Origin of the sequence: Desulfobacca acetoxidans DSM 11109 (assembly GCF_000195295.1) — a bacterium.
Classification (GTDB): Bacteria; Desulfobacterota; Desulfobaccia; order Desulfobaccales; family Desulfobaccaceae; genus Desulfobacca; species Desulfobacca acetoxidans.
This window is the reverse complement of the sequence record NC_015388.1, coordinates 1,326,293-1,383,963: the sequence shown is the minus strand read 5'-3', so window position 1 is coordinate 1,383,963 and position 57,671 is coordinate 1,326,293. Positions and strand designations below refer to the sequence as shown.

The 57,671-nt window shown below is 53.7% G+C and carries 52 protein-coding genes (2 of these 52 running past the window's edge); 31 read left to right on the top strand and 21 right to left on the bottom strand.

Features of this window, described 5'->3' with window-relative positions; genetic code table 11:
- The 3 genes from DESAC_RS05950 to DESAC_RS05940 form a co-directional block, all read right to left on the bottom strand.
- A protein-coding gene (locus DESAC_RS05950) for a hypothetical protein (protein WP_013706171.1) crosses the window boundary here: on the bottom strand, positions 1 to 310 show its beginning. 542 nt of this gene lie to the left of the window's left edge; the window shows 310 of its 852 coding nt (coding positions 1-310); its start codon is at positions 308 to 310; its stop codon lies off the left edge, out of view.
- On the bottom strand, positions 301 to 1,071 hold the full coding sequence (locus DESAC_RS05945) for a hypothetical protein (RefSeq protein ID WP_041283830.1): 771 nt from the start codon (positions 1,069 to 1,071) through the stop codon (positions 301 to 303). Before DESAC_RS05945 ends, DESAC_RS05950 begins: the two co-directional genes overlap by 10 nt.
- Positions 1,072 to 1,465: 394 nt before the next feature.
- Complete coding sequence (locus DESAC_RS05940) at positions 1,466 to 1,699, bottom strand: hypothetical protein (protein WP_148231195.1); 234 nt, start codon at positions 1,697 to 1,699, stop codon at positions 1,466 to 1,468.
- Between the two features lie 77 nt (positions 1,700 to 1,776).
- Between DESAC_RS05940 and DESAC_RS05935 the strand changes: the two genes are divergently transcribed.
- Genes DESAC_RS05935 through DESAC_RS05920 form a run of 4 tightly spaced genes read left to right on the top strand, consistent with a single transcriptional unit; the run spans position 1,777 to position 6,314 of the window.
- On the top strand, positions 1,777 to 2,499 hold the full coding sequence (locus DESAC_RS05935) for a phosphoribosyltransferase (protein WP_013706169.1): 723 nt from the start codon (positions 1,777 to 1,779) through the stop codon (positions 2,497 to 2,499).
- A complete protein-coding gene (locus DESAC_RS05930; RefSeq protein ID WP_013706168.1) occupies positions 2,474 to 3,067 on the top strand; it encodes a 5' nucleotidase, NT5C type in 594 nt (197 codons plus the stop codon). Before DESAC_RS05935 ends, DESAC_RS05930 begins: the two co-directional genes overlap by 26 nt.
- Positions 3,068 to 3,076: 9 nt before the next feature.
- On the top strand, positions 3,077 to 5,599 hold the full coding sequence (locus DESAC_RS05925; protein ID WP_013706167.1) for a DUF3536 domain-containing protein: 2,523 nt from the start codon (positions 3,077 to 3,079) through the stop codon (positions 5,597 to 5,599).
- Positions 5,600 to 5,657: 58 nt separating this feature from the next.
- A complete protein-coding gene (locus tag DESAC_RS05920; RefSeq protein WP_013706166.1) occupies positions 5,658 to 6,314 on the top strand; it encodes a DUF3786 domain-containing protein in 657 nt (218 codons plus the stop codon).
- 494 nt (positions 6,315 to 6,808) lie between these two features.
- Here the strand turns inward: DESAC_RS05920 and DESAC_RS16870 are convergent, their stop codons facing one another.
- On the bottom strand, positions 6,809 to 7,672 hold the full coding sequence (locus tag DESAC_RS16870) for a C40 family peptidase (RefSeq protein ID WP_083800226.1): 864 nt from the start codon (positions 7,670 to 7,672) through the stop codon (positions 6,809 to 6,811).
- A 686-nt stretch (positions 7,673 to 8,358) separates the two neighbouring features.
- Here DESAC_RS16870 and rnc point away from each other — a divergent pair.
- Positions 8,359 to 9,054 (top strand): ribonuclease III, encoded by a 696-nt coding sequence (gene rnc, locus DESAC_RS05910; RefSeq protein ID WP_013706164.1) that lies wholly within the window; start codon positions 8,359 to 8,361, stop codon positions 9,052 to 9,054.
- A gap of 40 nt (positions 9,055 to 9,094) precedes the next feature.
- Here the strand turns inward: rnc and DESAC_RS05905 are convergent, their stop codons facing one another.
- Entirely contained in the window at positions 9,095 to 9,508 is a 414-nt protein-coding gene (locus tag DESAC_RS05905) for a Fur family transcriptional regulator (RefSeq protein ID WP_169311511.1), read from the bottom strand.
- Between the two features lie 251 nt (positions 9,509 to 9,759).
- A complete protein-coding gene (locus tag DESAC_RS15125) occupies positions 9,760 to 10,233 on the bottom strand; it encodes an acyloxyacyl hydrolase (RefSeq protein ID WP_169311510.1) in 474 nt (157 codons plus the stop codon).
- Positions 10,234 to 10,423: 190 nt separating this feature from the next.
- Between DESAC_RS15125 and DESAC_RS05895 the strand changes: the two genes are divergently transcribed.
- On the top strand, positions 10,424 to 10,957 hold the full coding sequence (locus tag DESAC_RS05895; RefSeq protein ID WP_013706161.1) for an LEA/WHy family protein: 534 nt from the start codon (positions 10,424 to 10,426) through the stop codon (positions 10,955 to 10,957).
- Positions 10,958 to 11,067: 110 nt separating this feature from the next.
- Here DESAC_RS05895 and DESAC_RS05890 read toward each other — a convergent pair whose 3' ends face one another.
- Positions 11,068 to 12,363: a phenylacetate--CoA ligase family protein gene (locus DESAC_RS05890; RefSeq protein ID WP_013706160.1), complete on the bottom strand. Its 1,296-nt coding sequence runs from the start codon at positions 12,361 to 12,363 to the stop codon at positions 11,068 to 11,070.
- A gap of 591 nt (positions 12,364 to 12,954) precedes the next feature.
- Between DESAC_RS05890 and DESAC_RS05885 the strand changes: the two genes are divergently transcribed.
- The 3 genes from DESAC_RS05885 (at position 12,955) to DESAC_RS05875 (ending at position 16,301) form a co-directional block, all read left to right on the top strand.
- Positions 12,955 to 14,238 (top strand): sulfite exporter TauE/SafE family protein, encoded by a 1,284-nt coding sequence (locus DESAC_RS05885; protein ID WP_013706159.1) that lies wholly within the window; start codon positions 12,955 to 12,957, stop codon positions 14,236 to 14,238.
- Positions 14,239 to 14,241: 3 nt separating this feature from the next.
- Positions 14,242 to 14,967: a hypothetical protein gene (locus DESAC_RS05880; protein WP_013706158.1), complete on the top strand. Its 726-nt coding sequence runs from the start codon at positions 14,242 to 14,244 to the stop codon at positions 14,965 to 14,967.
- Between the two features lie 158 nt (positions 14,968 to 15,125).
- A complete protein-coding gene (locus DESAC_RS05875) occupies positions 15,126 to 16,301 on the top strand; it encodes a hypothetical protein (protein ID WP_148231194.1) in 1,176 nt (391 codons plus the stop codon).
- Between the two features lie 256 nt (positions 16,302 to 16,557).
- On the opposite strand, the gene DESAC_RS15120 is transcribed toward DESAC_RS05875, so the two are convergent.
- Both DESAC_RS15120 and DESAC_RS05865 read right to left on the bottom strand, forming a co-directional pair.
- The gene (locus DESAC_RS15120) at positions 16,558 to 17,811 is read right to left on the bottom strand and encodes a tRNA nucleotidyltransferase/poly(A) polymerase-related protein (protein ID WP_013706157.1); all 1,254 of its coding nucleotides are present in this window, start codon (positions 17,809 to 17,811) and stop codon (positions 16,558 to 16,560) included.
- Positions 17,812 to 18,128: 317 nt separating this feature from the next.
- A complete protein-coding gene (locus tag DESAC_RS05865) occupies positions 18,129 to 20,636 on the bottom strand; it encodes a plasma-membrane proton-efflux P-type ATPase (protein WP_013706156.1) in 2,508 nt (835 codons plus the stop codon).
- 1,064 nt (positions 20,637 to 21,700) lie between these two features.
- Between DESAC_RS05865 and DESAC_RS05860 the strand changes: the two genes are divergently transcribed.
- The 5 genes from DESAC_RS05860 to DESAC_RS05835 all read left to right on the top strand — a co-directional run bounded on the left by DESAC_RS05860 (position 21,701) and on the right by DESAC_RS05835 (position 26,337).
- Complete coding sequence (locus tag DESAC_RS05860; protein ID WP_013706154.1) at positions 21,701 to 22,351, top strand: MBL fold metallo-hydrolase; 651 nt, start codon at positions 21,701 to 21,703, stop codon at positions 22,349 to 22,351.
- 404 nt (positions 22,352 to 22,755) lie between these two features.
- Positions 22,756 to 23,070, top strand: a complete 315-nt coding sequence (locus tag DESAC_RS05855; protein WP_013706153.1) for a YMGG-like glycine zipper-containing protein — start codon at positions 22,756 to 22,758, stop codon at positions 23,068 to 23,070.
- Positions 23,071 to 23,349: 279 nt separating this feature from the next.
- On the top strand, positions 23,350 to 23,964 hold the full coding sequence (gene hxlB, locus DESAC_RS05845) for a 6-phospho-3-hexuloisomerase (RefSeq protein WP_013706152.1): 615 nt from the start codon (positions 23,350 to 23,352) through the stop codon (positions 23,962 to 23,964).
- Positions 23,965 to 24,259: 295 nt separating this feature from the next.
- Positions 24,260 to 25,552 carry a 3-hexulose-6-phosphate synthase gene (gene hxlA, locus DESAC_RS05840; protein WP_013706151.1) on the top strand — a complete coding sequence of 431 codons (1,293 nt, stop codon included), beginning with the start codon at positions 24,260 to 24,262 and terminating at the stop codon, positions 25,550 to 25,552.
- Between the two features lie 122 nt (positions 25,553 to 25,674).
- Positions 25,675 to 26,337, top strand: coding sequence for a protein-L-isoaspartate(D-aspartate) O-methyltransferase (locus DESAC_RS05835; RefSeq protein ID WP_237671373.1), 663 nt, complete (start codon positions 25,675 to 25,677; stop codon positions 26,335 to 26,337).
- A gap of 23 nt (positions 26,338 to 26,360) precedes the next feature.
- On the opposite strand, the gene mrdA is transcribed toward DESAC_RS05835, so the two are convergent.
- The 5 genes from mrdA to DESAC_RS05810 form a co-directional block, all read right to left on the bottom strand.
- Positions 26,361 to 28,184, bottom strand: coding sequence for a penicillin-binding protein 2 (gene mrdA / locus DESAC_RS05830; RefSeq protein WP_013706149.1), 1,824 nt, complete (start codon positions 28,182 to 28,184; stop codon positions 26,361 to 26,363).
- A 178-nt stretch (positions 28,185 to 28,362) separates the two neighbouring features.
- On the bottom strand, positions 28,363 to 28,848 hold the full coding sequence (locus DESAC_RS05825; RefSeq protein ID WP_013706148.1) for a hypothetical protein: 486 nt from the start codon (positions 28,846 to 28,848) through the stop codon (positions 28,363 to 28,365).
- Positions 28,849 to 28,859: 11 nt separating this feature from the next.
- Positions 28,860 to 29,711, bottom strand: coding sequence for a rod shape-determining protein MreC (mreC, locus tag DESAC_RS05820; RefSeq protein ID WP_013706147.1), 852 nt, complete (start codon positions 29,709 to 29,711; stop codon positions 28,860 to 28,862).
- Positions 29,704 to 30,738: a rod shape-determining protein gene (locus DESAC_RS05815; protein WP_013706146.1), complete on the bottom strand. Its 1,035-nt coding sequence runs from the start codon at positions 30,736 to 30,738 to the stop codon at positions 29,704 to 29,706. Before DESAC_RS05815 ends, mreC begins: the two co-directional genes overlap by 8 nt.
- A 466-nt stretch (positions 30,739 to 31,204) precedes the next feature.
- Positions 31,205 to 32,506: an IS701 family transposase gene (locus DESAC_RS05810; protein WP_013706145.1), complete on the bottom strand. Its 1,302-nt coding sequence runs from the start codon at positions 32,504 to 32,506 to the stop codon at positions 31,205 to 31,207.
- A gap of 185 nt (positions 32,507 to 32,691) precedes the next feature.
- Between DESAC_RS05810 and DESAC_RS05805 the strand changes: the two genes are divergently transcribed.
- From DESAC_RS05805 to DESAC_RS05765, 8 genes are all read left to right on the top strand, one after another.
- Positions 32,692 to 33,129, top strand: coding sequence for a Fur family transcriptional regulator (locus tag DESAC_RS05805; RefSeq protein WP_013706144.1), 438 nt, complete (start codon positions 32,692 to 32,694; stop codon positions 33,127 to 33,129).
- A 133-nt stretch (positions 33,130 to 33,262) separates the two neighbouring features.
- A complete protein-coding gene (locus DESAC_RS05800) occupies positions 33,263 to 34,786 on the top strand; it encodes a catalase (protein ID WP_013706143.1) in 1,524 nt (507 codons plus the stop codon).
- A gap of 237 nt (positions 34,787 to 35,023) precedes the next feature.
- Positions 35,024 to 35,743: a thioredoxin-dependent peroxiredoxin gene (gene prxU, locus DESAC_RS15700; protein ID WP_083800224.1), complete on the top strand. Its 720-nt coding sequence runs from the start codon at positions 35,024 to 35,026 to the stop codon at positions 35,741 to 35,743.
- 331 nt (positions 35,744 to 36,074) lie between these two features.
- Positions 36,075 to 36,578: a peptide deformylase gene (gene def, locus DESAC_RS05785; RefSeq protein WP_013706140.1), complete on the top strand. Its 504-nt coding sequence runs from the start codon at positions 36,075 to 36,077 to the stop codon at positions 36,576 to 36,578.
- Positions 36,575 to 37,516, top strand: a complete 942-nt coding sequence (fmt, locus tag DESAC_RS05780; protein ID WP_013706139.1) for a methionyl-tRNA formyltransferase — start codon at positions 36,575 to 36,577, stop codon at positions 37,514 to 37,516. The genes def and fmt overlap by 4 nt, the downstream gene beginning before the upstream one ends.
- A gap of 6 nt (positions 37,517 to 37,522) precedes the next feature.
- Positions 37,523 to 38,365, top strand: a complete 843-nt coding sequence (locus DESAC_RS05775) for a DUF116 domain-containing protein (RefSeq protein ID WP_013706138.1) — start codon at positions 37,523 to 37,525, stop codon at positions 38,363 to 38,365.
- A gap of 47 nt (positions 38,366 to 38,412) precedes the next feature.
- On the top strand, positions 38,413 to 39,783 hold the full coding sequence (rsmB, locus tag DESAC_RS05770; protein ID WP_013706137.1) for a 16S rRNA (cytosine(967)-C(5))-methyltransferase RsmB: 1,371 nt from the start codon (positions 38,413 to 38,415) through the stop codon (positions 39,781 to 39,783).
- A 214-nt stretch (positions 39,784 to 39,997) separates the two neighbouring features.
- Positions 39,998 to 42,088, top strand: a complete 2,091-nt coding sequence (locus DESAC_RS05765; RefSeq protein ID WP_013706136.1) for an acetate--CoA ligase family protein — start codon at positions 39,998 to 40,000, stop codon at positions 42,086 to 42,088.
- Positions 42,089 to 42,618: 530 nt separating this feature from the next.
- Here the strand turns inward: DESAC_RS05765 and DESAC_RS05760 are convergent.
- Entirely contained in the window at positions 42,619 to 43,449 is an 831-nt protein-coding gene (locus DESAC_RS05760) for an RNA methyltransferase (protein ID WP_013706134.1), read from the bottom strand.
- 80 nt (positions 43,450 to 43,529) lie between these two features.
- On the opposite strand from DESAC_RS05760, the gene DESAC_RS05755 reads away from it, so the two are divergent.
- Positions 43,530 to 43,871, top strand: coding sequence for an Mth938-like domain-containing protein (locus tag DESAC_RS05755; RefSeq protein WP_013706133.1), 342 nt, complete (start codon positions 43,530 to 43,532; stop codon positions 43,869 to 43,871).
- Positions 43,872 to 43,945: 74 nt separating this feature from the next.
- Here DESAC_RS05755 and DESAC_RS05750 read toward each other — a convergent pair whose 3' ends face one another.
- From DESAC_RS05750 to DESAC_RS05740, 3 genes are all read right to left on the bottom strand, one after another.
- Positions 43,946 to 44,524, bottom strand: a complete 579-nt coding sequence (locus DESAC_RS05750) for a DUF6657 family protein (protein ID WP_013706132.1) — start codon at positions 44,522 to 44,524, stop codon at positions 43,946 to 43,948.
- Positions 44,525 to 44,611: 87 nt separating this feature from the next.
- Positions 44,612 to 44,890, bottom strand: a complete 279-nt coding sequence (locus tag DESAC_RS05745) for an FmdB family zinc ribbon protein (RefSeq protein WP_013706131.1) — start codon at positions 44,888 to 44,890, stop codon at positions 44,612 to 44,614.
- Positions 44,891 to 44,984: 94 nt separating this feature from the next.
- On the bottom strand, positions 44,985 to 45,491 hold the full coding sequence (locus DESAC_RS05740) for a hypothetical protein (RefSeq protein WP_013706130.1): 507 nt from the start codon (positions 45,489 to 45,491) through the stop codon (positions 44,985 to 44,987).
- Positions 45,492 to 45,597: 106 nt separating this feature from the next.
- Here DESAC_RS05740 and DESAC_RS05735 point away from each other — a divergent pair, with 106 nt between their 5' ends.
- From DESAC_RS05735 to DESAC_RS05715, 5 genes are all read left to right on the top strand, one after another.
- Positions 45,598 to 46,338 carry an RNA 2'-phosphotransferase gene (locus DESAC_RS05735; RefSeq protein WP_013706129.1) on the top strand — a complete coding sequence of 247 codons (741 nt, stop codon included), beginning with the start codon at positions 45,598 to 45,600 and terminating at the stop codon, positions 46,336 to 46,338.
- A 55-nt stretch (positions 46,339 to 46,393) separates the two neighbouring features.
- The gene (locus tag DESAC_RS05730) at positions 46,394 to 47,002 is read left to right on the top strand and encodes a YdcF family protein (protein ID WP_013706128.1); all 609 of its coding nucleotides are present in this window, start codon (positions 46,394 to 46,396) and stop codon (positions 47,000 to 47,002) included.
- A gap of 184 nt (positions 47,003 to 47,186) precedes the next feature.
- Complete coding sequence (gene miaA / locus DESAC_RS05725) at positions 47,187 to 48,140, top strand: tRNA (adenosine(37)-N6)-dimethylallyltransferase MiaA (RefSeq protein ID WP_169311509.1); 954 nt, start codon at positions 47,187 to 47,189, stop codon at positions 48,138 to 48,140.
- 365 nt (positions 48,141 to 48,505) lie between these two features.
- Positions 48,506 to 49,099, top strand: a complete 594-nt coding sequence (gene pgsA / locus DESAC_RS05720; RefSeq protein WP_013706126.1) for a CDP-diacylglycerol--glycerol-3-phosphate 3-phosphatidyltransferase — start codon at positions 48,506 to 48,508, stop codon at positions 49,097 to 49,099.
- Positions 49,099 to 49,653, top strand: a complete 555-nt coding sequence (locus tag DESAC_RS05715; protein WP_013706125.1) for a hypothetical protein — start codon at positions 49,099 to 49,101, stop codon at positions 49,651 to 49,653. Before pgsA ends, DESAC_RS05715 begins: the two co-directional genes overlap by 1 nt.
- A gap of 91 nt (positions 49,654 to 49,744) precedes the next feature.
- On the opposite strand, the gene DESAC_RS16755 is transcribed toward DESAC_RS05715, so the two are convergent.
- Positions 49,745 to 49,879, bottom strand: a complete 135-nt coding sequence (locus DESAC_RS16755) for a hypothetical protein (RefSeq protein WP_258164928.1) — start codon at positions 49,877 to 49,879, stop codon at positions 49,745 to 49,747.
- On the opposite strand from DESAC_RS16755, the gene DESAC_RS05710 reads away from it, so the two are divergent.
- Positions 49,845 to 50,357, top strand: a complete 513-nt coding sequence (locus tag DESAC_RS05710) for an autotransporter outer membrane beta-barrel domain-containing protein (RefSeq protein WP_083800220.1) — start codon at positions 49,845 to 49,847, stop codon at positions 50,355 to 50,357. The two genes, DESAC_RS16755 and DESAC_RS05710, sit on opposite strands and share 35 nt — an antisense overlap.
- Positions 50,358 to 50,781: 424 nt before the next feature.
- Here DESAC_RS05710 and DESAC_RS05705 read toward each other — a convergent pair whose 3' ends face one another.
- Together DESAC_RS05705 and DESAC_RS05700 are read right to left on the bottom strand one after the other, a co-directional pair.
- Entirely contained in the window at positions 50,782 to 53,049 is a 2,268-nt protein-coding gene (locus DESAC_RS05705; protein ID WP_013706124.1) for a fused MFS/spermidine synthase, read from the bottom strand.
- Entirely contained in the window at positions 53,042 to 54,376 is a 1,335-nt protein-coding gene (locus DESAC_RS05700; RefSeq protein WP_013706123.1) for a sigma-54-dependent transcriptional regulator, read from the bottom strand. The genes DESAC_RS05705 and DESAC_RS05700 overlap by 8 nt, the downstream gene beginning before the upstream one ends.
- Positions 54,377 to 54,587: 211 nt before the next feature.
- Between DESAC_RS05700 and DESAC_RS05695 the strand changes: the two genes are divergently transcribed.
- Both DESAC_RS05695 and DESAC_RS05690 read left to right on the top strand, forming a co-directional pair.
- Entirely contained in the window at positions 54,588 to 55,370 is a 783-nt protein-coding gene (locus DESAC_RS05695) for a TlyA family RNA methyltransferase (protein ID WP_013706122.1), read from the top strand.
- A gap of 19 nt (positions 55,371 to 55,389) precedes the next feature.
- A protein-coding gene (locus tag DESAC_RS05690) for a cation-translocating P-type ATPase (protein ID WP_013706121.1) crosses the window boundary here: on the top strand, positions 55,390 to 57,671 show its 5' portion. Its footprint extends 457 nt past the window's final position; 2,282 of the gene's 2,739 nt are visible here — the first part of the coding sequence; it begins with the start codon at positions 55,390 to 55,392; its stop codon lies beyond the right edge, outside the window.

Genomic DNA, 57,671 nt, shown 5'->3' with positions numbered 1-57,671 from the left:
GCCAGGCGTGAAAACGAGATTCATTCTTCAGACGGGGGAGAAGTTTGGTCCAGGTGCAGGCACACAAATTGAGCATCAGAACCGCTACGGCGGCGCACAGCCCCAAAAACCAGACGGTCAATACCTTCGAGCCCGGTCCTCTGCCCCACTCCGTCAGCAGCCAATCCAAGAGCAGCCCGTCATCCATCCTATTCATGGCAGTGGCGTAAGGCTCCACCTGGGCCAGGACGATGCCCACGGCAAGAAAGAGCACTACTGCACTCAAGGCATACAAGGTCAAAACGAGGGAGGAAAGCCGCTTCAGTTGCATTTGGTTGTCTCGGTAATGACATGCACCAGATAGGCGGTCATGGATAGGAAACCGGGCAGGCTGTAGGCCAGACGCAGGATCTGGGGTCTGACCGCCAGCTTCGGGGGCAGATGCAAGGCGGCGCTGGCCAGGAGAAAGATCATGGTGGACTCAAGAAAATTGCGGCTCCAACGCCAGTAGTCTCCCCGCCAGACGAGACACCAGTAAAAGCCCGATGCCTCACCTACCAGAAACAGAGCCGTGCCCAATATCAGAAAACGACGCGATCTGCTCACCATGGCTCGCCTCGTCTCGGTATCCTGGGAGCCGCGGGGCCAGGACAGCGCGGTCAGGGAGGAATAGATCAACAGCGCCATAGAAGAGAGGCGGCAGAAAAAGAAGGATCTCGTCCAGCCGTATTCGTAGATAAACCAATCGGGATTTACCTGGCGCGGCATTATCACCAGGATCGCCAGCAACAACGCCGCTGTTCCCCAAGACACCGCGGCCAACAGCGGACTGGCCTCTTTCCCGAACAGGGAAGTCAAAGCCAGGAAGGACAACACCAGAGCCATATAAGAAAAAGACTCAAAGGCCCCACTGAGAGGAGGCCGGCCGATCTGCAGGCAGATGCCGGCGACCAGGAACAGGCCGGCCAACAGGGCCAGAAACCCCATGACCCTGACGAGAGGTAACCGGAAAAATCTTACCGAAACCGCCGCCAAAACGACAAAACCACAAAATGCCCAGAATGAGACCTCAATAAAACATTTCAATTCCATTTTTGCTCTCCACTAGAGTTCTTTGGCACACCCGGAGGACGGTTCGCATGGTTTAAGGCACCGTCTTGTTAGGGAATTATGGCCCTAGGCGGGGGCACCCCCATAAGACCTGCGGGATTTAGCCAGTAACTTCTTGAATAATAACAATTATTCTATTAGAATATGTGAATATTAGCACTATTTATGTATGTCTTAAAAAGCATATTAAAAATCAAATGTCAACCATAATATTCATTCCCCTTTAGTTGCCTTAGCCCCCCGAAGGGTAAATCAGGTTTTTGGGCTGTCTCCGGGAAATTGAAGGACAGATTATTCGGTTGTTGGTATAATATCTTCGGGTTAGGCGGTCGATGCTTGCATCCGGGTCAACAATTCCTTGTTGGATTGGAATCTCTTACCAGCATATTTTCACCTTTTTGGGCACGACGCACTGCTGCAGAGGTTCAAAAAATATATTCTCTCCCTCACTGACCAGGAGCTCCGGGAACTTGCCGCTTCCGACTCGTTCAGATAGGAAATGGACGCGCTCTGCCGGTCCCGACTCTCTTTTTTTATTGCCGATGGCCGTCTGGATCTTGATCTGGTCGTAGATTTCCTGGAGACGTTCAATGCCATGATCGATCACCAACCCAAGCCTTTTAAAAAGCTCATCGATCAAAAAATGAAATTATGATTAGCTCAAAAGAGGTGGAGGGGAAAGATCTAATGCTCGATATCATTGAGGAGGCAGCATTTAGAGACCGGAGTTATGTCTTTTCGGATCGGGTGGCGGCAGGACGGCTTCTGGCCCGAAAACTGGCTGATCTCACCCTCGGCAAGGCCGTAGTGTTTGCCATTCCGGCCGGAGGAGTGCCAGTGGCGGCACAGGTGGCTGGCGCTCTCCGACTGCCTTTAGACCTGGTTATTGTCCGCAAGATCCAAATCCCTTGGAGTTCCGAAGCCGGTTTTGGCGCCCTGGCACCGGATGGGAAGGTTATTCTCAATGAACCGCTGGTACAGCGTTTGGGTTTGAGTAAAAACGAGATCACATCCCAGATTGCCAAGACTCGCACCACCCTGGAGCAGAGGGAAGCGCTTTTTAGGAGTAACCGGCCGTATGGCGATCTGCAGGGATTGGAGGCCATTGTGGTGGATGACGGTCTGGCTTCGGGTTTCACCATGTTGGCCGCCCTGAGATTTTTAAAGAAGTGCGGTTCTGACAAGATCATCGTGGCGGTCCCTACAGGGCTCCTGGACACAATACAACTGATCCGGCGGGAAGTCGAGATGGTGGTTTGCTTGAACGTTCGCCAGCGGCGGCCTTTTGCGGTTGCTGCGGCCTATCGAAATTGGTATGATGTAACCGATAGCGAAGTCTTAACGATCCTGCAGAAATTTCAGTCTTTATCTTCCAAGGCAAAGGATGGCGACAGCGCTCCTCCCGGATAAGCTTGACCCGCAGCGCCTGGCGTTCGATATTGACGGCGTGGTGGCTGACATCATGACCACTTTTATCGATCTGGCCCGTGAACGCTATAAACTGCATCATCTGCGTTATGAAGACATCGTGGATTTCGATCTGGCGCGTTGCCTACAGATGGATGAGGCGGTTATCTGGGAAATTCTTGAGCTGCTGCTGAACCGGCCGGATGAGCTGGCGATAGCGCTCATGCCTCATGCGGCTCCGGTATTGACGCGGTTGGCCAAAGAAAATCCCCTGCTTTTTGTCACTGCCAGGGACAGGGCCGAACCCATTTTCAACTGGCTGATTAAAAATCTGCCGGAGGCATCGCCAACGGCTATCCGGGTGATTGCCACCGGAGATCCGGATTTGAAATTAGACTACCTGCAGACCCACAAAATTGCTTATTTTGTAGAGGATAGACTAGAGACCTGCTTTCAGCTCGCCCACCACGGCATACAACCGCTGGTATTCGATCAGCCTTGGAATCGTCGCCGCCACCACTCTTTCCCGGTGATTTATAGCTGGCGGGATTTGGACCGAATCTTGTTTTAGGAGAGGCGCATGGACCGCCCACTTATTCCCGGCAGCCGTATCTTTGTGGTGTTACATGGCCACTTTTACCAGCCACCGCGGGAAAATCCCTGGATTGAGGAGATCGAGTTAGAAGAGAGCGCCTATCCCTTCCCGGATTGGAATGCCCGCATTACCCGTGATTGCTACACTCCCAATAGCTGCGCCCGTATCCGGGACGATGACCTTCACATCTTAGATATCATCAATAATTTCAGCTATATTAATTTTAACATCGGTCCTACCCTGCTCTCCTGGTTGGAGGTGAACGCCCCGGCAACATATCAACGTATCCTGACGGCTGATAGAGAGAGTCAGGTCCGGCTGGGATTTGGCAACGCCATAGCCCAAGCCTATAACCATGTTATTCTGCCGTTGGCCCATCCCCGTGACCTGGAGACGGAAATTATCTGGGGGCTAAAGGATTTTAGCCACCGTTTCCAAAGACCGGCCGAGGCCATGTGGCTCCCGGAGACCGCAGTCAATCTGGCGGTTCTGGCGGCGTTGATTGAGCATGGCATGAAGTATGTGATACTTTCGCCCTGGCAGGCGCGGCGCCTACGCCCTCTAGGCGGTGGAGCCTGGCAGGAGGTCAACGATGGTTCGATTGACCCGACCCAGCCCTACCGTTGTTTCGTACCCGCACCTGACGGGAAAACCGGCAAGCGGTTTATCGACATTTTTTTCTATGATGGGCAGAGTGCGGCGGAGCTTAGTTTTGGGGAATTATTATCTGACAGTAACCGATTATTGAACCAGCTTGCTTCAAAGCTATCTTCCGCGGCGGGTCCCCAGCTTCTGAATGTGGCCACGGATGGAGAGACTTTTGGACACCATAAACCCTTCGGCGAAATGGGGCTGGCCTACGCACTGGCCCGGCTCTGCCCCGAACGAGGCTGGAGCGTCACCAACTACCGGGCCTACTTAGAGGTCCGGGCACCGGTCTATGAAGTAGAAATCTCGTTGGGTCCCCAGGGTGAGGGTAGTTCCTGGAGCTGTGCCCATGGGGTAGGACGCTGGCAGCGTGATTGCGGCTGTTCCACCGGCGGCCAGGCGGGATGGCGCCAGAGTTGGCGGGCGCCATTGCGGCAGTCCTTCGATTTCCTTAATGAGAAGCTGGCTCAGATTTTCACTCAGGCAGGCGGCCGATACCTGGCCGATCCCTGGGCAGCGCGCCACGATTACATCGACGTTATCCTGGACCGGAGCGAAGAAAGCCGCGAAGCTTTTTTCAGCCGCCACGGCATTCCCGATCTGAAGAGTCAGGATCGCATCAACGTACTCAAACTCCTGGAGATGGAGCGGCATGCCTTGCTGATGTACACCAGTTGCGGCTGGTTTTTTGCCGATTTGAGCGGTCTTGAGACCTTGCAGGTGATGAAATACGCAGCGCGCGCTCTCCAGTTGGGACAGGAGTTTGTCAGCGAAGACCTGGAAACGCCTTTTCTAGCCATTCTGGACCGGGCCCGAAGCAATATCAAAGAGCTGGGCAGCGGTCGAGATCTCTATCTGACGAAAATTCGCCCCTCGGTGATCACTTTTCCTAAGTTAGTCAACCAATTTAGCATCTCGCTGCTCCAGAATCGGACCCGTCAATGCCAGTATTGCATTTACCATTACCGCTCCGAACTACTGAATTACGAAGAAAGAAGCCACGGCGGGCTTGACCTGTCTTTCGGAAGGGTCAAACTGACCTCAGGAGTGACCCAGGAAACTAAGATATTGGGGTATGCCACTCTTTTCTTAGGAAGTTATCTCTACCGCACTCAGGTAAAAGAAGGCCAGACAGCGGCAGGATTCGCCGACATGGTGGTGGAGTTGTGTAATGCCCTGGAAGACGCCCCCGAGGATATCACCGGCGCAATGGCCAGCTATTTCGGCCCTGACTACTATACCGTACGGGACATGTTTAAACGGGAGAAGCGAGACCTGTTTCAAACCCTGCTGCAAAAAGTCCGGCAGGAAGCGGAGAGCCAGTTACTGCATGCTTTTAGCGCCGTAGAGCCGCTGTTGTTTACCATGTCCGAGGAGGGACTGGTCATTGCGCCCCTGTTCCGGCTGGCAGCTACCGCCACAATCAGCAAAAGGGTAGCTGAGATTCTGGAGGCTTGGGAAACGGGCGAAGAGAAGCTGCAACCCAAATGGGCGTTGGCCGAGGTTATTAAGGCAGCCAAAATCTTACAGATTCACCTGGTGGGGGATCCCGCCGCCAAGAAAATGGCAACTATTTTAGAACAGCGGTTGGCAGGTTTGGCCAAGGATTTGACCCTGACCAGGGCCCAAGAGGTACGGGGTCTCCTGACGCTCGCCGCTCAACTGCCCCTGGATATCGATCTTATGGAGGCCCAGAATGTCTTTTTCCAGTTCATGGAGGAGCTTTCCCCAAAACTGGCCGCCATGAGCCCCAGAAGCAAGTCTTACCCCAAGGGTCTGGCAACCGTTTTACTGGAAATCGCCTTACACCTCAAATTTAACCCGGCTCGGTGGCAGACGCACCTGCTTGCCGCCCCTTAACAATCCGGATTTATTATGAGCAGGGCGAGCGGCACCATGTTGGCCAGAGAAGACCTTGATGGACAACGACTATGATATTGTAAATGACCCGGAAGCCAACATCCTCTACCAGAGATGCGAGGATGTCGACGGGGCTCTCTGGGAGGCCCTGGCTGCGGCTGATCCTGCCGAGGTGACGGACCGGACTATGACCCGCCACCAAGGTGATACTTATTGCCTGCCGTTTTTGAATCAAGAGCTGCTTATCCAGCCGGCCAAACGCCGACTCTGGTTGAGCGATCAGAAGACCACGAGGGAACCAGAATTTCAACTCTGCCTTACTGCCCTGCTGTTTCTTCTAAAAGTTGACGCCGCCCGGCTCTCTTCCCGCCAGGTCAGCCCCAAAGAATATAAAGGCGGCATAACGTTTTTTCAGGGACCGCATATCATCCCCACTACCCGCCTGGAGGCCAGGTTCGGCACCGATCGCTCTCTCTTTCTAACCGCCGGTCGACGTCTAGGCGGAAAAGAGCTGGCGCAAGGAGATGCCGCCGTAGCCCTGACGCCTTATCCGAACCTGAAGATTGAGGTTATTTTGTGGTTGGGAGATGAAGAATTTCCCCCCCAGGTGGTCCTCACGGCCCCGGCAACACTGGAGCGTTTCTGGGCTCTGGACGGCGTCTGGGCCTTATTGAACGTCGTCGCCCGGGAGTTATGGCGGGCAGGTAAAGTTTAGGGCACATACACGACTCGCCCACTGCTCACCGCTCACTGTTTTTATATAAGTTCACATGTTCTCAAGAACACAACGAAGCATAAAAACAGAATCGTGGCGGCTGCTCACAATAATGTTTTTGCTGCTCACGGCTCACAGCTCACGGCTCACTGTTTTTATACAAGTCCACATGTTCTGCCGAACACAACGAAGCATAAAAACAGAATCGTGGCGGCTGCTCACAATAATGTTTTTGCTGCTCACGGCTCACGGCTCACTGCTCACTGTTTTTATATAAGGTTTATCTGCTCTCCTAACGAATAGTGGCTCAGCGCCCTACTGACCGGATCTAAGGAAGAAGTGCGTTTTTGACACCCCGAACACAAACGTGCTAGAGACGGCATCTCACCCCTAACCCCCGCTCGTGGGGCGGAGGATCAGGGTGCTTCCGGAGGAGACTCTAGGAATGCCAGATTATCGTTGCCGTAATCTGTTCGATGCAACCTGGTTACAGGTTAGTGCGGGTACTTGACCTCGAAGACGCGCTTGGCGACCACGAAGGTATTGATATAATAGGGCTCTTTCAGGTCAGTGATAGTAACACCAGTCCTGCGGCTTGAGGCGTGGATCATCTTACCGCTGCCGAGATAAATGCCGACATGTCCGATGCCGCGGCCCCCACGGCGGAAAAAAAGCAGATCACCCGGCAGCATCTTGGAGAAATCCATCTCCGAAGTAATAGTTTTGCCTACCTGCGCCTGTTCACTGCTAGAGCGCGGCAGGTCTACCATAAAGTTATGGCAGACATATTGCACAAAGCCGGAACAGTCGGTCGAGGAACCGGTCATCAGGCTCGCCCCCCGACTGTATGAGGCGCCTTGATACCTTTTGGCCAAGGTAAGGACCAGATCGTTAAAATTCCACCTCGGACAAATCGGGGCATTTTCCCCCGACAAGGCGGAATAATCATCGTTGCTCCGGGGTATAGGCGCTACCTTCCGGTCATCCGTGATGGTCGGCGCGTAACTACCCGACGGTTTCTTGGGGCGCAAAGGTTCCAGGACAAAACGGCCATCCCTCTGCGGAATTATCTTCATCAGGGGACCCGTTTCACCAACGCCAGCGCGATAATATTTCGGGATAAAATCGCGCCCCTCTTGCTGGCCATTGAGTGGTGGTTCGTAAGTTCTCCGGTCCCGGTAATAGCGGCTGCTGCGGCTACGAGAGCTGTACTTCTTGCTGCTCTTCACCTTTGCCTTGGCAGTGACACGGGAAGGTTTCTTACGGGTTGATTTGGCGTGTGCGTCGCTGAGAAAATACGGACACAATACCAGAGCCAAGCTTATGGTAGTGCCAAGAATAAGCCGACCCACCATCATAGACCTCCTTTCGGCAAGACCATGATTTCAGTCAGGGTTAGGGGTTACAAGCTTGTTGCCAAGAGACGATATGAAAAAATATGATGCCGAGGTAATTCTTTGTGACCAAAGTGCTTGTCGCCCCTAGATTTCATATTCTGGCCTTCTGGCCCAAAGTTTTGTCATACTTATTACAAAACGAGATAAAAGTCAACCATTTTCTAAATAAATTATAGTCTATCGAATCTTCTTTATTAATAATCACGATTACTTGATGCAACAAAAATATTGATTTAACATAATGCCCAGCCGATATTCACAAGAGAACAATATATTTCATCAAGAATAATTTATGACCTGGATAGCAAGCCTGGACCAACAGCAGATGATCTTTACAATCTATTACGTGCTTTTTTAAGAATGACAATTGCTGTAGTTATATTTATTACCTGCAAGACACTTGCGTACCCTGAAAATTGGCGTTGGAGCATTCCGGAAGGCGGGAGGCGCTCCGCTTTCCCGCCCTTAGGCACTGCATCCGTAGCGGGTCTCAGACCTGCCCCTACCGCATGACTAACCAGAAACTGGAAACTTGTTTCCTGAGTATAAACATAGAGTTTGGGAGAAGCCGACAAAAAAATTACCCCTCATCTTTAGCTGTAAGGTAAAATAGCTGTAAACCGCTATCAATCGGCGTAGATGCAAGAATGACAGATATCCACCTAACGGAACTAGAAAGACAACTGAGATACAGTTTTAAGAACCGGCGCTGGCTGGAGCAGGCCTTGGTACACAGCTCCTACGCCTATGAATTTCCCCTGCAGGGTCCCAGCAACGAGCGCCTGGAATTTTTCGGTGATGCGGTCCTGAGTTTATTTATCAGCGATTTCTTAATGGAATACTATCCCCAAGCCGGGGAAGGACTGCTCTCGCGTTGGCGAGCCTCTCTGGTCAACGCCCGACATTTAGCTGGGATTGCCCGAAGTTTGGATTTGGGAGGTCATTTACGGTTAGGTCGAGGAGAAGAACAGCAATCCGGCCGGCGCAAACCGTCGGTGCTAGCCGATGCTCTGGAAGCGGTGTTAGCGGCAGTTTATCTGGACGGAGGCTTTGCAGCCGCGCGAGGTGTCGTTAAACTGTTATTCCAGGCAAGTTTGACCCGACTGGAAGACAAGGCTAGCATGCAGGATTTCAAGACCTTATTGCAGGAATATGCCCAGAAAAACTTGAAAGTCACCCCAACTTATCGGGTCGTGACGGCAACCGGTCCGGCCCACGCCAGAACCTTTGAGGTAGAGGTGTGGCTGGCTGATCAGCCTTGGGGACGTGGACAGGGTAAGTCCAAAAAACAGGCCGCTCAGGAAGCCGCCCGGCTGGCGCTCGCGGTCTTGGAGAAGGATTAACCATTGCCAGGAGTTGTTTGGAATAGGTCAGAACAACATCTCACTGTTGCTGGCATTGTTGGCACAAGCCGAAAAACTGCACTGAAACTGACTCTATCTTGAAACCCTCGGGCGAGGCGTCCGGCAATGGAATATCGTCGGGCCAGGACCAATCGAAGTCTTCCACTTTATGGCAGCGGGTACACACGAGGTGGGCATGAGGGGCAACATTGCCGTCATATCGGGCCACTTCATGAAGCGGATTGATCTTGGTAATGAGACCCAGCTGACAAAAAGTCTCCAAGGTTTTATAAACCGTATTGAATGAAATCATCGGCAGATGCCGGCGTACTTCCTGATAGATACTATCGGCACTAGGATGATCATAGCGGGAGATTATATTCTTCAGGATCTCAAGCCGTTGCGGCGTTACAGAGATATGCTGCTCTTTCAGACAGTTAACCAAACGGTCCATAGAATACTTCATAGTCAATTTTTATCCTATAATAATTATTACTGTCAAGGATGGCCGATAGAATTCTTTCCACGTATGCTAATAGATTGAAAGTTGACCGCTGAACGTGTAGGTTTAAGGCATGATTCGGTTAATAATAAGTATGGATCAGAGTTCTGGGCTCCGAGATTAAAATAGCTAGAAACACACCCTCTAGTTATCGAATAGCCAGGGTTATTATGAGCTTTTCACGGGACGCGAAACTCTCAGATTTAATAGTAATAATTTACGCCAACCATGCCAAAATTTGAGTTGACGCCACGATTTTCATCATAGATTCCGGCATTAGAAGTATGCCGAAACCGGTACGCCAAGGTAAGGGCAAAGTTGCCGACAATCTTGATGTCCAACCCTGCTCCGATCTGGGGACTGAAATTGAAAACATGGGCGTAGGTAGGAGAGTCGATATTCTCCCAGACAATCCCGGCCCCGCCCTCAATATAGCCCAGGACCCGTGAACTCAGGGGATAGCTGACTTTTAACAGGGGAGTAAATCCCAGCTCCCAACCCGAGTGGCCGGCCTCCAGGACCCCGATGACACCTTCGATAACCAAAGAAAGCCGGAGATTACCTAAAACAGAATTGCCCGGCTGGGTCAGGAAGATGCCCCAGCGGGGTAGCCAGTCATAAAAACGGACGGTTTCCCCGGCATTATACGTTTGGCCATAGCCGAATCGCAGGCCCATTTCGTACCGGGAGTCTCCAAAGGCCGGAGCCGCGGCGCTTGATTGCGCAAATCCCATAATCCCAACAAGGGCAACCCATACCGATACCATAAGTACAAGAGCGAGCCTGGAGCATGTGCCTGGGGCCATTGCGGTCTTCCTCCTTGAACTATAGGAAATTGTTCTTTACTGTAATAACAAAGAGGTGATTATGTCAAAACTTTTTTACGGACCACCCCCGGTTGTGAGCGTTTTTTTCTGGTGCGTCATCCTAATCAATCTGATGACCGGGTGTGGAGTCAGGGAGTTGGCCTCTGGAAAGCTTGCTCCTCCGGAAGTGGGGTTTCAAGGACTGACAATTTATCCGCCGGAAAGCGAGTGTTGGCCTCTGAGCGCCAGGGTGCAATTGACCAACCCCAATCCGGAGCCTATGAGGATATTAGGCTACGACTACGAAGTTGCCCTGGAGGGCGAAAATCTGGTGCAGGGCGACAGCACCGATGCCATCACTCTGCCAGCCGGTGGCACAAACCAGGTTGATATACCAATCTTACTGAAGCTGCCGGCAATCCCCAAAACCTTGGGCGTCTTATTGCGGCAGGAGAAGTTACGCTACGAAATCGCCGGCGGCTTTCGCCTGGCATCACTTTTAGGAGGTATGAAGGTCCCTTTCCGCTTTCGCGGAGAAATTACTCGACAGGAGGGTTTGGAGCGTCTACGGGCATATCTGGGAAGCAAAGAATAGCCGCTTAACCGCCCAACGACGGCGTACTATGCGAAAACCGCCGCGTGTTCCACAAAAATTGCGTCAGTCCTGCCCTTGGACATCACCAGCGACGGCAGCCGGGTCGACAATCAAGCCTTCGGACGAGAATCGACTACCCTGACTGCCTTGCCTTCGGTCCGAGGCAGGGAGTTGTGCTCCACTAAATCAACCCTGGGGGTAACTAACAGTTCACTCTTCAGGGCTTCTGTAATCCGTTTTTGCAGTCCTTTGAGATACGCCAAATCTTCGCTGAAATACTCCTGTTTGACCTCCACCTTAATGACCATCTGATCATTCCCTCCGGTCTGCTGCATTTCGATGAGATAATTGGAAGCCACTTCGGGAAGCCTCATAAGCACCCGATCGATTTGAATAGGAAAGATGTTGACCCCTTTAAGAATGATCATGTCGTCGGTGCGGCCCTGGATGCGGGAGATGCGGCGACTGCTCCGGCCACAGGGGCAGGGGCGGTCATCATAGGAAGCGAGGTCACGGGAGCGGTAGCGTAATAACGGCATTCCCTGACGGGTAAGGTTGGTGAAGACTAATTCACCCACGGTTCCGGGCGGGACCGGATCAAGGGTGGATGGATCCAGGACCTCTATTAGGTAGCTGTCCTCCCAAACATGGGAACCGTTCTGCTCCGGGCACTCAAAGGCTACTCCCGGCCCGTTCAATTCTGACAGGCCATAACAATTATATGCTTTTACGCCATACGCTGCTTCGATGCGCCGGCGGGTGGCATCGGAGTACGGTTCAGCCCCGATATAAGCCAGGCGTAGAGGCAGGTCCCGAGGATCAACTCCTAACTCTTCAAAGGTTTGGAGCAGAAAAAGGGCATAGCTCGGGATGATATGAATAGCAGTAACGTTAAACTGCCGCATGAGCTGTACCTGGCGTTTGCTGTTGCCAGCCCCTGCCGGGATGGTCAAGGCGCCCAACCGCTCAGCCCCATAGTGGAAGCCCAGCCCGCCGGTGAACAAGCCGTAACCCATCATATTTTGAAAGACGTCCTCTTGCCGCATTCCGGTCATGTACAGGGAACGGGCCACCAAGTCGGCCCACAGTTCAATATCAGTCCGGGTATAGTAGATTACCGTGGCCTGACCGGTGGTCCCCGAAGAGGCATGCAGTCTGATGATCTCTTTTAATGGGGTCGTAAGCATTTGGAGGCTGCTCGTCCGCAAATCGTCTTTCGTGGTGAATGGCAGCATGCGGATGTCCTCCAAAGATCCCAGGTCATCCGGAACAATGCCAGCCTGTTCCAGCCGCTGGCCGTAAAATTGACTCTGGCCGGCTCGGGCAACCGTCCGCCGCAGCCTCTCCAGTTGCAGACCTTTGAGGTTATCAGTGGTTAAAGTCTCAATCTCGCAATTCCAATACACGTAACAGTTCTCCTGCCGTTTATAACTGCCGGATCCCAGGGGCTACACCATGAAAACCAGCTCTTCAATATGCCAGATTTTTATCCGGTTTGGCCAAGACTGTCAAGGTGAAAGGACCGGACGCGAGCGAGTCGTAAACCGGAAAGAATACATGCTCAAGGATACAGTCTCTCCGCTTTCGGAGTCGGATTTCCTCAGCGGCACCCCAACGGGCAATACTCTTGAGCCCAGATTTAACCCTTCCCTTTGTCATGGCTCGCTGGCACTAGCCTTGGGTTGGAGATTTATCCGGCTGCTTTTGCCATCAGATTTTACACTCCGTAAAAAAATCTGGCACAACTGGAGGGCCCGACCATCTCAAAGCAGCCATTCTCTCTCTTTATTAGGTGGATTAGACCTTGGCTGAAATTGGCATATCGATTGCACTTATCTGGCAGAAAGGTTGCTGGCGTTGCCGAGGCATGAGGTTTAATAAGCCGGCAATAATTTACTGTATCTCCATAATGAACAGCTCTCCTCTTGAGCCTGGGGCTTAAGGGCTGAGACCGTGGCAAAGCAATAATTTAAGGAATAAAGGAGGTTATTCTGCTTATGAGTCGCGGCCGACGTTTATTCACCATGTTGAAGCTGGCTGCGGAGGCCCATGCCCGTTGGGAGATAGAAACTTCCAACCATATCGTCCGCAACCGCAAAAAGTTACTGCTCCTTTTGGTTCTCTGCCTGCCCATTCTTGGAGTCATGGGCTACACCTGGGCGGCGGGAGATTTAATCGGCAGCAAGAGCGCCTATGCACCGGCGTTTTACACCCCGGGGATCTTTTTCGCCACCATCTTTATCGGGCTGGCTGCCGGTCTGGTCACCGGCTGCATCGGCGCCGGCGGCGGCTTTATCATCACCCCGGCCCTGATGAGCGCCGGAATCAAAGGGATTCTGGCCGTAGGTACCGACCTCTTCCACATTTTCGCCAAGGCCATCATGGGCACGGCAGTCCACAGAAAAATGGGGAATGTATCGGTCAAACTTGCCATCGCCTTCCTCTTCGGCTCACTTTTGGGCGCCACCGGCGGCGGCGTCCTTAACCGCTGGATTTACGAGACCAATCCGGTATTGAGCGACCTCTTCATTTCGCTGGTGTATGTCTTCCTCTTGGGCTTTCTGGGATTCTACGCCATGACCGACTTTTTGAAGCTGCGCCGGGCTGGATCCGACACCAAGATCCAGGACCCCCACAGCCATGGCGAAGGCAAACCCGCTGCACCTTCTGGCACCACTGGCCTGGCCCAGAAACTCCAGGCCGTCCACCTGCCACCCATGATCACTTTTGACGAAGATATAGTTCCAGGCGGCAACCATATCTCGGGGGTTTTTGTGGCCTTGTGCGGCTTCGTCGTCGGTGTCGTCGCCGCTATCATGGGCGTTGGCGGCGGATTCCTGGCCTTCCCGATGTTCGTGTATCTCTTGGGAGTCTCATCCTTCACCACTGTCGGGACCGATATTCTCCAAATCATCTTCACCGCCGGTTATGCCGCCATCAGCCAATACGCCATCTACGGCTTCATCTTCTATACCTTGGCCATGGGAATGCTGTTGGGCTCCTTATTTGGCATCCAGGTGGGCGCCCTCACCACCAAGGTTGTCAAGGGCATCTATATCCGGGGGTTCTACGCTATCACTATTCTGGCCGGATTCTTCAACCGCTTTTTTGCCCTGCCGAAGAAGCTTAGAGATATGGAGTATATCGATATCTCAGCGACCACGGCAAATATCTTTGATACCGCTGGACTCATCATCTTCTTTGCCATCGCCGGCTCTTTTGCCATCTGGGTGTTCTATATGTTCTTTGCGAATATTAAAAAGTTAAGGGGGGAGGCATAACCGATGAACAAAAAGAAGCTTACTACCGGAATCATCCTCCTGGCTACCTTTCTCGCAGTGTTGATTGCCATCTTCATGCCCTGGTATGGCAAAGGCGCCAATGGCAGGGACCGCAATGGTTTGGAGTTTTCCGATGACTTCTTCAACTCTCTGGCCAAAGGCTCCAGCAACTATATGGCTGATATGCGGAAAGTGGCCGTCGGTTTTAAGGGGCAAACTTTTGAGGTACAATTGAAATTCAAAGACGCCGAAGTGGCCCAAAAGGCGGAATTATTGTATACGCAAGCTGGGGCCGCCGTCGAATTAAACAATCAGGTGTTAAAGATCAAGGGTGATATGGGGCAGGTGATGCTCGCCGCCATTTACGATGCCGAAGTGATGTTTCACAATCACGGTGACAGGCTCACGGCCAAATATAACCTTGAACCCAAGGCAGCCCTGAAGACCTGGTGGATTTCATTCCAGGAAATGGATAAGGCCTTGAAAAAACAGGCGACCCCCGCCTCCTTTAAGCAGGCCGCCGCCCTCATCGAAATTTCCAAACGGTCGATTGAACCCGGATATAATTTCTACGGCATCTCACCCGAACCGGTAAGTAACAACATTTTACTTTTGACCTTCATGCTGGTCTTCTATGTGGTCTACACCCTCTGGTATGGCTACGGCGTTTTTGAGATCTTCGAGGGCTTTGGCATGGGGGCAGAGGCGGGACATAAAGAAGAAGTCTGAAGCAGCCCCGGTAAGCTGGTTCCCGGTTCCCGGTTAAGAGATTTGGTATTATCGCGCAGAATTCGTTAAGACTAAGCTTGCTGGACTGGCCAGGATAGCCGTATAATATGGCTATCCTGGTTTTTTTTCGACTGTTACCTCATGCAAGGAGCCCGATTGTGGCCTTCTGGAGAAAATTTTTTAAAAAGGGAGGCGCCGCTGAACCTGTTAGGACCCGTCTCAGCCTGGCCGACCAATACCAGAAAAAGTTCCAGTGTTTTATGGCGATCATGGCTGCAACCGAAGCAGCCCAGGAACTACTGGACCGCCTGTACCACCTTATGACAGTTCCGGATAAGGTCAATCTCTCCCAACTGCAGGGTTTGGGGGCCGGCCTCCTGCAGCACACCCGTCAGGCCATGGACCTGCTCCAGGATTTCTGTAAGACCCCCCCCGAGGGTCTGATCAATGCCTCTGTTGATCTTACCAACCGTCTGCACCAGGAACTTCAATCTCTTGAAGCCACGGGCGATCAGGTCCAGGGGGATAGCCGGTACCGGTGGGAAGCAATGCGGGCCCTCCTTTTTGCCGCCGAGGCAAAGGACGTTCCAACCGATTTTGAAAAAGCGGGTGCCTATTCCAACCTTCAAGACCTCCTGAACGGCATCGCCGAACAACGTCTGAACGAGATGTTCTGCCTCAGTCTGCGGGGTCAGGTTACGAAAAACCAGGCGGCCAGCCTCATAACCGGCCGGCTGGTGCCTATCTTGGTTATCGACGTCGGCGGCGGCCTGGCGCGCCCCGCCGCTACTGTGCATTTAGACGATGTTACCTCCCTGCCCTTCCGCTCCTTTCTGGCCGGCATGATGTCCATACCCTGGCCTAAAGCCCGCCCCCTGGACATGAAGGGCTTTATTTCGGTGATCGGCGTCACCTCCACCACACCCCGGGCCGAAGATCAGCTCCAAAAAGTCAGTTTAGCCCTCCTGGCCCAGAACTACATGAACTTCAGCCTCTGTTTAGGTTACCACGCTTCTACCATAGAGTCTTACGTCGATGATCTGGTGCGGCGCAATTATATCCGCTTTCATTACCAGGGAGGCGCCGCCTCGGTGGAGCGCCGGGTCCGGCGGCTGCGGCTGATTCAGGGCGTCCTGACCCGTCTGAATTTTCAAGTTGCCATTGAGGGGGACCTCCTGGACGCCCGCCAGAGCGGCCAGGACCAGAAAGCGTTACTAAAACTCCTGGAGATTTTAGGACGTCTGGAGGTTTTTACCAAACAGATGGATATGGTAATGTCCGATGATGAGGTCATCTTCGGCTACATTGACGAATTTCTAGCCAGACATGGTTGATATCATCGGTTACCACCCATTGCTCCACCAATTCCTCATAAATCACCGATCCAAGCGGGAACCTGCTCTGCCGTGTTGTAGCGGGAATCGCAGATCGGCGTAAGCCAAAGCGGAGCGCATCCCGCCTTCTAGAATGCTGCGATATCGAGAAATCGAGGTTTTTAAACGTAGGGTAGGCACCGCCCACCATTCATTGCTCTATTCTCTCAGGCAACTCTAGAGTTACTTAATTTCGGCCTAGAACTCAACAAACCGATTAGATAGGAGAAACTTTTTTCCGGTGGGTGCGGCGTCGACCTCGGCGCCGCTTTGTGGTTGGTGGCTTCTCGGGCAGGACCGGCTTCACCGATTGTTGGGCTATAATGTCTTCAAAGAATTTTTGTGAAGCACCTGTGAGGATATGATACAGCAGCCAGGCTTCGGGCAGGCAAAGGCGCCGTTTGAGACGGGCCGAGACACGACGCCCGGCGCCAAGTTGATGCATTAATTGGGAAACAGTGACCAATCGCATGATCACCTCATCCCGGCGGCCGCGGGCAAACTCCAGCGGGCTCAAGGATTCGTCCACGTATTTGGCGACGGTCTCCGGTTCTATCTGCTGGAAAGGCAAGACCGTAACTTTTTCAAGAAATGGAATGAGAAACGCGGTCCAAAAAAACGCTTCGCTGAGAGACAGGCCTCCCATAGTTAGAAGATCAATCGTTCCAAACACCGCCTGCATCCGCGGCTGCAGACCACTAAAGGCGGCGCCATCTGTCGTCTCCTCAATGTGCGGGAAGATGGCCGCCAGTAACCCGCTCGCCAGCATGAGCTGAAAGAAATCCCTGCAGTAACCGCTTCTAAAATCTTTCAAAAGCTCATCTCGCACCCGGGCCGGGGAGCATAAACGGATGAGATGCCGGTAGGACTGGATGGCGGACCATGCGGTGGGATCGATCTGAAAACCGGTGCGAGAGGCATGGCGTAAGACTCTGAGCATCCGCACCGGATCCCGTTGAAAGCGGATTTCCGGCGGTCCGACAACCCTGATGATGCCATCCTGAAGATCCTTGACGCCTCCTACATAATCCAGGATGGAGAAATCAGCGATATTATAGAACAGGGCATTAATGGTCAGGTCACGCCGCTGGGCATCCTCCACCGGAGAACCGAAGGTGTTGTTTGGAGCCAACATATCTACTTCGGCGTCGAATTCCGACCGGCTGCGAAAGGTGGAGACCTCGACGATCTTGCCCCCTTTGAAAAATACCTGCACCAGGCGAAACCGTTTGCCGATGATGCGGCTGTTACGGAAAATACGGCGGATTTCCTGGGGATGGGCGTCCGTAGCAATATCAAAATCTTTGGGTTGCTTCCCTAACCAGAGGTCTCTGATTCCGCCTCCCACCAGATACGCCAGATGTCCCTTGTGATGCAGGCGGTAGAGCACCTTTAAGACATCAACGTCGATATCGGCTCGGGAGATGGGATGTTCGGGTCTGGGGATGATGCTGCCTTCTGGGTATGACATGAGTTTGTGATCACTCCATATTTGCGGGGGTCTGCCGGATTTCGACGTTCCCAAGGTCGCCCTCTGCCGCGGCAAACGTCTTATTTTAACTGGACGCTGAAACCAGTGTAAGTATTTACCGGATAATTATAGAATATTTTGCCTTTCCGTTCATCTTTGAAATAAAAATTTCTAACCTGAAAATATCAGCATAGTTTGGATTTTCGAGTTTTTAGTTTCGAGATTACCAGGAAAATAAGCTTCGAGCTAATAAGAAAAAAATTCTACCCTGGCTGGAAGCCTGTGCCACACGGATAAAACCGGTTTGCAGCCAGCCCCTAAGAGCGATGGGCGTAGTGGGTGAGACGTTGTTTCAGCAAACCCAGAAACCGTTGGTGCCGAGGACCCACCATGTCAAGATGACGATAGACCATCAGTTTGGCCACATCTTCCACAAATACCCATACCAGGCAGTAACCCCAGACTAGACCCACTTGAGACCAGGTTAGAGGAGCAATGATCCCAAAAGGATAGACCACAAAGAGGGTGGCCAGGATTTTGGTGACAACGGCGGACCACAAGAGTGCCGGAGCAGGGAAAGGACGCGACAAAAAGAAACAGGGGGTGCGGGCGACAAAGAGGGTAAGATGCCCGGCCACCGCCAGCTTTAAAAAGATAAAGGTCTGCACCTGGACGACATCCAGGCGCAGCCAGTTCTGGGCAATGATCAGCAGACCGAAGGTTTCCCCCACTCCGATGAGCCCCAGAACGGTGGACACGGTCAGCACCCGGTGCATGTCCCAACTCACCGGCTGCGGGTCTATCCGGGTATTGTCAAAGGCGATAGCCATAATGGGTACATCGTTGAAAAAGGCCAATAGGATGATCATGATGGCGGTAATAGGATAAAAATTGTAGCAGATCATGGCCAATACCACGAAGAACATGATGCGGATGGTTTCAGTGATGCGGAAGATGGCATAACTGTTCATGCGCTCAAAAATCTTACGGGCCTCTTCCACGGCGTTGATGATCACCGATAGGCCAGGAGCCGTAAGAATCAAGGCGGCGGCGGCACGGGCGGCATCGGTGGCGCCGCTCACCGCGATGCCCACATCCGCCTGTTTGATGGCAGGGGCGTCGTTGACTCCGTCCCCGGTCATACCCACGATGTGCCCTTTGGTCTGCAGGGCCTTGACAATACCGTATTTATGTTCCGGGAAGACCTGGGCATACCCGTCGGCTGTCTCAATCTGGGCTGCGGCCAGCGTACTGAGCTGTTCAGACACCTCACCCTTTCGGAAAAGGCGATCAGCGGGCTGTATATTGCTTCCCAACCCCAACTGTCTGGAAACCTCTCGACCGATGGCCACATTATCTCCCGTGACCATTTTGATGGTAATTCCGTGGGTCTTGGCGTTGGCGACAGTAGCCGCAGAATCCTCCCGGGGCGGGTCGTAGAGGGACAAGATTCCGAGGAACTCCCACACACTGCCATTCTGGGTGCGAGCCACCCCCAGGGTCCGGTAGCCCCGGGCAGCCAGTTCGTTCACGGTTTTTTCAGCGCGGGCGGATTCATCAGGGGTCAGCCGACACAGGCCTATAATTACCTGGGGGGCCCCTTTGGCCACCGTGAAGGTCTGGTTCCGGGAATCCGTTATCAGGCTTTCCGTACGCTTACTCACCGGATCGAAGGGGATAAACCGTTGTTGATGATACCGGCTGAGTATTCCGGCATCGGGTAACCCAGCAATCACCGCCAGATCAATAGGGTCCCGATCCTCCTCCTTGGAAGCCAGGGCACCCCAAAGGATCAATTCTTGGTCATCTTTGGCCGCGAAGACTACAGCCTCTCCCAGGGTGAGCTTATTCTGGGTCAGGGTGCCGGTTTTGTCGGAACAGAGAATGTCGATGCCAGCCATTTCCTCGATGGATTCCAGCCTCGAGACAATGGCCTGGATCTTGGAGAGGGTCAGGGCGCCCATGGCCATGGTGACGGAGAGCACCGCCGGCATGGCCACCGGGATGGAGGCCACGGTGAGAATCAGGGCGAACTGGACCAGTTCGAGAACCGAGGCACCCCGGTGCAACTGCACCAGCACCAGCACCGCCACCAGTCCCAGGCTGAGATATATGAGAAAATCTCCGATGCGCAAGACGGCCTTCTGAAAATGGGAGGCGGCGCCGGCAGTCTGTACCAGTCTGGCAGTGCGACCGAAAAAAGTGTCCTCCCCGGTACTTACCACTAAGGCCGCCATTTCCCCCTGTTTGGCCACCGACCCGGAGAAGGCCACATCTCCCGGCTTTTTACTGACCGGCAGGGATTCACCGGTTAAAGCAGCCTGATCTACGCTCAGGAATTCTCCTTCAAACAGCTTGATATCCGCCGGAACGATGTCGCCTAAGCGAATGCGAATGATGTCGCCAGGAACCAGGCTGGCGGTGGCAATCTCTTTCCATCTGCCATCCCGCCGGACCCGAGCCTGCAGGGCCAGTTGGGCCTTCAGGGCCTCCAGGGCATTGGCTGCCTTATGCTCCTGCCAGAAACCGATGCTGGCATTGAATATTAACAGCAACATGATGATAGTGAAGTCGTCCCAGTGTTGGACTACGGCTGAGAGAATGGCGGCGATCTCAATCATCCAGGGGATTGGTCCCCAGAAGTAACTCAGAAATTTCAAGGCCGGGTTGATCTTTTTCTCTACAAGGGAATTAGGGCCAAACTGGTCCAGGCGTCTTTGAGCCTCATCTTCAGCCAGACCCTGAGAGGAAGTGCCAAGGAGCTGGAAAAGGTCCTGGATATTTAGATTTTGGGCTTTTTCCGTATTAATCTGCTGAACTGTCATGAAACCCTCCCCCGGTCATAATGAGAAGCTCTTGCACAATCGGTTCTTCTCCCCTCCTGAGCGGCGCGCCAGCTCTTATAGGGTTTCCGGTTTCTAATAGAATTATATAACATAATTATATTGTTATGGTCTCAGTGGATTGCAGGACTGACCGATACCGCTATTAAACCTGGAAGTTTTCAGGCCGGTTAGACTGGCAAAACTCTTTGGCGGGGGGCTTAACGCCTGCCGCGCCGCCGTTTTATCTGAGGTTTTTCCGGCAGGGCCGCTTAAACCCAGCGTTTTCCAGTTAAGAAATTGCCAACATCCAGTCTGTCGGAGTATCATAGATGGTTTATCATCCGATATCTCGGAGAACGTCTAAAATGCAGCGCCGTCACCCTGAGCTAAGCAAAGGGTCTTGTATTCTAAAATTCTTCGGTCATTTCAGCATCGACCAAAGTCATCATGTTCTGAGGAACACAACGAAGCATGAAAACAGAACCGCGGCGGCTGCTCACAATAATGCTTTTTCTGCTCACCGTCCATTGTTTTCATATAAATTTTTTCTTATCGACCATGTTAAACATAAGCGGCGGCAAGGGACCACCCTATCCCATTATCGATAATGTATTGGCAATTTACTCATAGGGCGGGCCGCGCCCGCCGTCTTTAAGAACACTGTTTTCATATAAACCCTCATTTCCCGGCGGACACAACAAAAAATGAGAATCTTGCCACGCTTGGTCATCATGCTCATTATTGCAGAAGGTCGAGACATAACCGAACCCATCGAGCGCGCCTATAAACTTGACCATTTGTCGGCTAGCACAACTAATTGTCGGCTCTTTTTAGAGACCACGTTTACAAAACTTCGAATTTTTTCCGGCCGACATTCATTCTCTTCCCCCACCGTAAGCCTTTAAAGCCGAAAAGGGGAGGTTTGTCCTCTTATGACCTTGCTTAATAATAATCAACAACTTAGAATATATATATTCTCATAAAAATATAGTATATAATATGCAATGTTAAAAACTATTTCTGCTGCCGTTTTCTTGAGATACCTGTAAATCCGGAGGATTTCTATGACTCCCCATATTGCCGCCGTGCAAGTCGGGCCATTGGCGGTACTCTGTTACATTATCAACTGCCCATCAACCCGTCAGGGACTACTCATCGACCCAGCCGCCCCCTCCGCCGCGGTGACAGACGTTATTAATCGCCGAGGGCTCACCATCCGTTGGATTGTCAACACCCACGGACATCCAGACCACACCGCCGGCAACGATTACTGGGCACAGCAGACCGGTGCCACTACCGTGATTCACGAACTCGATTGGCACTTTTTTTCCACCCCCGAGATGCAGCAGGCTGCAATTACCGAAGGCTTTCCACCTCTGAGCCATATCGATCTTCTGGTTCAAGACGGCTACCGCCTGCCGCTGGGCGAGCTCGAACTCTCCATCATTCACACCCCCGGCCATACTCCCGGGTCTATCTGCCTCTACACCCCAGGGCACTTGTTTACCGGAGACACCCTATTCGTGGACAGCGCTGGCCGTACCGACCTCCCCGGCGGTTCCCTCGGTCAGCTAGTGGACTCTATCCAGCGCCGGATTCTTCCCCTACCCGACGACACCATCATCTGGCCCGGACATGATTACGGTGATACTCCAACCTCTACGCTCGGCGAACAAAAACTCAATAATCCTTATATTACCGATTTTTTGGATTAATTGGTTATTTTCCGGGCCAGCCGGCCAGGCTCTACCCGGTGCGGATCACAAGCGCTCTCAACCGAACTACTGGTAATGATAGATAAATTACTCCATACTACAGCCTTCCATACCGTTAGCTATTGAGGCGCTTCCCCACATCATTTTCTCAGATTGCACATCCTTACCCCCCCTCCCCCACGATAAATTATCAAATTGAACGAGCCTGGAAAGGGGAAGACCCTCCATTTTGAGGCAGCATAGCCGTTCAATTACATTATTCGCAGCTATATTCAATAGATACAACTGACTGGGGTTGATATTACAATATCTTCTGCAATATAAATGACTTATAGCAAACGTATAAGTGGCAAGCAGTTTGCAATGTTATTGGGCAGAGAGTTGCTGCTAAAGGAGGATTCCCCATGTCATATGTGAAGAATTATAGCCTCGTATTCCTGCTGGTTATCTCGCTGGCCGGTTGCACCAGCCTCAGCCCTTACACTTACACCGGCGCCGGTGTTGGCGGCGCATTAGGTGCCGGTGCGGGGGCCCTGCTTGATCACAACAATCGCTGGCGCGGCGCCATGGTCGGCGGTTTAATGGGCGGCGCCCTGGGCGGTGCCGCCACGGAACTGGGCCGCCGGGCGGCACAGGATTCTAACCAGCAGCGGGTTTATGGCGCTTATCCGCCTGCCGATCCATATCAATCTACTGACAACGGCGGCTATTATCAATAACCGCAACGCCTTTGGGCCGACGCCCATCGGGGCCGCTGTTTTTCACAATCAAAGGGACCTGCCCGGGTCCCTTTTTTTTGGGGTATCTTCCAGTCTGAAAGAATCTCCTGTTTTGACAAACGCCGTTCTTTATGATAAAAATGCTCTAATTGTTGCGGATGTTGGAGAGCTGGTGGAATCAAATCAAATTGGTTTTCAACCAACTCAGTCTGGCGTTGCCGGAGGCAATCAGCTTGGATCCGAAAGAGTTCGGACCGAGACCATAAAGGAGGCCGCACTATGTTCCGGCTGCAGTTACAGGAGGAACCAGGACCTGTCGATAATCTGGAAGAACGTAACATTGCTTGGGCCGTGGACCAGATCGTGGAGGAGACCCGGCGCGTCTTGGAACGCATCTCTCCCTCGGAGGCCGAGGCCTTCATTCAGGAATTGGAGACAGCCAATCGCATTTTCTTTTTTGGAGCCGGCCGTTCCGGATTTGTGCTCCGCACCTTCTGCATGCGCCTCATGCAGTTGGGATTCAATGTCTTTTACGTCGGGGAAACCATCACCCCCCGGATTCAACCGGGTGATCTGCTCACCGTTATCTCCGGCTCCGGCGAGACCGGCCACACCTGCGGCCTGGTAAAACAGGCCCACCAACGGCAGGCTCGCACGGTCGCTATCACCGCCCACCGGAATTCAACCGCAGGTCAGGTAGCTGATGTCGCCGTCGTCATTCCTGGGGCTACCAAATTAGTATTGGCCCAGGAAGAAGATTCGCATCAATGTCCTGGCAGCCTTTTTGAACAGGCTGCCTTTCTTTTTCTGGAAGCGGTGGTCATGCTCCTCTTCCACCTGAAATTAGGGCGGGATCGCGAGAAGATGTTAGCTCGCCATGCTGATTTGGAATAGTGGCATTCTCCTTACGGCCTGAATACATCGAATATTCGATGTTATCCACCAATCGAAGGCATTTTTGTAAGAGAGGCATGACTATTTAGCCGTTTCCAGTTGAGGCTTTTGCAAAACTTTTGTTATAGGGTTATTGTCATTCTGAGCTTAGCGAAGAATCTAATGTTTCTAGAGGCTTAAGATCATTCAATTCATTCAGGATGATAAAAAAGCTATTTTGCAAAAGGCTCAGTTGATAAATTTCTCAAAACTCTAACCAGAACTCTAGTTCCAAAGGATCAGGTCCTATTTCATCATGGGCATATTCCTACAATTGGCCCTGGATTTCGTAGATTTATCCCGGGCCCTGTTAGTGGCTGAGTCGGCAATGGCGGCTGGCGCCGACTGGCTGGAAGCCGGAACCCCCTTGATCAAAAGCGAGGGGTTGAACGCCGTCCGGGAACTGCGCCGCCGCTTTCCCCATCATTGTATCGTGGCTGATATGAAGATTATGGACGCCGGTCGCATCGAAGTGGAATGCGCCGCCAAAGCCGGGGCCAACCTGGTGGATGTTCTCGGGGCTGCCAGTGATGCCACTATTGCCGAATGCATCCAGGCCGGTAAAAATTATGGGGCCAAGATTGTCGTGGACCTCATCAGCGTCCCCGATCCGGTAACGCGGGCTCGACAGGTAGAGGCCCTCGGTGCTGATTACCTCACCGTCCATGTTGCCATTGACGACCAGATGGTCGGCCGCGACCCCTTTGAGACCCTGCGCCAGGTCAGCCAGGCCGTCCAGATCCCGGTAGGAGTAGCCGGCGGTATCAATTCCGCCACTGCTGCCCAGGCAGTGGCATCCGGGGCCAGCTACATCATCGTTGGCGGCGCCATTACCAAAGCCAAGAATCCCGACCAGGCCACGCGAGAAATCCGCCGAGCTATTGATGAGCAGGTGGTAATCCCGACCACTTTATTTCACCGGGTGGGGGCGGCCCATATTATTGAGGCCTTGAAACAGGTTTCCGCCGCCAATCTGTCCGACGCCCTGCACCGCAGCGGGGTATTGCCGGATATCCGACCGGTTTTCGCCGGCCTCAAAGTAGCCGGCCGGGTCTTAACAGTTCGCACCTATCCGGGGGATTGGGCCAAACCGGTAGAAGCCATCGACCGGGCCGAACCTGGCGACGTCATTGTCATCGACGCCGGGGGCGTCGGCCCTGCCGTCTGGGGAGAGTTGGCGACTCATTCCGCTATCCAGCGCCATGTTGCCGGGGTCGTCATCCACGGAGGTCTCAGAGACGCTGGTGACATTGCGCCGTTGCGCTTCCCCGCCTTTTCCCGCCTGGTCATGCCCAATGCAGGCGAGCCGAAAGGCTTCGGTGAAATCGGCATTCCCATCCGCATCGGCCAGATGACCATAGAGACCGGCGACTGGCTGGTGGGAGACGACGACGGCGTGGTTGTCCTCCCCCAGAAAATTGCCGTAGAGTACGCCAACCGGGCCATGGACGTTTTAGAACGGGAAAATCGCATCCGGGAAGAGATTAAAAGTGGCAAAACCCTGGCCACGGTGACAGAATTATTACGCTGGGAGAAAAAGGTCTCGTGATTGCTATGGGAAACTGAGAGGTCATCCTGTTGAAACCCCTGGATAACTTAGGAAATTTACCGGTCCGGTCAAGATTGGTGCTTTTGCGCTGTTAGCGGCAACGTGGGAGAGTAATTGAGGTGATGGCACAAAATATTATGTCCGACCCACAGGCCGCGGCTCGGAAACGGATGGTCCAGACTCAGCTTGTCTCCCGAGGTATCCGCGATGCGAGGGTGCTTCTGGCTATGAGCAAAGTGCCGCGCCACCTGTTCGTCGAGGAAGCCCTGCAGGGCCAGGCTTACGGAGACTTCCCTCTGCCCATCGGAGAGCAGCAGACCATTTCCCAACCCTATATAGTCGCCCTAATGACCGAGGCGTTGGAGCTTTTAGGAACCGAGAAAGTATTGGAGATCGGCGCCGGTTCCGGTTATCAGGCCGCCATCCTGGCAGAGTTGGCGGCACAGGTTTTCAGCATCGAACGAATACCTGCCTTGGCTTCCCGCGCCCGCCGCAACCTTGAATCCCTGCGGTACTTTAACGTCAAAATTAAGGTGGGCGACGGCACCCTCGGTTGGCCAGAGGAAGCCCCCTTTGACGCCATAATCGTCACTGCGGCCTCACCGGCCATTCCCCAACCCCTCCTCAACCAACTTGCTTTGGGAGGCAGACTGGTAATTCCGGTAGGAGATTGCTATAGCCAGACCCTGACGGTAGTCCGCCAATCCCCCGAAGGTCTGGAATTCGACTACCGCGGTGGCTGCCGCTTTGTCAAACTCATCGGCAGTTACGGCTGGTCAGAATAAGAACGCCACTGCCCTAAGGAGATTCACCCGTCGGTTGTTTTTGCAGGCGGATGCTCCTGAAAATAGGTTTGTAGAACCTCCCGCGCCATTGGCGCTGCCGCCGCCCCCCCGTGACCACCGTGCTCAATGATAACGGCAATGGCTATCTGGCTATCCTGCGCCGGAGCGAAACAGACAAACCAGGCATGATCACCCGTCTTACCCCTGTGCTTGCCGCCTTTTTCCTTGCCTAAGGAGACCACTTGGGAGGTACCGGTTTTTCCTCCCACTTCCACACCCGAAATTTGGGCAGCATGCCCGGTTCCGCCGGGTTCGTGCACCACTCCCCGGCAGGCGCGGCGCACTATCTCCAAATTTTTGGTCGAGGCATTGAGCCGTGAGGCAATCTGCGGTTGACATTCATAGGCAACTTCGCCATCCGGATTGCAGATTCTCTCTACCAGTTGGGGAACGTAAATAATGCCACCGTTTCCCATGGCAGCGGCCACCCGGACCATCTGGATGGGGGTGGCAGTGTTATACCCCTGGCCGATGGCGACCGAAAGGGTTTCTCCTTCATGCCAGGGTTGGTTGAAACGTTGTTTCTTCCAAGCGGAGGAGGGAACCAGACCGGGCTTTTCCGAGTCCAGGTTCAGACCGGAGGGTGACCCCAGACCAAATTTTCTGCTCCATTTAGCAATCCGGTCAACTCCTAATTTGCGCCCCACATTATAGAAATAGATGTCACAGGATTGCACCAAGCCGCGATGCACCTCCACCCCCCCGTGGCCGCCCCGGCGATGACAATGAAAAACATGATTGCCGAACGGCATGGCACCATTGCAATAAAAACGGCTTTTTTCCGTAATAACCTGCTCTTCCAGGCCGGCAAGAGCCATGATGATTTTAAATGTTGAACCTGGGGGATATTGTCCTTTTAGAACCCGATTTTCAAGGGGATGATCTTTGTGGTTTAGCAGTTCCTTCCAATATTCCGGAGAAATGCCCTTAGAGAAGGCATTCTGATCGAATTTCGGCGATGAAGCCAGGGCCAGTATCTTCCCGCTTTGGGGATCCATGGCGACGATAGCCCCCACTTTGTCCTCTAAAGCCGCCTCGGCCGTCTGTTGCAGGCGTGACTCGATGGTCAGATACACGCTGGCCCCAGGACTGGAGGGAGTATACTGCATGAGGCGCAATTCCCGGCCATGGGCGTCCACTTCGATCTGTCGGGCACCCCGTTGGCCGGTGAGATAATCATTACAGGCCAGCTCAATGCCACACTTCCCAACTTCGTCGCCCATCTTATTGCGGGGGAATCTGCCGCTCTTCAACTGGCCTTCGGTAATCTCCCCCAGATAACCGATAACATGGCACGCCAGGGAGTCAGACCGATACTCCCGTTTCGGCTGCATCTGAATAACTACTCCGGAAAGTTCATATCTATATGTTTCCAGCAAGGCCACCTCTTCCCAGGTGAGGTCGCCTTTTATCTTGATGCTGCGGGCCAGGTTATCCGCCTGCGCAGTCATAATCTTGGTTAAGATGTCAAGATAATTCATTTTAAGAATGTGGCCCAGATCCTTGGCCAACTCCTTGGGATCCGGGACATCTTCCAGGATTACCATGGCATCGTAGGACGGCCGGTTGTTTACCAATACCACCCCAGAGCGGTCGTAGATCATCCCCCGCCAGGGAGACAGGTCACGCAGCCGAACCCGGTTGCTCTCAGATTTCTGGATAAATTCATGGCCCCGCACCAGTTGCAGATACCACAGCCGTAAGACCAAAAAACTAAAGAGCAGGGCGACTACCAGGGCGATCACAAACAGTGCCCGGCGGACGTTGTCGTACACTTCCGGAGGCATAGGACCAGCATACCCAAATCCTCGCACTGTTCTGAGGGTGGCGCCCCGGCTTGAAAACCAACCTGTTTTCATAAGTTAACGAATCGGCCTGATCGGCACTAATGATGGTTTAGGGAAAGTACCCGGTCTAAGGTCAAAAATGGTCCGAAGCTTCCTCTCTGCCACTGCCTACGCATCACTAAATATAAAACCGACGTCGCCAGGATTTTTCCAGATAGTTTAATGATGACAGGATGATAGGAGCACCCAAGACTGTTGTCCCGGCCTCGACAGCAAGTTGCCGCCAGAAAGTCTGGTGAAACCCTTCCACCGGTGTGAGGAGGTTTATCAAGGTCAGCATAACCAACATCTGGACCACGAGGATTGCAGCCACTCCAACGATCTGGGGAAGGATATGCTGGAAATTTAAGAATGGACGGAGGGTATACACCCCCACCACTGCCAGCAGCAGCACACCGGCCTGTAACCCCAGGGGCAGGGGGCCGTAACAGTCGGCCATAACCCCGAGGAGCAAGGCCAGGACTGTGGCGATGATAACCTTCTCATGGCTGCTGACAAAAATCACCAGCAAAGTCAGTAAATCCAGGCGAACACCGGCCAACTGGAACAAGACATTCTGGAAATAGACTGAAAAGAGCGATAAGAGAAGATAAAATAATACCATATCTGTGACAATTAAGGCTTGCTCAAAACGGATTGCACCGTTTTGACCAACAAAACTTCGTCCAGCCGGGTAAAGTCAACTGCGGGATCAACCTCTATCTCTTGAAAAATACCAGGGACCTTCTTGTCGATAGCAGCTACCCGGCCTAATAGCATGCCTCGAGGATAAGCTCCCCCCAACCCCGAGGCCAGGATGGCGTCTCCTACCTGGACGTCTTGCTTTTTTTCTACATACCGTAAGAGACAGCGATTGCCACCGGTTCCCGCCAGGATGCCCCGGAGGCGATTGCGTTGTACCAAGGCGTCCACGGCGCAGCTTCTGTCCATCAAAAGCAGTATCTTGGCATAGTTCGGGTAACATTCCACTACCCGACCGACAACGCCAGCAGCGTTAATCACCGGCATTCCCCAGGTAATTCCGTCTTTTTCCCCTTTATCCAAAAAGGCACATTTGAACCAGACGGAAAAATCAAAACCGATTACCCGCGCTCCGGTTACCGGTAAAGCCGCCTGGGTTTTGAACTCCAGTAATTTGCGGAGACGCTCCTGCTCCGAGAGCGCTTCGCGGTAGAGGGTCTCCTGACTCTGCCCCTGGGCCAATTTTTCCCTGAGCCGGTCATTCTCAGCCTGCACATCCACCAGATAAAAGTAACCATGCCAGACGCGGCTGAGCGCCTCCCCGGTACGCGTCAAAAGATCAAAGACCGGAGCCGTCAGATTGACCACCAGATTCTCCAATGGTCTTAAAGGATGGGGATCTCTCAAACTGGCCGATATAAGAACGAAGATGAGAAAAACGGAGAGGCCAAAGATGATAGGGGCCTGAAATCGCCGCCAGAGGTGTAATCCGGTCTTTTTATTCAACCATTACTTCCCTGAGAATATCAATGTTATCCAAGGCTTTGCCGGACCCCAACACTACCGCCGACAGGGGATCGTCCGCAATCTTGATGGGTACCCCAGTCTCCTGGTGCAGCAGGATGTCCAGATGCTTGAGCAAAGCGCCGCCACCGGTGAGATAAATTCCGCGATCGACGATGTCGGCCGCCAGTTCCGGTGGGGTCTGCTCCAAAGCAGTCTTGACGGTATTGATGATGGTGTCAATCTGTTCCTGGATGGCCTCCCGGATTTCATCAGAGTTAATCGTCAAGATCTTGGGAATGCCGGTGACCAGATCTCTCCCTTTGACCTCGATCTCCTCCACCTCCCCGGTGGGATAGGCATTGCCGATGCTGGTTTTGATGATTTCCGCAGTCCTCTCGCCAATCAGCAGGTTGTATTTTCGCTTAATGTACTGCAGGATCGACTCGTCCATCTTATCGCCGCCGGTACGTACGGATTTGGAATACACAATACCAGCCAGAGATATTACGGCCACTTCGCTTGTACCACCGCCGATGTCCACTACCATGTTGCAGGTAGGCTCGGTTATGGGAAGTCCGGCGCCGATAGCCGCCGCCATCGGCTCTTCGATAAGATATACCTCACGCGCCCCGGCTGATTCGGCCGACTCCCGCACTGCCCGCTTCTCCACCGGCGTAATCCCCGAAGGCACGCAGATAATAATCCGGGGCCGGATCAGAGTGCGCCGGTTGTGGACTTTCTGAATAAAATGGCGCAGCATAGCCTCGGTGATCTCGAAATCGGCGATCACCCCGTCCTTCATCGGGCGGATGGCGACAATATTTCCCGGGGTGCGGCCTAACATCATCTTGGCCTCCCGACCGACCGCCAATACTCTACTTCGGTCACGAGCGTTTTTCCTGACCGCTACTACCGAGGGTTCACTCAAAACAATGCCTTTGCCTTTAACATAGACCAACGTGTTGGCGGTGCCCAGATCAATGGCCAGATCATTGGAAAAGACTCCCAAAATCGGGTCTAAAAACATACTATACTCCTTCTACCAGGCTCTCCTGAAGGACTGCAGGCGTGAAACTCGGGGATATAGCGCCGGCATGGAGAGAAATATATCCTGGGTAGGGCTTTCTCCATGAGATTTTTGATAATTTTACTAACTTAAACAGGCTGTTGGTAGATCGCCGGTTGATCTCTGGACGGCTTTGGTTTGTGGCACCGCCAATATCGAGGTCTACCATACGATATACGCCGCGCTCTTTATTTTGCCATGATCCCTGAAAAATTCAATATTAAAATCGCCAACCCGTAAACCGCACCTTTCCATGGGAAACAATTTTGAAGCCTGACCGGGTCAACAGTAAAATCACTTGACTTAATTATTACACTAGAGTTTAGAATCTGCGCATTTTCTTGTTGCCAAATTTTCAACGTACTTCAGCGTCACCGTATGTGGTAACGGTATCAACCAGACGAAATGTCATTAAGAAATGCGAACTTTATGCTGCTTTTTTGCAGGTAGCCATAAAATCCTCGTTGGGCAGCACGAATTTTTGCGATTTTCGATCCCAGCAGGCCCTGATGTTGACAAGTCGAAAATATTGTTGGACTGCTTTGACGATCCAGCCTGCGGTTACGGCTTGCTGCCGACGCCAAGGGATAGGGAAAAGTTGCGCTCCTTTCTGGTCGCCAAGCCAGAGAGCCAGTAACCTTGGCAAGCTGTAACTCAGGGAAATGAGCGTTGTCCAACGGGCCAATGTCTGGCGAGACTGCTGCCAGGCATTGATCAGACCAAAGCTGTGCTTGATCTCGTTGAACATCGGTTCTATCCACCAACGACGGCTGTACAATTTGATCACATTCGCTGCCGTCAAGGTGGGATCGGTAGCCAGCAACAGGGCCCAATTGGTCCATTTTCCGGAATCCTGCAGAAAGCGGCACCAGACTACTCGGCAAATATGTCCTTTTAAGAATCGGACTTTGGCCTGGGCAGTATAGAATTCGAAGCGTCGGGTTTTGCCATACGCCTTGATAGACGCGTGTTGTAAGGGCAGCAAGGTTTTGGCCTTGGCGAAGGTCAATTTCTCTCCATACTTGCGAGGTGCTCCCCGTCGAGGGGAGGATGGCTGGGTGGGCAAGAGATAACATACGGTGTCTCGGCGAACCTGACCAATGACCGTCACTGCCTGATGGATCAGACGGAGCACCAGAGTTTTTTTCATATACCAGGCGTCGAGTAGAAGTCGTATGGCGATGGCTCTTGGCACCCATTGACGAGCTAAAGCCATCAAAACTTGGGCGGCTTTCAGCTTTGATGTGTTTCCCGTAGTTCGTATGAGCCGCCATAACCATGGGAAGGCTGCGGTTCTGCCGGCATATGTTAACACTATGGCTAAAGCCACCCGTAATTGCCCGAAGATGAACGGCGGCCGGTTGGGTCTGTGGGCATGATCGTGATATATCGCTGCCGAAGGAGCTTTTTTCGAGGTTCTGGGCGTCAACATATCGTCTATGACCAGGGTAATGGTGAGACGAGGAAAGTAACGCAACACGAGGACAAGCCATTGGCGGCAAAGGCTTAACCAAGAAAAACCATTGCTCTGTAGGGCCTTGAAGTAATTGCTCCAACTCGTTTTGGCGCACACAGTGAGGATAGCATCGGTGATATGACCAGATCCTGATAAGATGTTGCCAAAGAGCAGTTCGAGTAACGTGGGACGGAGCTTGATAGGCACCGCCTGCCATAGGATAGTGAGCCACTGAGCAAGAACTTGATAGGGGATAAGAAGTTTTGTAGCCATTGAACAACCTCCCGAGAAAAGAATTTTCTTTTCTCGATTGGTCGCCAAAGGCGACCACGCGTTTGCGCGGGTCTGTCAAGCTTTTTTTCGTGGCTGATACATTTTTTTAATCAATCGTAGATTCTAAACTCTAGTTATATATAATAAATATTATTTATTAATAAATGAGTAAGGTTTAATGCCTCATGACCGACCCCAGAGTTCGCTTAAACCAGATGATCGCCAAACTCCAGGCGTACAATTTTCGGATTACGCCCCAGAGTCTGGCGGTACTTAAAATATTAGCAGCCAGCTTAGATCATCCCAGCGTGGAAAGGATTTATGAACAGGTCAAGGCAGTCTTCCCCACTACCAGCCTGGCTACAGTATACAAGACTATTAATCTCCTGAAGGAGGTTAAAGAGGTTTTGGAAGTCCGCGTATCGGCAGGCAACCGTTTTGATGGCAACCGGCCATTCCCTCATCCCCACGTCATCTGCCTCAAATGTAAAAAGATCATTGATCCCGACCTGAGTGGTATACAGGAATTAACGGAGGAAGCCGCTCAAAAGACCGGTTATCGGATAACTGAGCATTGTCTTGATTTCTTCGGTATCTGCCCCGATTGCCAGGCCGAGGAGTAACCCAAGAAAAAATTTTACCCCTATAAAGAAAATTATTATTAATAAATAATAACTGTTATCAATATTATTCTGGCATTATCTTGCATTCTGGAATCGATTTGCATTATCAAACAAATACAAGGAGGATAAACCGATGACTCAAGAGAAAAACAAGTTAACCACTGCCTTTGGCATCCCAGTGTCGAATGATCAAAACAGTCTCACTGCCGGCAGACGCGGACCGGTATTGTTGCAAGATGTGCATCTCCTCGAAAAACTCATGCACTTTGACCGGGAGCGGATTCCGGAACGGGTGGTGCATGCCAAGGGGGCAGGCGCCCACGGTTATTTTGAGGTGACGGCGGATGTTACGAAATACACTAAGGCTAAGTTCCTCAATCAGGTCGGCAAACGCACCGAAGTGTTCGTAAGATTTTCCACGGTGGGAGGCGAGAGGGGCTCTGCCGATGCTGCCCGTGACCCCCGCGGTTTTGCCGTTAAATTCTATACCGAAGAAGGCAATTACGATCTGGCTGGCAACAATACCCCGGTTTTTTTCATCCGGGATCCGCTCAAGTTCCCTGATTTCATTCATACCCAGAAACGGCATCCGGCTACGAACCTGCCGGACGCTGATATGTTTTGGGACTTTCTGTCTCTTACCCCGGAGTCGGTTCACCAGGTCACGATCCTCTTCTCGGATCGGGGCACACCGGCCACCTATCGCCATATGAACGGTTACAGTAGCCACACCTATAAATGGTATAATGCTAAGGGCGAGCATTTTTGGGTGCAGTACCATTTCAAGACTGATCATGGTATCAAAAATCTAACCCTGGCGGAGTCCATCCGGCTTTCCGGAGAAGATCCGAACCATGCCACCCGCGACCTGTATAGCGCTATTGCTCGCGGGGACTATCCATCCTGGACGCTGGAAATGCAGATTCTGACTCCGGAGCAGGCCAATGACTTTAAGTGGGACATATTCGATCTTACCAAGGTTTGGCCGCACGCTGAGGCGCCGCCCATCAGAATCGGCAGACTGGTGCTCAACCGCAATCCGGTGAACTACTTTGCCGAAGTTGAGCAGGCCGCCTTCTCTCCTGCCAATCTTGTCCCGGGGATTGGCGCCTCTCCAGATAAGATGTTGCAGGCCCGGTTGCTTTCCTATCACGACACCCACATTCACCGGCTGGGTCCTAACTATCATCTCATACCGGTGAATGCGCCGAAAAATGCACCCGAGCGCAGCTATCAGCGGGACGGTTTCATGCGGGTGGATGACAACGGCGGCGGCGGTCCCAACTACTGGCCTAACAGTTTCGGCGGACCGGCACCGGACCCCGCCACAGAGGAGCCACCCTTCGAGGTGGGAGGCCTGGCCGGGCGTTATCCTTATAGATTCCCCAATGACGACTTCGTACAGGCCGGCAATCTGTATCGCAAGGTCATGACCGATACCGACCGGGATCACCTTGTCGGCAATATCGTAGCACATCTGGGCAATGCTCAGAAAAGGATTCAATACCGTCAGGCGGCCATCTTTTTTAAGGCCAACCCGGATTACGGTCGCCGAGTAGCCGAGGGTCTAAAGCTGGACGTGTCCGAATTGGAGCGCTTGGCCGGTATGACCCAGGAGGATCGGGCCAAGGCCACTGATCAAGGGACATACTCTTGATCTTGCGCAAGTCCTGAGAGATTACTATTATAAACTTATGGCCACATAGTTTTTATGCTTTTCATCACTTTGGGAGAAAAGCAGAAAAAATGGTACCGGCAATCGTGGCATCGGCTCGCAATTCGTTCTCTAACATCTTTCTTCGGAGGGATTGGAATTCCCCGCCCCGCCTCGGGACCGAAAGAGATTATTCCTGAGAACGATTTTATTTCAATCAGTTCAATACAGGAGGCAATCATGGGAGAGGAAATCAAACTCGGCTGCGCCCGACCAACCGGCGGCCCGGTCGGGGAAAGCATCGATGAGCCAGACACCCAAACTACAACACCTAAAAAGGAGGTCGCAGCCATGATCAAAGTCGGGAAAAAAGCTCCGGATTTTGTGGCGCCGGGATACCACCAAGGGCAATTTACTTCAGTAAGACTCTCAGAATACCTGGGCAAATGGGTTGTATTGTGTTTTTATCCCGGTGATTTTACGTTTGTCTGAGCAACCGAAATTGCGGCAGTTGCCGCAAAATATGCAGAATTTCAGAAACTCGGCGTCGAAATCTTATCGATGAGCATCGACAGTGTTTTCGTGCAAAAGATGTGGAATGACGATGAGCTGAGCAAAATGGTGGAAGGGGGCATTCCTTTCCCTATGCTCTCTGATGCCGGTGGCAACGTTGGTAAGGCCTATGGGGTATTTGATGAGGAAGCCGGGGTAGAGACCCGGGGTCGGTTTATTATTGATCCGGAGGGTGTAGTTCAGGGTTTTGAAGTACTTTCACCCCCCGTCGGCCGCAATATTATGGAATCACTCCGACAGATACAAGCCTTCCAACGCGTCAGAGACTCAAAGGGAACCGAGGCAACTCCCTCCGGTTGGAAGAAAGGCAAGATGACGCTCAAACCCGGGATTGATCTGGTGGGTAAAATCTGGACGGTTTGGAAAACGGATATGGCCTTCGACTAATATTTCTTTCTCTCCCAAAAGGAAAGCGGCAACAGAACCGATAGTATCATCCATTTCCAAAATCACGTATCAGAACATCAAAGGAGTGCCAGTCTGTTGGCACTCCTTCATTATTTTACAACCTAATCGGCAGAATCAAGTTCCGATGATCTCTTTAAGTTCCTCAGATGATTATTCCTTAGGAGGCAAGGGCTTATAACTGCAGGTTAAAATGGTTGCCTTGAATTATACCCGGTATTATTGTAAAATAGAGATAGCTTTAAGTTTCGAGCTGCGATTCCGAGTCTAACAGATAATACGCATGTTAGGCTGTTTGTAGGAAACCTATATTATGGCAATCTTAGAAATTCAAACCTATCCTGAATCGGTCCTAAAGGAAAAGGCCCTGCCGGTTACGGAAATTACAGAAGATATTCAACGCCTGATTGATGACATGGCCGCCACCATGTATAATGCTCCAGGCATCGGTCTGGCAGCTAATCAGGTGGGCGCCCTGCAACGAGTGATCATTTTTGACATCACCCCCAAAAATGAGGGCCGCAAACTTAACGTGCTGATTAATCCAGAGATCATTGCCGCGGAAGGCGCCCAGGTATATCAGGAAGCCTGCCTGTCGGTATTAGATTATGCTGCCGATGTCCGACGCAAGGCCCGCGTCTTGGCAACCGGATTGGATCGGAACGGCAAGGAGGTACGGATCGAAGCGGAAGATCTTTTAGCGGTGGTGTTGCAACATGAGATCGATCACTTGGATGGCATCCTCTTCATTGATCGCATCAGCCGCTTAAAACGAAACCTCTATAAAAGACAGCTCCAGAAAAAACTCAAAAAATGAGCCGGCCCCTGCGTCTGGTCTTCATGGGTACCCCTGACTTTGCTCTGTCCAGCTTTAGGACCGTCTTGGCAGGCGGTTTTAAGGTGGCTGCCGTGGCCACCCAACCTGACCGCCCCCGGGGGCGAGGCCAGCGGGTCACCTCTTCGCCGGTGAAAATTGAGGCCGCCAGTCAGGGGATCCCGGTATGGCAACCCCGGCAGAGAGGCCAGGCTGATATCATCCCCGATATGCAACGGTTACAGCCGGACCTGATCCTGGTTGCAGCTTTCGGGCAGATGTTGTCTGCGGAAATACTGGCCATTCCCTCCCTCGGGGTCCTGAACGTGCATCCCTCGCTGCTGCCCCTTTATCGGGGTGCGGCTCCCATTAATTGGGCCATAATCCGGGGAGACACCCTCACGGGGGTAAGTATCATGTGGATGACCCAAGAAATGGACGCTGGTGATATTTTTTTACAGGAGACTGAGCCGATTCACGAGGATGACACTGCCGGAACCTTGGGAAGCCGTTTAGCCAACCGAGGTGGTCGCCTGTTAGTCAAGGCCCTGCACGCCGTTGAGCGGGGGAAAATTATTAAAATACCCCAGCGATCCGAGGGAGTTGTCTATGCCCCGGCTTTGACCAAAGAGATGCAACTCCTCAATTTTGGCCGTCCGGCCCTGGAGCTCCAACGATTGATTCGAGGTCTGGACCCTAAACCCGGGGCACTGACCTATCTGCACCATAAAGTCCTCAAGGTTTTCCGGCCGGCATTGGCAGCACCCCGCCCCCACCTGCCGCTACCGGGAACCGTCATTCAGGTAAGCGCCGCAGGAGCTGAAGTTGCCTGCGGGGATGGCAGCTTATGGCTTCAAGAATTGCAGCCGGCCGGCGGCCGCCGGTTGTCGGCGCTGGAATTTTCTCGGGGACGCCGCCTGATCAACGAGCGGTTAGGGTAGTCGAAAATGGAAAAGATACCCGCCATCGAAACGCAACCGTTAATCCTTGACGGGGGTAATTCAATCCGCCCCCAAAAGCGTATTTTTATCGGTCTGCTGGTCGCCACCTGCCTGATATTGGCCCCTCTCCTGGCGTTGCTGTGGTATGTCCCGTTCGTCGGTTTCACCAATATCCACCCCTATCTGCCGTTAATCCTGGGGATCGTTTTCGGTGCCTTCGTCATACTGGTTTTTAGCGGCGTTTTCCTGCTGATCCTGACGATCATGCTGGGCCGCGATCTCTTCATTTCCAAAAGACTCCGGGGGATTATCGTTAAAATCGTTTTTCCGTTGCTGATCGGTGTCGGCCGACTCTTTGGCGTCAGTAAAGCACAGGTACAGCGGTCATTCATTGAAATTAACAACCAACTGGTACTGGCTCAAAAAATTAAAACCACGCCAGACAAGATACTGTTATTGATGCCTCATTGCCTGCAATTTCATGACTGCCCGGTTAGGATCACCGGCAGGGTGGAGAACTGCAAACGTTGCGGCAAATGCCATATCAAGGGCCTTTTGGAAATTTCGGAAAAATATCAGGTCGGTCTAGCAGTGGCCACCGGGGGTACCATTGCTCGGCGGATTATTGTAGAGCGCCGTCCCAAGGTGATTATTGCGGTGGCCTGCGAACGCGACCTGACCAGCGGCCTGAAAGACAGCTATCCCCTGCCCGTCTACGGCATCTTAAACCACCGGCCGCACGGACCCTGTTATGATACTGAAGTTGACCTGAAACGGGTCGAACAGGCGGTGCAGGTTTTCTTACCGACCCCGGAATCGGCCAAGCCCTCCTCCGAGGCCAGCCCCTGAGCTCCCGTACATATCGTATCTCGAGAAGTACCCAAGCCGATCCTGCCGTGCGCGGTCTGGCGGTGGAGATTATCTCCATCTGGCAAAAAACCAATGTTCCGGGGGGTGCTCCGGGACCGTTCCTGGACGCCCTGATTGAACAGACCCTCAGCGATCATCCCCGCCTCTCCCACCCCGATCGGGCCCTGCTGCGCGAACTGGTCACCGGCGTCTTGCGCTGGCGGGGGCGGCTGGATTATGCCATCGGCCAAGTTTCCCACCAACCGGTAAATAAGCTCCATCCACTGGTGCTGAACCTCCTGCGGTTAACAACCTATCAACTCCTCTTTTTGGACCGCATCCCGGCTTCGGCAGCGGTTAATGAGTCAGTGAAGCTCGCCAAAATCCACCGACTCCCCCCGGCCTTAATCGGTTTCGTTAATGCTGCAGCCCGCAAGTTGGCCACGGCACTTCCCGATCTTCCCCTCCCCGATCCGGAAATCGAGCCGGTGACGGCCCTGGCCGTCGCCACCTCCCACCCGGAATGGCTGGCGGCTCGTTGGCTCGAACGTTTAGGACCGGAGGCAGCCTGGAAGCGAGCTCAGGCCAACAATCTCCACCCGCCTCTGTCCATCCGGGTCAATACGGCCCTGATCAGTCCGGCCACCCTGCAAGTCGTTCTTCAGACCGAAGGCATTGCGACCGAATCCGGCCGTTTCTCGCCGGTGGGTCTGACCATCTGCTCGCTAAAGCAATCCCCCTTCAATCTGCCCTCATATCAGCGGGGGTTATGGCTTTTCCAAGATGAAGCGGCCCAATTGGCCACCCTGCTGCTGCAGCCCCAACCGGGTCACGGGATTCTCGAGATCGGCGCCGGCCGCGGCGGCAAAACGACGCATCTGGCCCAGCTCCTGAGGGGAAAGGGACGTATTCTGGCGGTGGACCATAGTCTGGAGCGGATGGCGGCTTTGAACCGCAGCAGGCAGCGCTTGGGCCTAACCGGAGTTGATCTGCTCTTAACGGACGCCACCCTCTCCCTGCCAATACAACCCGAGCACCGATTCGATCGGATATTGATCGATGCACCGTGCTCCGGATTGGGAGTGCTGCGCCGCCACCCTGAACTGCGTTGGCGGCGGCAACCGGGGGATTTGGACCGTTTTGCCCGCCTGCAGGCGGCTCTGCTGCGACAAGCCGCCCCCTATATGCGCCCAGGTGGACTTTTGCTCTACATCACCTGCACCACTGAACCGGAGGAAAACGAATCCGTAATGGCTGCTTTTCTCCGCTCACACCCAGATTTTGCCCTGCACCCCGGCCCCGTCAGCGACGCTCCCGAAATAACCCCTTTCATCGATGCCGATGGGTATTTTCGAACCCTGCCGGAGCGGCATGATCTGGACGGCTTCTTTGCCGCCCTGTTAGCCAAGGAGAGGTGAGTCAGAAAATTAATTGGCGGACTATACTTGTTTCTCGCCGTTCGTAGTATAATAATGTTTAAGTTTCGAGTTTCGAGTTTCGAGTTAATAAGAAAACAACTTCTGCACAGGCTGGAAGCCTGCGCCACCGGCAAGGGGTTTTCAAGGTTTTGGTTTTTTTAGAAAACGGCAATTAGCATATGAAATCATTATTTCTCAGAGTGATGCAAGTGACATGAAAGATTTTTTCTATCCCAAATCTGTGGCTGTGGTGGGCGTCTCGGAAGACCCCGACAATCTCGGACGCAATATTGTCAACAATCTGTTGGAGTTTAGATTCCCTGGAGCCATCTTCCCGGTCGGTCCCAGGGGCGGTCAGGCCTTTGATCTTAAGATTTACCCTTCCCTTCTGGATTTACCGACCTCACCCGATCTCGTCGCCGTCCTGGCGCCAGCCCGGGTGGTGCCGAACATCTTAGATGACTGTGGCCGCCTGGGGGTCAAGCGTGTGGTGGTGGAATCCGGCGGGTTTTCGGAGTTGGGCGAAGAAGGCCATCGTTTAGAAGAACAGGTGCAACAGAGACTCAGAGATCATCAGATCCGGATGGTTGGCCCAAACGGCTTGGGCATTATCAACCTTGAAATCGGCCTCTGCCTGCCCTTTATGAGTCTGCCGGGCAAACCGCGGTTGGGCGGTGTCTCCCTCGTGTGCCAAAGCGGTGGCGTCGGCGGCAACGTCATTGCCTGGCTGGCCCAATCCGGTCTCGGAATGAACAAATTTGTCAGCGTCGGCAATAAACTGGATATCAGTGAGAATGACATCCTCAGTTTTCTCTTGAACGACCCTGGTACTAAACTGATCTACCTGTACATGGAAGACTTGGCCGATGGACGTCGCCTGATGGAGTTGGGCCGGCAGGCCAAAAAACCCATCCTGCTGCACAAGGCCAATATCGGGGGACTGAGCGCTGATATTGCCCGTAGCCATACCGCCTCCCTGGCGGTGGACGACGAAGTGGTTACCGCCGCCTGCTGCCAATCCGGCATCCTGCGGGTACATAGCCGGAATGAGTTTCTGCACGCGGCGATTGCCCTGCTGCAACCACCCCTCAAGGGGGACCGGTTGGTGGTGTTGTCCCGCTCCGGCGGCGAGGCCGTCGTGGTCGCCGATGCCTGCCAGAAGGCCGGTTTTCAATTGCCACCATTGTCGGAAGAGATCCGCCAACTCATCCAGAGCCGCTCTCGCGCCGGGGTGATCAAACCGATGAACCCGCTCGATCTGGGTGACATTTTCGACTTTACCCTATATCAAGATGTTACCGCGGCTTTCTGCCGGGATCCCGAGATTGATGCAATTATCTTTAATTACGGGCCTATCAATGAGGCCGAGCAGGAGCAGGCCCGAGCCATGGCCAAAAACCTCATCGAGGTAGCCCGGCGACATCAAAAACCCCTGTTAATCACCGTCATCGGCAACCTGGAGGAACGCCTTTTCTTCCAACATGAGTTGGGAGAGCCGGTTTTTTCTTTTCCTGGAGAGGCCATTCGGGCCCTGAGTCTGGCCCGCAGTTATACTATCTGTCAGTTGTTGCCGCCCCTCGCCGCAGCCCCGGAAATCTCTTCCCTGCCCGCCGTCGACCGGGTATTATCTCCTTATCTGGACACCCCCGGGCCATTACCCCTGACAATCGCCTTGGAGGTCATCCAAACCTTGGGCATCCGTTTACCGATGTGGCATCAGGTGACCTCGGCCGCCGAGGCGGAGTCAGCCGCGGCCGCGCTGGGCGCGCCCGCCTGTCTGAAACTCGTGGCGCCCAGCGCCTTGCACAAATCCGACCTGGGCGGTGTCTTGCTTAATCTGCCCTCACCCCAGGCCGCGCGAGAGGGCTTTTTGAATCTGCAACAGGTCGCTATATCCCGCCTGCCAGACGGCGAAAAATGGCAGGTGCTGGTCATGCCCTATATCGAGGGTGGATTCGAAGTTATCCTGGGCGCCAAACGGGACCGCGCCTTTGGACCCATGATCTTGTTTGGCGCTGGTGGCATCTGGGTGGAAGTTTTAGAAGATGTCGCCATGCGGCTGGCTCCGCTAAACCTGACCACCGCCCAGGAACTCATTGCTGAAACCAAGGTCTACAAAATCCTGCAGGGCCGCCGCGGCCAACCGCCTCTGGATATTGATTCCCTGGCCCAAAACCTGGTCCTGCTTTCCGCCCTGATGATGCATTGCCCCCAAATCCAGGAGGTCGATCTCAACCCTGTCCTGGTCTTCCCTCAAGGCCAGGGGACCATCGCCCTGGATGCCCGGATCATTATAAGCAACTGAGGGTATAAAACGGGAGTGGTCAATGGTCGGTAAAAACTACCTTCACTCCCCACTGACCGCTGACCACTCCCACAGGCGGGCTGCGCTACGCTTTCCCGCTCTACCGGTGTTTTTATTCAGCCCTCAGGACTTATATAAAAACAGTGAGCCGTGAGCCGTGAGCCGTGAGCAGCAAAAACATTATTGTGAGCAGCCGCCACGATTCTGTTTTTATGCTTCGTTGTGTTCGGGAGAGCATGTGAACTTGTATAAAAACAGAATGTATTTGTAGGGTGGGCAATGCCCACTACGCCACTACGCCTTTACGCCTCTGTTTTTATGCTTCGTTGTGTTCTTGAGAACATGTGGACTTATATAAAAACAGTGAGCCGTGAGCCGTGAGCCGTGAGCAGCAAAAACATTATTGTGAGCAGCCGCCACGATTCTGTTTTTATGCTTCGTTGTGTTCTTGAGAACATGTGGACTTATATAAAAACAGGTTATAGGTAAGGGGTAATGACTCCTGGCAATCCGTTGGAAGTCGACTGTTTTTATGCTTCGTTGTGTTCTTGAGAACATGTGAACTTGTGTAAATCCGGCTTCGCCTCCAGTCTCCGGCGCACATACCAATCAATCTGACGGCAGATTCCTCTGATTACCTGTACTTCCACCGCTCGCAGACCGTGGCGGGAAAAAAAACGCCTGAGGCGCATCATCCAGTGCTGCGGATTCTGATGTCCGATATAATTTATTTTAATGAGGGTGTCCTGCAGGTCGGCGTACATAGCTTCCAGCTCCCAGGAGTTTGCCAAACGGGGGGTAAATCGATCGCGCTGATCCTGACGGGCCAGGAAGATCTCGTAGGCAACGAGCAGAACCGCCTGGGCCAGGTTGAGAGAACGGAAAGCGGCAGTCGGAATGGTCACCAAAGCATGGCAGAAAGCCAGCTCTTCGTTGGTCAGCCCCCAATTTTCCGGACCAAACAGCAGGGCAATCCGATTGTGATATGATAAAGGAATGAGCTGCTGGGCTATATCACGGGGCGTCACCGGACTCTGGCGCACGTTGCCCCCGATGCGGGCGGTGGTACCGACAATAAAATGGAAAGGCCCCAGTGCCGTACCGAGATCGTGATACACGACCAGGTTATGAATCAACTCGGCGGCGCTGCCGGTGGCCATCTTCAACATCCGCTCCTGGTCCAGGACTTCGGGCTGCACTACTATCAGGCGGGACAACCCCATATTACATGCGGCTCGGGCACTGGCACCGATGTTTTCCGGCGACCGGGGTTTGTGGAGGATAACGGCCAGATTTTCCAGTCTTATCCGACGCAGGGGTACGGACTCAATATCCGGATGGTGCAATGCATTTTCTTTCATAGTATCGGCAATGGCGCATAGTCAAGAACCCTTCGGCGCCATATTTCCCTTTTCCACACAAGATATCAGGAGCCCGATGTATGCGAATCGATTCTTATGAATTTGGCCGGATCGTGGTGGAGGGCCAAAGCTTTAGCCAAGATATTATCCTGTTGCCGGACGGGATTCAAGACTCCTGGTGGCGGCAGGAGAGTCATCTGGTGCAGCTCCAGGACGTGGCAGCGGCCCTGGCCTCCAAGCCGGAAGTGTTCATTGTCGGCCAGGGCCAACCGGGGAAGATGCGAGTAGACGAGGCGCTAAAGCAGTATCTGCGGCAAAACCAGATCGAATTACTCGAAATGCCTACTAAAACAGCCTGCGCCACCTATAACGAACTATCGCCCCGCCGCAAGGTAGTAGCAGCGCTGCATCTCACCTGTTGAGAATGAGAGACACCGGGCAATGATCAAGGAGCCCGGCGTCGGCAACTGTAAGATTACAAAAAAAGCATGGCCCGCTACAGCGTCGCCATCACCCGTTTATGCTTTTCCAACAAAGGCTCAAACTGTTGGTTGAGTTGTGCCTCGAAGGTACGCCACTGCTCCTGAAACTGGGGAAGTTGCTCGGCATCGATAGTCAAAGAGCGGTGCATCTGGTTCTCCAGAGTACGTTTGACGCCCTCTAGTTGCGAATTGAATTGGGCTTTTAATTGCTGCAGGGCATTCTGGCGCACCTGCTCATAACCCTGAAATACCTGACCGACTTCCTGAAGCTGACGCTGCATGGCCTTCTTATCCCGAGCCACCTGGATTAGGCCTACCTGGGCGCGTTTATTGGCGGGATCAATGACCCCGGTACGAGGCAGGGTAATATTGCGCAGTAAAATCTCTTTGACGGCTTCAGTCATCACTGCCTGAGCTTCGGGAGAAAATTTTTTCAACTCCGGCGCTAGTTCGATCTTTTCCCACAAGAACTCGCCGGTCAAATGACGCGCCTGCTCCCGCCATTTGACCTCCTGCAGCTCTTGTTGGGAGGCCTTGCCGAATTGCGCGGCTTTTTCCAGGGCCAGTTCCAAAGTGCTTTTGATTTCAGCCATACGTGCATCCTTTTTGGGCGATTGACAGAAAAAAAAGAGCAAGGCGCCAAGTCCTTGCTCATCTATGGGGTTGCCATCGGCAGTTTATCAGGCGTCTGATTTTTGAGCCGGTCCCGCCGCAGAAGGCGCCTCAGCTTTCTTCTCAACGGAGGAAGATTCGCTGCTCGAGGGGGCGCTGCCAGGTTTGGCATGGCCATAGTCACTGACATACCAACCGCCGCCTTTCAGATGAAAAGAGCTGTGCGATATGATTCTGCTGAGCTTGCCGCCGCAGTGTTTGCAGGTGGTCAGAGGACCGTCGGTAAATTTCTGCCACTCCTCGATAACCTGACCACAAACGTCACACTGATACTCATAGATGGGCATGGTTCAAAAACCTCCTTCATAAAAACAAGGGTATAATGAAAGGCATCCGGTACGCCGGTCCCGCCCTGGTGCCTTGTGCATCCTTAGGTTTATACTAACAACTATTGTAATATAAAGTAATATCCCGAATTTTCGGCGACCTTAGCGGCACCAGGATCTCTTGAGTCAAGGAGTGTACCCTTTTCTCTTCGAGTTTTCTTTCCTCTGCCGTTGCCTCAAAAAGATGGTGGAAGTAGCTGAATCGGACGATGTGCACCAGTTCATGCGTGATCACGTAGATCATAAGCGGCAGCAGAAGCAACGTGGTTTCTTTTTCCAGGGTTTTTAGGATGTTATGATCCTGTAGACAGATCCGATAGAGATCGAACTGGGCTGACTTGAGCTCTCGCCCCGGCAGGCAACAGGTGTATTTGGCTAATTGAGCCAGGGCATGGGTCGATATCTCTTCGTCCCATAAGGATTCCAGAGTCAGAATATCATACCGGGAGCGTCGCCATTGACTCGATGACAGCTTAAAAAAATCACTCGTCACCTCTTCGGCGATCAACACCGCTTCTTGAATGGTCGATTTATCCGAACCGGTAAATTGTCGACGAGCCATAGGCACCCGCCCGTATCTTTCTCTAACTAAATTTATCACTACGCCTTGCTTTGTCAATCCCTTTCTGTTACAAAATTCTCAGGAATTCAAGACAATAAGGATAATTATGCGACAGCGGCAGCAACGTCAGGAGTCCTTGGCCAGGCTTTTAAGGTATATCCTCTGCCATCACCCCGACGAATTCGGTCTGGTTTTAGACAAATCCGGCCGTCTGGCCGTAAAAGAACTTCTCCGGGCTTTGGGCCAAGAAGAGGGATGGAGGTTCGTCAGGCGCTCGCATCTGGAGGAGGTAGTGAACCTGATAAATCCGGGCGATTTTGAATTGGATCAGACCTACATCCGGGCCCTGCATCCGCAGCCGGCCGAACTGCGTTCTCAGGAGGCAGCCTGGCCGCCACCGCTTCTGTATCGGGCCATTACGGCCAATTCGCATCACGCGGTCGCCGAGCGCGGGCTTCAGCCACCGTCGGGTGGCGAACTCGTATTGGCCGATAATCAGGAGTTGGCCAAACGTTTGGGCCAGCGCCGTGATCCCCAGGCCATCATGGTGATTGTTCAGGCCCAAGCTGCAGCCAAGCGAGGGGTGAACTTTTTTTCTTACGGCCCGAAGCTTTATCTGAGCGACGCCATTGCACCAGAGTATCTACAACTGCCTCCGACCCCGAAAAAACCAGTAGTCAAACCAGCGGCAGCTGATAAGAAGCCCCCGGCTCCCCCTGCCCCCGGCGCCATCTGGCTCAATATCCAAGGCGAGCCGATAAAACCCTGGAAAGAAAAAGGCCGCCAGAAAGACCCAGGCTGGAAAAAAGCCGCAAGGACCCAGCGTCGGCAGAAGACCAAGAAATAAAATTGCTCGGACTCCAACCGACACCGAGAGATACCCAATTTTTTACAATCTCCCGATGAAGATCAAAGATCTATCGAATCTATCGACCCCGGAATCTAAGTCCCATACCTTGGACGCCATCATTATAGTGGGGGCGCTTGTCGGTCGGGACGGGCATCCGGGGCGGGTTGCCCGTTTTCGATTGCATCACGCCCTCCCCCTGGTAGTAGAAACGTACCCGGAAAGCTGGGTGGTAATCACCGGCGGCCTGTGGCCGGGCCGTCCCGCCACCGAAGCCCGGGCCATGGCCGATTGGGCCTTAGGTCAAGCAGTCCGGCATTGGGGAGAAGCGTGTGGCAGGAAACTGGAGCAGCGACTTATTCTCGAGGAGGTCAGTCTGAGCACGGTAGAATCAGCCCGCCATACCGCAGTGCTGCTGCAGCAACGGGGACTTATGGCCGCCGGCCTAGTCACGGACGAATTGCATATGCCTCGCGCCGCCTATCTCTTCCGACGGAGCTTCCGGGCTCGCCGGCTCACTATCCGCCTCCTGCCGGCCAGGGGGCTGCTGGTCGATTATTGGCAGCGGCGGCGTTATGTGCGACTGACCAAATTTATCCTGCGGGAGGGGGGCGCCTGGATGAAACTGTGGGGACGGGGGATCCTGGGTCACGAACAACTCTGATGAAGCAAATGAACGTTTCTGGTTTTCGGTCAGAAGATGAGTTTCGAATTTTGAATTCCGAGTTTCGAGATTATGAAATGACTGCGGCACAGGCCAGCAAGCCTGCACCCCCAGCAGAATGACAATAATACCAAAACAAGATTTTTGCAAGAGCTGCAAAAATGGAGAAGGATTTTCGATTCAATTGATCCCTGAATCCGCCGACGCCACCCCTTTTTTACCCGTAGCAGTCATAACCGGCCCTACTGCGGTGGGTAAGACTGCCTTGGCCCTGCAAGTAGCCCAAGAATTGGGAGCAGAGATTGTCAGCGCCGATTCCCTTCAGGTCTATCGGGAGCTGGATATCGGCAGCGCCAAGCCCACCCAGGAAGAGCGAGCCCTGACACCCCATCACTTGATAGATGTGGTCTTCCCGGATGAAGATTTTGATGCTGCGGCTTACTGCCGCCGCGGACGCCGCGTCCTGGCGGAGCTCCACGCCCGCCGCGTCCCCCCACTGGTGGTAGGGGGAACCGGCCTCTATATCCGGGCCCTGCTCTACGGCATCTTTAATGACGGCGTGCAGGACAAAACCATTCGCCAGCACCTGCAGGAGGAGTTGGCTATCCAAGGTCTACCGGTTTTGTATGACCGCCTCCGCCTTTTGGACCCGGAAACCGCCCAACGGTTGCATCCTCACGACGCTTTTCGCATCCAACGCGCCCTCGAGGTCATAGCCGCTACTGGCCAAAAAATGTCAGAGTTGCGGCAACGGCATCGTTTTGCCAATAATCCTTACCGCGTTCTGAAGATCGCCTTAGTCCGCCCTCGGGAAGAACTCTATGCCCGCATCGATTGCCGAGTGGAGGCAATGTTGGCTTCCGGGTTGGTTGCCGAGGTGCAGGACCTTCTGAAACGCTACTCCCCTCGGCTTAAGTCCCTTCAGTCACTGGGCTATCGGCATATCGGGGGATTTCTCCAAGGCTACCTTTCCTGGGAAGAAGCTGTGGCGCAGCTTAAGCGCGACACCCGGCGCTACGCCAAGCGCCAGTTGACCTGGCTGCGCAGCGAGCCGGATATACATCTGCTGGAGCCCTCTCAGATTTCGGCTGCTTTGAAACGGCTGGACCTTTTTTTCGGCTCATGGAGCTGTTGTTAGCCTGAAATAGAACCGATGTTTCTCTTATAAATTGGCATGTCCTGGTGATCACAACGAAGCATGAACACAGAACCGTGGTAGCTGCTCACAATAATGTTTTTTCTACTCACTGCTCACTGTTTTCATGTAAATCTTTTCTCATCGACCATGTCAAACAGATGCGGCGGCCACGGGCCGCCCTATCACATTATCGATAATTTATCGGCAATTTACTCATAGGGCGGGCCGCGCCCGCCGTCTTTAAGAGCACTGTTTTCATAAAAAGCAGAATATGATACATAACCGATGTTGAGGGCGAACACAAAGATCGCGCCGACGTGTAACTAATTCGCAGTTTGTGGGTAATAGAGTAAGGAATCTGGTTCGTGGAACAGGAGCCTCCATATATTAATTCCCGTCTGACCGTGCCCAATGTCATCACCATGATACGCATCCTGGCCACGCCGTTGTTTGTAATTTTTCTGCTGCAAGGCGTTTATGATCGGGCAATGATCATTTTTGTCTTAGCCGGCTTGAGCGACCTGATCGACGGTTATATTGCCCGTAATTTTAAACAGAAGTCACCGCTCGGGGCCCACCTGGATCCTTTGGCGGACAAGTTGTTAATAACCTCCAGTTTCCTTGTGCTGGGTTATTTTCACAAGGTTCCGGCCTGGCTGGCAATCATTGTCATCAGCCGCGATATAGTCATAGTAGGTGGCATCATCGCCCTTAAACTCTTTGATGTGACCGTGCGCATCGAACCGGCCCGAGTAAGCAAATGGGCCACCGTCTTTCAGATTTTTACAGTTTTTTTAGCCATTCTGGGAGAATTGTGGCCTTACCCCCGCTGGGTGCTGGTGGGATGCGGTTGGGTAACCGCTTATTTTACAGTAGCCTCAGGCATCCATTATCTCATGCGGGGTTTGCGTCTGCTCAATGAACATGGTAAAAAAACGGCTGATTTAGGACAGAGCTAATGGCTGAGGTTATTGAGCTTGAGCAGTTCCGTCGCAAATTGGCTGCAGATCACGGTTTCCGCACCTGGCTGACCAGATTTCGCGAGCAATTCGGCCCTCAAACGCGCCTAGGTGATCTGAGCGACCGTACTCTCTTGTTTCTGGCTACACCCGGAGAGGAAAATCTCTGCGTCATCTTTGATCTGGTTATGGGAGCCAAGGGATGGGGCACGTCGACCCGCTTTATCCTAAACGATCTGGACAGCCAGACAAAACAGTGTGTTTTAGACCTTTCTTTGCGTCTGCTAGATTATTTCCGCTTTGAGATGCTCCGGCGGCTGGGCTGGGTGGAATCCCCTCCAAAAGCTGAGCAACCGCTGGTCGCCTTGCTCGACATAGTCGCCAAGGCTTCCGCAGCACAGGCCATTCAGACCCCCCCCTTGGCGCCGGGTTACCCCGCTTATGGCGAGTATGAGAAACTTATCCCCAGCGACCGCGCCATTTTTATCCGGCGATTGATTCCCCAGGCCCTGAAGGAATTCCGCCAGCGCCTGGAATCAGCCCAGAATTCCTGAATTTTTCTGCAAAAGTCCGAACCGCAATTTTCTAGAGGATGATAAGAGAGAGTAGATCAAGAAATGGTGGGCGGTGCGCACCCTACAGCACTCAGTGGACGCTGGCTGGCTGCGGTTGTTGGGCAATACTTCTGCCCCCCAGACCCTGAACGGCGGTATCCTGCAAGCCAAGGAATCTCCGGTTTGGAGGCATCAGCCGCACCGCCAGGGCAACAACCAGCGGCAACCAGCTTCATCTGGCAGCTGAGACCGGTTATGATTTTAAGGCGGGAGCTGTCATCGCCGGCCCGAAGCTGTCGCTGCACTATGTTGATCTCCAGACCCGCACATTTACCGAAAGTATTGCCGGGGCCCTGAATCTTACCGTGGCCCGACAGTCGGCGGCGTCACTGCAGACCGGATTGGGAGGACGTCTGGCCTACACTACCAAAATCGGCTCCGTGCCCCTGACGCCCCAAGTATATGCCGTCTGGCAGCATGAATATTCCGACCGCAGCCGGGGATTGAATGCCAGCCTGGCCCAGAGTAGTGTCCCTTTCATTTTTCGGACTGACGCTCCCCAACGGGACTTCGCCGTCCTCGGGGTGGAGGTGGCGGCCCGTTGTTCCAAGCGATTCACCGCCAGGGTCGGCTACAATGCCGAAGTCGGTCGGGGAGGCAGTTTTTATCAGGGGGTAACGGCAGGACTGCGGGTGGAGTTTTAAGGAACCGGCAGGTCTATTGTCTCTTAAATTGGCATGTTCTGGTAATCACAACAAAGCATGAAAACAGAACCGTGGCGGCTGTTCACAATCATATTTTTTCTGCCCACCGCCCACTGTTCTCATACAAATTTCTTCTCATCGCTCATGTTAAACACAAACGGCGGCCATGGGCCGCCCTATCCTTGCCTGGCCTCGCCGTGCCAAGCAGATGTTAAACATAAGCGGTGGCCATGGGCCGCCCTATCCTTGCTGTTCTCATACAAATTTCTTCTCATCGCTCATGTTAAACATAAGCGGTGGCCATGGGCTGCCCTATCCCATTATCGATAATTTATTGGCAACTTACTCATAGGGCGGGCCGCGCCCGCCGTCTTTAAGAGCACTGTTTTCAGATATGAGGTTCCAGTTTCCCCTTAATTTAGCGCTACAGCGCCCGCCGTCTTTCCGCAACAAGCAACAGGACGGCGGAGGCGTTCATGGCCCCGCTCAACAGCAGGGCCTGGGCCGGTCCAAAACAGGGAATCACCAGGAGGCTCATACCCAGGGTTCCCAAGGTGGCCCCTGCCAGATCAACCGCATATAATCGTCCGGCCCCCAGGGACAGTTTCACCCCGTGCCTCTGGCTGAGTTCCGCCTGGCTGGCGAAGACGGCTCCGCTCAGCAGACCGGCACCGAACAGGAGACCGACAAAAATAGCCTGGCCCCAGCCATCCTGCCGTAGCGGGGCAAACGCCACCAGAGCCGGTAAGCCCAGACCCAAGGTAGTCAGGAATACGCCCAAACCAGCCTGATTGAGGATCGCCAGCCGCCAGGCCGAGGCACCCAGGGCCAACCGCTGTCCGGCCTGGTATGACCCTCCGGCCAGCCCTCCCATAAAGGCCGCTAGCAGGAGACTGATCTGACCGTAAAGATATCCGAGGGTTATTTGGAACAGGATCAAAACAACTAATTCCATTCCCATAGCAGTCAATCCCATGACCAGAACGCTATAGAGATAGACTCCCTGTCTGCTCTGCCGGCCCGCGATTCGCAGCCTGCCCCAACCGCCCAGGGTAATCAGTCCGACCCCGGCGTAAAGCCACCAGACGCCGTGCTGTTTTAGCCACAGCAGCACTTCGGGGAGCGGACCTGGCTCTTCCATCCCGCCGAGAGCCAATTGGTACAAGAGACCTGCCGGTTTGAGATCGGTATTTATCTCCGGCGGGACCATCTGCAGCATCCGGTTGGCGTAGGCCCTTCGGGCAGGAGAGAGGTTGGCGCGCAGATAATAATCCCGCACAAAAAACAGCTCCAGTCCCCTGGCCTGTCGGCGGGATAACAAGACCTCCGGATCAGAGGTCAGGTTATGCGACTGAGGGGAGGCAAAGAAGCGCCAGGTGCGACCCGGCAGCACAATGACTTCCGGGAAGACCTGACCCAGGGTGGCGGCGGAGAGAGCCAGGTATCTCGTGCGCAGCGGGCTCAGGCTGGTCTCGGAGCCGGTAAGCCCGAAGCTGAAGACCCCCTGCGGCGTCAGCCGCTCCTTCACCGCCTGAAAAAATTCCAGGCTGTAAAAACGGTTTAAGAGAGCGTTCTTGGGTTCGGGCAGGGCCATAATGATGACGTCGTAGAGGCTCTGACCCCGTTGCAGGAAACGTCGGCCATCCTCATAGATAACCCGCAGCCGCCGGTCCTGGCGGGGTTGTAAAACCGCCCCCGGCAGCATCTGACTGGCCAAGGCGATGAGTTGGGGATCAAGTTCAACGTAATCCACCTGAGAAAGGCCGGGAGTTTTGAGTATCTCTGAGGTCAAACCGGCCACGCCACCGCCCACGAGCAGCACCCGGACGGGGGCGGGATGCTGCAGCAGGGCGTAATGCACCTGCTCCTCCGCCGTCTCGGGATCGGGATAACTGAAAAACCACAGGCCATTAGCGCTGAAGCTGATCTGTTCGGCCTCTTGAGTGGCGCTCCAGAGACTGTAAGGAGTTTCCACTACCGCCCGGACGGTTCGATGCGGCCATTGCCACCTGCGACTGGCCCGGTCCAGATGCCAGGCGGCGACCACAGCTCCTCCAGCCAAGACTACCGCTATGAGCGTCAGCAGATGGCGGTCTCGCCGGTAGGTAGAATAAGACCAGGCCAGGATGGAGAGTACTACGGCCAACGCCGCCCCGAGGGCCAGTTTGAGGCTTCCCACCCGCCCCAGCAGCAGCACCTGCAAGATGATCCCGCCTAGACACATACCCAGGGAGTCCAACCCATACACCCGACCCACCAGACCGGCAGACCCGCCCGCCCCTTCCTGCCACTTGCAGGCCAGTGGGAAGAACAGACCTGACAGGAAGCAGTAGAACAGGCATAAGACTACAAACCATAGACCAAGGCTTGCCGGTGAGAGGGTTACTCCCGAGGTCCAACCCATGATAGTCGGCAGCGCCCGGCAGGCGATCATCGTGAGGGGTAGACTGGCGCTCAACCCGAACAGCAGCCAGATCAGTACGCCTGAGGATATCTGTCTGCCGGCAGCTAACCACCCACCGGCGAGGCTCCCTAAACCGGTCCAGACCAGCCAGGCCCACAGGCCTAAACCGAGGTACAATTCATTCCCCTGGGCCAGGGTCAGAAATTCCCGCAGGATGATAACCTGAGCCGCCAATGAAAGCGCGCCCCACCAGATGATCAGGCTGGCACCCGTAAGAGGCTTACTCAATCTGATAGCGCTTTAACTTCTCCCGCAGGGTCTTGCGGTCGATGCCCAAGAGCCGGGCGGTGTCGCTACGCCGGCCCTCGCATTGTTGAAGGATACGCAGTATGTGATCTCGCTCCATGTCCTTGAGGCTGATGGCCTCACTGCCGGGCTGCGGGCCGAATTCGACTCCGGAAAAGGCCAGGTCGGCCAATTCCAGATAGGGACCGACGCTGAAGACCACCAACCGCTCTATGGTATTCTCCAGTTCCCGGACGTTTCCCGGCCAATTATACTCCAGCATCAACTCCAGGGCTTCAGGGGTAAAACCCTGCACGCTCTTTTTCAGGCGCCGATTATATTTATCAAGGAAATATCCGATCAGAGGTGTAATATCACTTTTCCGCCGGCGAAGTGGGGGGATATGAATGGAGACGACGTTCAGCCGGTAAAACAGGTCTTCGCGAAAAATCCCGGTCCGAATCGCTTGAGATAAATCACGGTTGGTGGCAGCGATGATCCTCACATCAACGCTAATGACCCGGTGGCTGCCGACCCGGGAGATCTTGAGCTCCTGCACCGCACGCAGGAGTTTGGCCTGCACCTCCAGACTGATATTGCTGACCTCGTCAAAAAACAGGGTGCCGCCTTGGGCCAGTTCAAATTTGCCGATCTTGTTGGAGTTGGCGCCGGTGAAAGCACCTTTGACATGTCCAAAAAGTTCGCTCTCGAATAGGGTCTCTACCAGGGCGCCGCAGTCCACAGTGATGAAGGGCTGCTGCCGCCGATCGCTCAGGGCATGAATTTTCTGGGCAATCAAACCTTTGCCGGTACCGGATTCGCCGGTGATCAAAACAGTACTGTCACTGAGGGCCACCCGCTGCGCCATTTCCATAACCCGGGCCATGGCCTCACTTTCATGGACAATCCGTAGCCCGTCACTCTCATCTTTTCTGACTACCGGGGTTTCGCCTTCCCGCTGCTTCACCAAAGCCCGTTTCACCACTTGACGCAAGTCGTCCGGAGTAAATGGCTTCGGCAAAAAATCAAAGGCACCTAACTTGATGGTCTCCACGGCGGAGGCGATAGTGCCATAGCCGGTAATGATGACAACCTGCACCTGCGGATCTAGGACCTTGATCTGTTTGAGCACCTCGACCCCATTCTGATCCGGCATCACCAGGTCCAGCAAGACCAGGTCAAAAGAAGCTTTTTCCAACAGGGCTAAACCAAGGTGGCCATTGCTGGCAACCTCGACCTCATAGCCTAAGCGGGAGAGAATCTGGTGACAGGCATCCCGCATGGCTTTATCGTCGTCGATAATCAGGGCCTTAATCGTGGAAGTAGCCATAGGAACAACAGTCTTTTCGAAGTTGCTTAATTTCTCTAATTTATCGGCACCTTATCGGATTGGTTGCGTCTATCTGCCGCTTTTCTTAGGTTCCCGGATAGATTTTTCTAGTATAATGAACTAAAATCGAAATTGCACTTTTTTTCTCAAAACCCGGGACCGATATTTTAGGCATTGTTTCAATATCAATAAATAATCGCTGCATTATTGTATGATGGCTCACCTCAGCCCGAGAAAAATCCGCCTAGACCGATTGTTGGTAGAACGCGGACTGGCAGCGGCGCGGGAGCGCGCCCGCGCCCTGATCCTGGCCAACCAGGTGTTGGTCAATGGCGCGCCGGTTTCCAAGGCGGGCGCTCTGATTCCGGACGATGCTGCGGTCGCCTTGAAGTCCCCTGATCAACCCTATGTCAGTCGCGGCGGGGTCAAACTGGCGGCCGCCCTGGACCATTTCCAGCTTCAGGTGACCGGCCTCACGGTTCTTGATGTGGGCGCCTCCACCGGAGGGTTCACCGACTGTCTGCTGCAGCATGGCGCCATCCGAGTCTATGCCGTGGACGTCGGCTATGGCCAGCTTGCCTGGCGGCTTCGGCAGGACCCGCGAGTCATAGTGCTGGAGCGCACGAACATCCGCCATCTCTCCCGCCCGGCAATCCCCGAGGCTGTGGATTTCATTGTTATCGACGTTTCGTTTATCTCCCTTAAGCTTGTCCTGCCCTGCGTTTTGCCATTCCTGCGCCCTGGCGGCGGTATTGTGGCATTGGTAAAACCGCAGTTTGAGGTTGGCAAGGGGCAGGTCGGCAAAGGCGGGGTCGTGCGGGATACGCAACTGCAACTCCAGACCGTAGCTGAAATTCAACGATGCGCCCAGACCCTTGGCCTTGAAAATCTGGGAGTGGTTCCATCCCCCATTCTCGGCCCCAAGGGCAATCTGGAGTATTTAGTATATTTAAAGTTGGCTGGTGGACAGTGCCCGCCCAACCCCGAACCTTGAACTTTCGAGAATACATACCATGACAATAGAGAATTCTGATTTGGCAACGCCTGCCTATCACACCCTCGAAGGTGAGGCGGTACTCCAGCTCCTCAATTCGAGTGCCCAGGGGCTATCCGGGGAAGAGGTTCTGACCCGCCAGGAAGCGTTCGGTCCGAACGAACTGGCGGCGGGGAAGAAAATTTCCCCGTTTCTCATTCTGCTACGTCAGTTCCAGAACCTGCTTATGGTCATTCTGCTTGTTGCCGCAGCGATTTCTTTCCTGTTGGGTGAGCACCTGGACTCTCTGGTTATCCTGGCCATTGTCCTGGCCTGCGTCATCTTGGGATTCTTTCAGGAGTACCGAGCCGAAAAGGCCGCCGCCGCCCTGCAACGGCTGGCCGCACCCCACGCCGCCGTTTTGCGGGATGGTGAAGAGGTAGTGGTAACGGTGAGCGAGATTGTTCCGGGTGACATCCTGCTTGTTCACACCGGTGACCGTATTGCGGCTGACGCCCGGCTCCTGGAGACGGTCAACCTTATGGTGGATGAGGCCATTCTCACCGGCGAATCAACCCCGGTGGCCAAATCCGAAGCGGTGCTGCCAGCACCGGATATCCCCATCGCCGATCGGCTCAACATGATTTTTGGCGGCTCCGTAGCAACCTATGGCCGCGGCGTCGCCGTGGTCACCGCCACCGGCATGAACACTGAATTCGGCCGTATCGCTCAGATGCTGGGGGAGGTACGCGCCGAACCAACACCCCTGGAAAAGCGGATTTCGCTTATCGGCCGGGTGCTCAGCCTCATCTGTCTGGCCGTGGCAATCGGAGCAGTGCTGATGGGTATTGTTAAAGGCTACGGTTGGCTAGCCATGCTTATCTGGGGTATCAGCCTGGCCGTGGCCTCGGTGCCGGAATCTCTCCCTGCCGTCGTCACCGGAGCGCTCTCCATCGGGGCCACCCGCATGGCCAGACGCCAGGCCATCGTCAAACGCCTCCCCGCGGTGGAAACCATGGGCTGTACTACCGTTATCTGTACTGACAAAACCGGCACCCTGACCAAAAACGAGATGACGGTACGCCGTCTTTACCTCGAGCATCGCCGGGTCACTGTCACCGGCTCCGGCTATGAACCCAAGGGTGACTTTCATACGGCCGACCATGAGATTCTTACCCTCGCCAATCCGGTACTGCATACTGCCGCCCGCATCTCGTTGCTGTGCAACGACGCCACTCTCAAACAGGAGGAAGGCGCCTGGCGGCTGCGCGGGGACCCCACCGAGGGCGCCCTGCTGACCATGGGTTTGAAAGCCGGCCTGGATTACCCCCACCTGATACAAGAACATCCACGGCTGGGCGAAGTTCCCTTTGACTCCAAACGCAAGCGCATGAGCACGATTCATCAGGACACCGCGGGCCCGGTCATGTATCTTAAAGGCGCTCCGGAAAACCTGCTGCCGTTTTGTGTCCGGCAATTGACTACTCAGGGGGAAAAACCTTTTGAGGAAGCGGATCGCGAGGATATTCTGGCGGAAAATTCCCGCCTGGCCGGATCAGCCCTGCGGGTCCTGGGGCTGGCTTATCGACGCCTGTCTGACCGGCCGGAGCTGACCCCGGAATCTGAGGAGACCGATCTGGTCTGGGTCGGGCTGGTAGGCATGATGGATCCTCCCCGTCCCGAAGCCAAGGAGGCCGTCAGCCGCTGCCGCCGGGCGGGCATTAAGGTGATCATGGTCACTGGAGACCATCCTCAGACCGCCGGTGCCATAGCCAACGACCTGGGTCTCATGAAAAAAAGCGGTGCGGGACAAACCGTCCTCTGCGGCCAAGAGGTCAATCAATTGAATGATGAGGAGCTTCTCGCCACGGTGGAGCACACGGCGGTTTTTGCCCGAGTCGCCCCGGAGCATAAGCTGCGTCTGGTGGAGGTCTTGAAACGCAAAGGTGAAATCGTGGCCATGACCGGCGATGGGGTTAATGATGCTCCGGCCCTCAAACGCGCCGATATCGGCGTCGCCATGGGCATCACCGGTACTGAGGTCACCAAGGAGACCGCAGCGATGATTCTGGCGGACGACAATTTCGCCACCCTGGTGGCCGCAGTTGAGGAAGGCCGGGCCATCTTCGATAATATCAAAAAGTATCTGGTGTTTCTGCTGAGCTGTAATCTGGGTGAGATAATCATACTCACCGGGGCCTTTTTCCTCGGGCTGCCGATGCCTTTGATAGCACTACAGATACTGTGGGTCAACCTCACTACCGACGGCCTGCCAGCCCTGGCCCTGGGAATTGATCCCAAGGCGCCGGACATCATGTCCCG

Excerpts from the sequence above, each read along its gene's own strand:
- DESAC_RS05750 (WP_013706132.1), bottom strand. The coding sequence starts at position 44,524 with ATGGCTGAAATCAAAAGCACTTTGGAACTGGCCCTGGAAAAAGCCGCG.
- DESAC_RS05880 (WP_013706158.1), top strand. The coding sequence starts at position 14,242 with ATGAACAAAAAGAAGCTTACTACCGGAATCATCCTCCTGGCTACCTTT.
- DESAC_RS05775 (WP_013706138.1), top strand. The coding sequence starts at position 37,523 with ATGGAAAAGATACCCGCCATCGAAACGCAACCGTTAATCCTTGACGGG.
- DESAC_RS15125 (WP_169311510.1), bottom strand. The coding sequence starts at position 10,233 with ATGGGCCTGCGATTCGGCTATGGCCAAACGTATAATGCCGGGGAAACC.
- DESAC_RS15120 (WP_013706157.1), bottom strand. The coding sequence starts at position 17,811 with ATGTCATACCCAGAAGGCAGCATCATCCCCAGACCCGAACATCCCATC.
- DESAC_RS05740 (WP_013706130.1), bottom strand. The coding sequence starts at position 45,491 with ATGGCTCGTCGACAATTTACCGGTTCGGATAAATCGACCATTCAAGAA.
- DESAC_RS05925 (WP_013706167.1), top strand. The coding sequence starts at position 3,077 with ATGGACCGCCCACTTATTCCCGGCAGCCGTATCTTTGTGGTGTTACAT.
- hxlB (WP_013706152.1), top strand. The coding sequence starts at position 23,350 with ATGTTCCGGCTGCAGTTACAGGAGGAACCAGGACCTGTCGATAATCTG.
- rnc (WP_013706164.1), top strand. The coding sequence starts at position 8,359 with ATGACAGATATCCACCTAACGGAACTAGAAAGACAACTGAGATACAGT.
- DESAC_RS05745 (WP_013706131.1), bottom strand. The coding sequence starts at position 44,890 with ATGCCCATCTATGAGTATCAGTGTGACGTTTGTGGTCAGGTTATCGAG.
- DESAC_RS05945 (WP_041283830.1), bottom strand. The coding sequence starts at position 1,071 with ATGGAATTGAAATGTTTTATTGAGGTCTCATTCTGGGCATTTTGTGGT.
- DESAC_RS05825 (WP_013706148.1), bottom strand. The coding sequence starts at position 28,848 with ATGGTATTATTTTATCTTCTCTTATCGCTCTTTTCAGTCTATTTCCAG.
- DESAC_RS05930 (WP_013706168.1), top strand. The coding sequence starts at position 2,474 with ATGGCGACAGCGCTCCTCCCGGATAAGCTTGACCCGCAGCGCCTGGCG.
- DESAC_RS05810 (WP_013706145.1), bottom strand. The coding sequence starts at position 32,506 with ATGGCTACAAAACTTCTTATCCCCTATCAAGTTCTTGCTCAGTGGCTC.
- DESAC_RS05860 (WP_013706154.1), top strand. The coding sequence starts at position 21,701 with ATGACTCCCCATATTGCCGCCGTGCAAGTCGGGCCATTGGCGGTACTC.
- DESAC_RS05800 (WP_013706143.1), top strand. The coding sequence starts at position 33,263 with ATGACTCAAGAGAAAAACAAGTTAACCACTGCCTTTGGCATCCCAGTG.
- DESAC_RS05755 (WP_013706133.1), top strand. The coding sequence starts at position 43,530 with ATGCGAATCGATTCTTATGAATTTGGCCGGATCGTGGTGGAGGGCCAA.
- DESAC_RS05815 (WP_013706146.1), bottom strand. The coding sequence starts at position 30,738 with ATGTTTTTAGACCCGATTTTGGGAGTCTTTTCCAATGATCTGGCCATT.
- DESAC_RS05760 (WP_013706134.1), bottom strand. The coding sequence starts at position 43,449 with ATGAAAGAAAATGCATTGCACCATCCGGATATTGAGTCCGTACCCCTG.
- DESAC_RS05805 (WP_013706144.1), top strand. The coding sequence starts at position 32,692 with ATGACCGACCCCAGAGTTCGCTTAAACCAGATGATCGCCAAACTCCAG.
- DESAC_RS05905 (WP_169311511.1), bottom strand. The coding sequence starts at position 9,508 with ATGGACCGTTTGGTTAACTGTCTGAAAGAGCAGCATATCTCTGTAACG.
- mrdA (WP_013706149.1), bottom strand. The coding sequence starts at position 28,184 with ATGCCTCCGGAAGTGTACGACAACGTCCGCCGGGCACTGTTTGTGATC.
- fmt (WP_013706139.1), top strand. The coding sequence starts at position 36,575 with ATGAGCCGGCCCCTGCGTCTGGTCTTCATGGGTACCCCTGACTTTGCT.
- hxlA (WP_013706151.1), top strand. The coding sequence starts at position 24,260 with ATGGGCATATTCCTACAATTGGCCCTGGATTTCGTAGATTTATCCCGG.
- DESAC_RS05935 (WP_013706169.1), top strand. The coding sequence starts at position 1,777 with ATGCTCGATATCATTGAGGAGGCAGCATTTAGAGACCGGAGTTATGTC.
- DESAC_RS05700 (WP_013706123.1), bottom strand. The coding sequence starts at position 54,376 with ATGGCTACTTCCACGATTAAGGCCCTGATTATCGACGACGATAAAGCC.
- DESAC_RS05695 (WP_013706122.1), top strand. The coding sequence starts at position 54,588 with ATGATGGCTCACCTCAGCCCGAGAAAAATCCGCCTAGACCGATTGTTG.
- DESAC_RS05835 (WP_237671373.1), top strand. The coding sequence starts at position 25,675 with ATGGCACAAAATATTATGTCCGACCCACAGGCCGCGGCTCGGAAACGG.
- DESAC_RS05855 (WP_013706153.1), top strand. The coding sequence starts at position 22,756 with ATGTCATATGTGAAGAATTATAGCCTCGTATTCCTGCTGGTTATCTCG.
- DESAC_RS16870 (WP_083800226.1), bottom strand. The coding sequence starts at position 7,672 with ATGATGGTGGGTCGGCTTATTCTTGGCACTACCATAAGCTTGGCTCTG.
- DESAC_RS05885 (WP_013706159.1), top strand. The coding sequence starts at position 12,955 with ATGAGTCGCGGCCGACGTTTATTCACCATGTTGAAGCTGGCTGCGGAG.
- def (WP_013706140.1), top strand. The coding sequence starts at position 36,075 with ATGGCAATCTTAGAAATTCAAACCTATCCTGAATCGGTCCTAAAGGAA.
- DESAC_RS05730 (WP_013706128.1), top strand. The coding sequence starts at position 46,394 with ATGAAGATCAAAGATCTATCGAATCTATCGACCCCGGAATCTAAGTCC.
- DESAC_RS05735 (WP_013706129.1), top strand. The coding sequence starts at position 45,598 with ATGCGACAGCGGCAGCAACGTCAGGAGTCCTTGGCCAGGCTTTTAAGG.
- DESAC_RS05865 (WP_013706156.1), bottom strand. The coding sequence starts at position 20,636 with ATGACAGTTCAGCAGATTAATACGGAAAAAGCCCAAAATCTAAATATC.
- DESAC_RS05920 (WP_013706166.1), top strand. The coding sequence starts at position 5,658 with ATGGACAACGACTATGATATTGTAAATGACCCGGAAGCCAACATCCTC.
- DESAC_RS05765 (WP_013706136.1), top strand. The coding sequence starts at position 39,998 with ATGAAAGATTTTTTCTATCCCAAATCTGTGGCTGTGGTGGGCGTCTCG.
- DESAC_RS05895 (WP_013706161.1), top strand. The coding sequence starts at position 10,424 with ATGTCAAAACTTTTTTACGGACCACCCCCGGTTGTGAGCGTTTTTTTC.
- DESAC_RS05715 (WP_013706125.1), top strand. The coding sequence starts at position 49,099 with ATGGCTGAGGTTATTGAGCTTGAGCAGTTCCGTCGCAAATTGGCTGCA.